Source organism: Frigoribacterium sp. PhB116 (genome assembly GCF_004364285.1).
GTDB lineage: Bacteria > Actinomycetota > Actinomycetes > Actinomycetales > Microbacteriaceae > Frigoribacterium.
This window is the reverse complement of sequence record NZ_SOBE01000001.1, coordinates 975518-1032459: the sequence shown is the minus strand read 5'-3', so window position 1 is coordinate 1032459 and position 56942 is coordinate 975518. Positions and strand designations below refer to the sequence as shown.

Annotated in this window: 53 protein-coding genes and 1 pseudogene (2 of these 54 running past the window's edge); 29 read left to right on the top strand and 25 right to left on the bottom strand. The window is 72.7% G+C overall.

What is annotated here, in order from left to right; translation table 11 throughout:
• The 9 genes and pseudogenes from EDF20_RS04645 to EDF20_RS04605 all read right to left on the bottom strand — a co-directional run.
• Positions 1-1024 carry the 5' portion of a 3-hydroxyisobutyryl-CoA hydrolase gene (locus tag EDF20_RS04645; RefSeq protein ID WP_133737836.1) on the bottom strand. 26 nt of this gene lie to the left of the window's left edge, so only the first 1024 of its 1050 coding nucleotides appear in the window; its start codon is at positions 1022-1024; the stop codon falls past the left edge of the window.
• 118 nt (positions 1025-1142) lie between these two features.
• Positions 1143-3056: an ABC transporter ATP-binding protein gene (locus tag EDF20_RS04640; RefSeq protein ID WP_133737835.1), complete on the bottom strand. Its 1914-nt coding sequence runs from the start codon at positions 3054-3056 to the stop codon at positions 1143-1145.
• Between the two features lie 124 nt (positions 3057-3180).
• Positions 3181-4527, bottom strand: a complete 1347-nt coding sequence (locus tag EDF20_RS04635; RefSeq protein WP_133737834.1) for an MFS transporter — start codon at positions 4525-4527, stop codon at positions 3181-3183.
• 238 nt (positions 4528-4765) lie between these two features.
• A pseudogene (ribA, locus tag EDF20_RS04630) lies at positions 4766-5383 on the bottom strand (GTP cyclohydrolase II); the annotation flags it as partial.
• A gap of 32 nt (positions 5384-5415) precedes the next feature.
• Entirely contained in the window at positions 5416-6417 is a 1002-nt protein-coding gene (gene ribD / locus EDF20_RS04625) for a bifunctional diaminohydroxyphosphoribosylaminopyrimidine deaminase/5-amino-6-(5-phosphoribosylamino)uracil reductase RibD (protein ID WP_133738110.1), read from the bottom strand.
• 41 nt (positions 6418-6458) lie between these two features.
• A complete protein-coding gene (locus EDF20_RS04620) occupies positions 6459-7118 on the bottom strand; it encodes a GNAT family N-acetyltransferase (RefSeq protein ID WP_158614607.1) in 660 nt (219 codons plus the stop codon).
• A 2-nt stretch (positions 7119-7120) separates the two neighbouring features.
• The gene (gene trpS, locus EDF20_RS04615; protein ID WP_133737832.1) at positions 7121-8149 is read right to left on the bottom strand and encodes a tryptophan--tRNA ligase; all 1029 of its coding nucleotides are present in this window, start codon (positions 8147-8149) and stop codon (positions 7121-7123) included.
• Between the two features lie 53 nt (positions 8150-8202).
• The gene (locus tag EDF20_RS04610) at positions 8203-9048 is read right to left on the bottom strand and encodes an exodeoxyribonuclease III (protein WP_133737831.1); all 846 of its coding nucleotides are present in this window, start codon (positions 9046-9048) and stop codon (positions 8203-8205) included.
• Positions 9049-9058: 10 nt separating this feature from the next.
• Positions 9059-10246, bottom strand: a complete 1188-nt coding sequence (locus tag EDF20_RS04605) for a YihY/virulence factor BrkB family protein (protein ID WP_133737830.1) — start codon at positions 10244-10246, stop codon at positions 9059-9061.
• A 122-nt stretch (positions 10247-10368) separates the two neighbouring features.
• Here EDF20_RS04605 and ptsP point away from each other — a divergent pair, with 122 nt between their 5' ends.
• Positions 10369-12021, top strand: a complete 1653-nt coding sequence (gene ptsP, locus EDF20_RS04600; RefSeq protein WP_133737829.1) for a phosphoenolpyruvate--protein phosphotransferase — start codon at positions 10369-10371, stop codon at positions 12019-12021.
• A gap of 85 nt (positions 12022-12106) precedes the next feature.
• Here the strand turns inward: ptsP and EDF20_RS04595 are convergent, their stop codons facing one another.
• Positions 12107-13027, bottom strand: coding sequence for a hypothetical protein (locus EDF20_RS04595; RefSeq protein ID WP_123546574.1), 921 nt, complete (start codon positions 13025-13027; stop codon positions 12107-12109).
• Between the two features lie 163 nt (positions 13028-13190).
• Here EDF20_RS04595 and EDF20_RS04590 point away from each other — a divergent pair, with 163 nt between their 5' ends.
• Both EDF20_RS04590 and EDF20_RS04585 read left to right on the top strand, forming a co-directional pair.
• The gene (locus EDF20_RS04590) at positions 13191-14366 is read left to right on the top strand and encodes a DUF6177 family protein (protein ID WP_133737828.1); all 1176 of its coding nucleotides are present in this window, start codon (positions 13191-13193) and stop codon (positions 14364-14366) included.
• Positions 14356-14703 (top strand): hypothetical protein, encoded by a 348-nt coding sequence (locus tag EDF20_RS04585; protein WP_123546572.1) that lies wholly within the window; start codon positions 14356-14358, stop codon positions 14701-14703. Before EDF20_RS04590 ends, EDF20_RS04585 begins: the two co-directional genes overlap by 11 nt.
• 81 nt (positions 14704-14784) lie before the next feature.
• Here the strand turns inward: EDF20_RS04585 and EDF20_RS04580 are convergent, their stop codons facing one another.
• From EDF20_RS04580 to EDF20_RS04560, 5 genes are all read right to left on the bottom strand, one after another.
• Positions 14785-15552: a succinate dehydrogenase iron-sulfur subunit gene (locus EDF20_RS04580; protein WP_123546571.1), complete on the bottom strand. Its 768-nt coding sequence runs from the start codon at positions 15550-15552 to the stop codon at positions 14785-14787.
• Between the two features lie 2 nt (positions 15553-15554).
• The gene (gene sdhA / locus EDF20_RS04575; protein ID WP_123546570.1) at positions 15555-17372 is read right to left on the bottom strand and encodes a succinate dehydrogenase flavoprotein subunit; all 1818 of its coding nucleotides are present in this window, start codon (positions 17370-17372) and stop codon (positions 15555-15557) included.
• A gap of 72 nt (positions 17373-17444) precedes the next feature.
• Positions 17445-17891, bottom strand: a complete 447-nt coding sequence (gene sdhD / locus EDF20_RS04570; RefSeq protein ID WP_123546569.1) for a succinate dehydrogenase, hydrophobic membrane anchor protein — start codon at positions 17889-17891, stop codon at positions 17445-17447.
• 4 nt (positions 17892-17895) lie between these two features.
• Entirely contained in the window at positions 17896-18354 is a 459-nt protein-coding gene (gene sdhC, locus EDF20_RS04565) for a succinate dehydrogenase, cytochrome b556 subunit (protein WP_123546568.1), read from the bottom strand.
• A 142-nt stretch (positions 18355-18496) separates the two neighbouring features.
• Positions 18497-19672 (bottom strand): glycosyltransferase family 1 protein, encoded by a 1176-nt coding sequence (locus EDF20_RS04560; RefSeq protein ID WP_133737827.1) that lies wholly within the window; start codon positions 19670-19672, stop codon positions 18497-18499.
• 137 nt (positions 19673-19809) lie between these two features.
• Between EDF20_RS04560 and EDF20_RS04555 the strand changes: the two genes are divergently transcribed.
• The 10 genes from EDF20_RS04555 to EDF20_RS04510 all read left to right on the top strand — a co-directional run bounded on the left by EDF20_RS04555 (position 19810) and on the right by EDF20_RS04510 (position 30020).
• Complete coding sequence (locus EDF20_RS04555) at positions 19810-20928, top strand: mannose-1-phosphate guanylyltransferase (RefSeq protein WP_123547289.1); 1119 nt, start codon at positions 19810-19812, stop codon at positions 20926-20928.
• A 154-nt stretch (positions 20929-21082) separates the two neighbouring features.
• Positions 21083-22171 (top strand): BMP family ABC transporter substrate-binding protein, encoded by a 1089-nt coding sequence (locus tag EDF20_RS04550; protein WP_123546566.1) that lies wholly within the window; start codon positions 21083-21085, stop codon positions 22169-22171.
• A 118-nt stretch (positions 22172-22289) separates the two neighbouring features.
• Positions 22290-23810 carry an ABC transporter ATP-binding protein gene (locus EDF20_RS04545; protein ID WP_123546565.1) on the top strand — a complete coding sequence of 507 codons (1521 nt, stop codon included), beginning with the start codon at positions 22290-22292 and terminating at the stop codon, positions 23808-23810.
• Positions 23807-25084: an ABC transporter permease gene (locus EDF20_RS04540; protein WP_123546564.1), complete on the top strand. Its 1278-nt coding sequence runs from the start codon at positions 23807-23809 to the stop codon at positions 25082-25084. Before EDF20_RS04545 ends, EDF20_RS04540 begins: the two co-directional genes overlap by 4 nt.
• Positions 25081-26370 carry an ABC transporter permease gene (locus tag EDF20_RS04535; protein WP_133737826.1) on the top strand — a complete coding sequence of 430 codons (1290 nt, stop codon included), beginning with the start codon at positions 25081-25083 and terminating at the stop codon, positions 26368-26370. Before EDF20_RS04540 ends, EDF20_RS04535 begins: the two co-directional genes overlap by 4 nt.
• Entirely contained in the window at positions 26367-26786 is a 420-nt protein-coding gene (locus EDF20_RS04530) for a cytidine deaminase (protein WP_279586165.1), read from the top strand. The genes EDF20_RS04535 and EDF20_RS04530 overlap by 4 nt, the downstream gene beginning before the upstream one ends.
• Positions 26787-26800: 14 nt before the next feature.
• On the top strand, positions 26801-28123 hold the full coding sequence (locus EDF20_RS04525) for a thymidine phosphorylase (protein WP_133737825.1): 1323 nt from the start codon (positions 26801-26803) through the stop codon (positions 28121-28123).
• Between the two features lie 54 nt (positions 28124-28177).
• Positions 28178-29302 (top strand): adenosine deaminase, encoded by a 1125-nt coding sequence (locus EDF20_RS04520; RefSeq protein ID WP_133737824.1) that lies wholly within the window; start codon positions 28178-28180, stop codon positions 29300-29302.
• A gap of 2 nt (positions 29303-29304) precedes the next feature.
• A complete protein-coding gene (locus EDF20_RS04515) occupies positions 29305-29751 on the top strand; it encodes a PTS sugar transporter subunit IIA (protein ID WP_133737823.1) in 447 nt (148 codons plus the stop codon).
• On the top strand, positions 29748-30020 hold the full coding sequence (locus EDF20_RS04510; RefSeq protein ID WP_123546558.1) for a PTS sugar transporter subunit IIB: 273 nt from the start codon (positions 29748-29750) through the stop codon (positions 30018-30020). Before EDF20_RS04515 ends, EDF20_RS04510 begins: the two co-directional genes overlap by 4 nt.
• Before the next feature lie 102 nt (positions 30021-30122).
• Here the strand turns inward: EDF20_RS04510 and EDF20_RS04505 are convergent, their stop codons facing one another.
• The 4 genes from EDF20_RS04505 to EDF20_RS04490 form a co-directional block, all read right to left on the bottom strand.
• Positions 30123-31811 (bottom strand): phospho-sugar mutase, encoded by a 1689-nt coding sequence (locus EDF20_RS04505; protein WP_133737822.1) that lies wholly within the window; start codon positions 31809-31811, stop codon positions 30123-30125.
• Positions 31808-32638 carry a purine-nucleoside phosphorylase gene (locus EDF20_RS04500; RefSeq protein ID WP_123546556.1) on the bottom strand — a complete coding sequence of 277 codons (831 nt, stop codon included), beginning with the start codon at positions 32636-32638 and terminating at the stop codon, positions 31808-31810. Before EDF20_RS04500 ends, EDF20_RS04505 begins: the two co-directional genes overlap by 4 nt.
• A gap of 78 nt (positions 32639-32716) precedes the next feature.
• Positions 32717-34474: a biotin carboxylase N-terminal domain-containing protein gene (locus EDF20_RS04495; RefSeq protein ID WP_123546555.1), complete on the bottom strand. Its 1758-nt coding sequence runs from the start codon at positions 34472-34474 to the stop codon at positions 32717-32719.
• 79 nt (positions 34475-34553) lie between these two features.
• Positions 34554-35243, bottom strand: coding sequence for a Maf family protein (locus EDF20_RS04490; RefSeq protein WP_123546554.1), 690 nt, complete (start codon positions 35241-35243; stop codon positions 34554-34556).
• 26 nt (positions 35244-35269) lie between these two features.
• Between EDF20_RS04490 and EDF20_RS04485 the strand changes: the two genes are divergently transcribed.
• The 4 genes from EDF20_RS04485 (at position 35270) to EDF20_RS04470 (ending at position 39644) form a co-directional block, all read left to right on the top strand.
• On the top strand, positions 35270-36511 hold the full coding sequence (locus EDF20_RS04485) for a TRAM domain-containing protein (RefSeq protein WP_123546553.1): 1242 nt from the start codon (positions 35270-35272) through the stop codon (positions 36509-36511).
• Positions 36512-36587: 76 nt separating this feature from the next.
• Positions 36588-37286, top strand: a complete 699-nt coding sequence (locus EDF20_RS04480; RefSeq protein WP_243833366.1) for a response regulator transcription factor — start codon at positions 36588-36590, stop codon at positions 37284-37286.
• A complete protein-coding gene (locus tag EDF20_RS04475) occupies positions 37276-38529 on the top strand; it encodes an ATP-binding protein (protein WP_133737821.1) in 1254 nt (417 codons plus the stop codon). Before EDF20_RS04480 ends, EDF20_RS04475 begins: the two co-directional genes overlap by 11 nt.
• Entirely contained in the window at positions 38526-39644 is a 1119-nt protein-coding gene (locus EDF20_RS04470; RefSeq protein WP_243833365.1) for a hypothetical protein, read from the top strand. Before EDF20_RS04475 ends, EDF20_RS04470 begins: the two co-directional genes overlap by 4 nt.
• Positions 39645-40059: 415 nt before the next feature.
• On the opposite strand, the gene EDF20_RS04465 is transcribed toward EDF20_RS04470, so the two are convergent.
• Both EDF20_RS04465 and EDF20_RS04460 read right to left on the bottom strand, forming a co-directional pair.
• Entirely contained in the window at positions 40060-40326 is a 267-nt protein-coding gene (locus tag EDF20_RS04465) for an acyl-CoA carboxylase subunit epsilon (protein WP_133737820.1), read from the bottom strand.
• Positions 40323-41939, bottom strand: coding sequence for an acyl-CoA carboxylase subunit beta (locus EDF20_RS04460; RefSeq protein ID WP_123546549.1), 1617 nt, complete (start codon positions 41937-41939; stop codon positions 40323-40325). Before EDF20_RS04460 ends, EDF20_RS04465 begins: the two co-directional genes overlap by 4 nt.
• Before the next feature lie 100 nt (positions 41940-42039).
• Between EDF20_RS04460 and EDF20_RS04455 the strand changes: the two genes are divergently transcribed.
• From EDF20_RS04455 to EDF20_RS04425, 7 genes are all read left to right on the top strand, one after another.
• Positions 42040-42834: a biotin--[acetyl-CoA-carboxylase] ligase gene (locus tag EDF20_RS04455; RefSeq protein ID WP_208292573.1), complete on the top strand. Its 795-nt coding sequence runs from the start codon at positions 42040-42042 to the stop codon at positions 42832-42834.
• A gap of 4 nt (positions 42835-42838) precedes the next feature.
• Complete coding sequence (locus EDF20_RS04450; protein ID WP_243833364.1) at positions 42839-43390, top strand: PH domain-containing protein; 552 nt, start codon at positions 42839-42841, stop codon at positions 43388-43390.
• A gap of 64 nt (positions 43391-43454) precedes the next feature.
• The gene (locus EDF20_RS04445) at positions 43455-44762 is read left to right on the top strand and encodes a UDP-glucose/GDP-mannose dehydrogenase family protein (RefSeq protein ID WP_133737818.1); all 1308 of its coding nucleotides are present in this window, start codon (positions 43455-43457) and stop codon (positions 44760-44762) included.
• A gap of 25 nt (positions 44763-44787) precedes the next feature.
• The gene (locus tag EDF20_RS04440; protein WP_133737817.1) at positions 44788-45249 is read left to right on the top strand and encodes a hypothetical protein; all 462 of its coding nucleotides are present in this window, start codon (positions 44788-44790) and stop codon (positions 45247-45249) included.
• A gap of 25 nt (positions 45250-45274) precedes the next feature.
• Positions 45275-46411, top strand: coding sequence for a 5-(carboxyamino)imidazole ribonucleotide synthase (locus EDF20_RS04435; RefSeq protein ID WP_133737816.1), 1137 nt, complete (start codon positions 45275-45277; stop codon positions 46409-46411).
• A gap of 86 nt (positions 46412-46497) precedes the next feature.
• Positions 46498-46965 (top strand): 5-(carboxyamino)imidazole ribonucleotide mutase, encoded by a 468-nt coding sequence (gene purE, locus EDF20_RS04430; protein WP_123547286.1) that lies wholly within the window; start codon positions 46498-46500, stop codon positions 46963-46965.
• On the top strand, positions 46962-48314 hold the full coding sequence (locus EDF20_RS04425) for an LCP family protein (protein ID WP_243833363.1): 1353 nt from the start codon (positions 46962-46964) through the stop codon (positions 48312-48314). Before purE ends, EDF20_RS04425 begins: the two co-directional genes overlap by 4 nt.
• Positions 48315-48352: 38 nt before the next feature.
• Here EDF20_RS04425 and EDF20_RS04420 read toward each other — a convergent pair whose 3' ends face one another.
• From EDF20_RS04420 to rfbB, 3 genes are read right to left on the bottom strand one after another with little or no spacing between them, the layout of a single operon-like run.
• Positions 48353-49492, bottom strand: coding sequence for a glycosyltransferase family 1 protein (locus EDF20_RS04420; RefSeq protein WP_133737815.1), 1140 nt, complete (start codon positions 49490-49492; stop codon positions 48353-48355).
• Positions 49489-50373 carry a dTDP-4-dehydrorhamnose reductase gene (gene rfbD / locus EDF20_RS04415; protein WP_133737814.1) on the bottom strand — a complete coding sequence of 295 codons (885 nt, stop codon included), beginning with the start codon at positions 50371-50373 and terminating at the stop codon, positions 49489-49491. The genes EDF20_RS04420 and rfbD overlap by 4 nt, the downstream gene beginning before the upstream one ends.
• A complete protein-coding gene (rfbB, locus tag EDF20_RS04410) occupies positions 50370-51356 on the bottom strand; it encodes a dTDP-glucose 4,6-dehydratase (protein ID WP_133737813.1) in 987 nt (328 codons plus the stop codon). Before rfbB ends, rfbD begins: the two co-directional genes overlap by 4 nt.
• 193 nt (positions 51357-51549) lie before the next feature.
• On the opposite strand from rfbB, the gene EDF20_RS04405 reads away from it, so the two are divergent.
• The 5 genes from EDF20_RS04405 to EDF20_RS04385 all read left to right on the top strand — a co-directional run bounded on the left by EDF20_RS04405 (position 51550) and on the right by EDF20_RS04385 (position 56276).
• Positions 51550-52440: a M15 family metallopeptidase gene (locus EDF20_RS04405; RefSeq protein WP_133737812.1), complete on the top strand. Its 891-nt coding sequence runs from the start codon at positions 51550-51552 to the stop codon at positions 52438-52440.
• 103 nt (positions 52441-52543) lie between these two features.
• The gene (locus EDF20_RS04400; RefSeq protein ID WP_133737811.1) at positions 52544-52774 is read left to right on the top strand and encodes a hypothetical protein; all 231 of its coding nucleotides are present in this window, start codon (positions 52544-52546) and stop codon (positions 52772-52774) included.
• A gap of 44 nt (positions 52775-52818) precedes the next feature.
• A complete protein-coding gene (gene rfbC / locus EDF20_RS04395) occupies positions 52819-53430 on the top strand; it encodes a dTDP-4-dehydrorhamnose 3,5-epimerase (RefSeq protein ID WP_133737810.1) in 612 nt (203 codons plus the stop codon).
• A 2-nt stretch (positions 53431-53432) separates the two neighbouring features.
• Complete coding sequence (rfbA, locus tag EDF20_RS04390; RefSeq protein ID WP_133737809.1) at positions 53433-54296, top strand: glucose-1-phosphate thymidylyltransferase RfbA; 864 nt, start codon at positions 53433-53435, stop codon at positions 54294-54296.
• Between the two features lie 72 nt (positions 54297-54368).
• Complete coding sequence (locus tag EDF20_RS04385; RefSeq protein WP_208292572.1) at positions 54369-56276, top strand: glycosyltransferase; 1908 nt, start codon at positions 54369-54371, stop codon at positions 56274-56276.
• Here the strand turns inward: EDF20_RS04385 and EDF20_RS04380 are convergent.
• Positions 56209-56942 carry the end of a glycosyltransferase family 39 protein gene (locus tag EDF20_RS04380; protein WP_133737807.1) on the bottom strand. Its footprint extends 775 nt past the window's final position, so the window shows 734 of its 1509 coding nt (coding positions 776-1509); its start codon lies beyond the right edge, outside the window — the gene reads right to left on this strand; its stop codon occupies positions 56209-56211. The genes EDF20_RS04385 and EDF20_RS04380 overlap by 68 nt on opposite strands.

The following is a 56942-nucleotide window of genomic DNA, read 5'->3' as shown; positions in this document are numbered from 1 at the left end:
GGGCGAGCACCTCGGCGACGTCGACGTCGGCCAGGCTGGCGGGCGACCAGCGCGGCGACCTGTCCTTGTCGACGACCCGGGCGCGGATCCCCTCGACGAGGTCGGGGGAGTCGGCCAGAGCGGTGACGAGCCCCAGCTCCTGGCCGAGCACGGCCTCGAGGTCGGGCAGGCCGCGTGCCCGGCGCTGGGCGGCCAGGGTGAGCGCGACGGAGGTGGGCGAGGCGGCCTCGAGGTCGTCCGCCGCCCTGCCGGCCGCATCGACCCCGTCCCGCGCGAGCCCGCGCAGTCGGCCGAGCACGCGGACCGCGTCGTCGCCCCTGTACGCGTCGTCGATCCAGCTGCGCTCGGCGGCGAGCGGTGGCGGGGGAGGCTCGATCGCCAGGGCCCGGACCGCGTCGGGGCCACCGGTGGCGAGCGCGTCGAGCACGAGTTCGCTGCCGGCCTCGCCCTCCTCGGCGACGAGGACGTCGGCGAACCCCGTGAGCAGCGCGTCGGAGGCGGTCATCGCGGCCCCGGTCAGCGCCAGGTGGGTGCCCAGCTCGCCGGGAGCCCTCGAGAGCAGGTAGCTGCCGCCCGCGTCGGGCGTCAGGCCGATCAGCGTCTCCGGCATGCCGACGCGGCTGCGCGGCGTCACGACCCGCAGGGACACGTGGCCGCCGAGCCCGACGCCGGCGCCCATGGCGATGCCGTCGAGGTACGAGACGACCGGACGGTCCCACCGGGCCAGCCGCAGCGCGCCCCGGTACTCCCGACGCCACATCGCCACGCTGCGGGCAGGGTCCGCCGTCGCGTCGCGGTGGATCGCGGTGATGTCGCCGCCGGCACAGAAGCCCCGGGGGCCGGCTCCGCGCAGCAGCAGGGCCTCGACCGCGTCGTCGTCCTGCCAGGCGTCGAGGGCGCGCTCGACCATCCCGAGCATGCCCTCGGTCACCGCGTTGATCTTGCCGGGCCGGTTCAGCGTGACGACCCCCACGCCCCGGTCGACGTGGAACAGGACCTCGGGCTCGCGGGCGTCGTCGCTCATCGGGCCAGGCTAGGCGACCCGGCCTCCCGGCGGGCCCACGGTGCCACGGCTCCGCGACCCCTCCCGACCCACGACCCCGCGCCCAACGACCCCACGCCTACGACTCCGCAGGCAGGGATCAGACGAGCAGCTGGTGCTTCGCGAGGTCCTTGTACAACGGCGTGCTCTCGACCAGCTCGGAGTGCGTGCCGACGCCGACGACCCGTCCGTCGTCGACGACGACGATCTGGTCGCTGTCCACGACCGTCGAGAGCCGGTGCGCGATCACGATCAGGGTGCGCCCCTCGGCGACGGCGTCGATGGCCTCGCGGAGGCGCTGCTCGTTGAGCCCGTCGAGGCTCGACGTCGACTCGTCGAGCAGCAGCAGCGGAGGAGCCGAGAGCAGCGTGCGCGCGATCGCGAGGCGCTGGCGCTCGCCGCCCGAGAGCAGCACGCCGTCCTCGCCGACCTGGGCGTCGAGGCCGAGCTCGCCGCGCTCGAGCACGGCGGTGAGGTTGACCGCCTCGAGCACCCGGCGGCAGTCGTCGTCGGTGGCCTCGGGCGAGCCGAGGGTGAGGTTGTCGCGCAGGGTGCCCGCCAGGACCGCGGCGTCCTGTTCGACGTAGCCGATCTGCGCGCGCAGGTCGACGCGGTCGAGCGCGCGGACGTCCATGCCGCCCAGACGGACGACGCCGGAGGTGGGGTCGTAGAAGCGCTCGATGAGGGCGAGGATGGTGCTCTTGCCGGCTCCGGACGGGCCGACCAGGGCGGTGCGCTTGCCCACGGGAGCCGAGAACGAGACGCCGCGGAGCACGGTGAGGTCGTCGTCCGAGGCCGCGCGCGCCTCCTTCGCGGCTGCCGTGCCGTCGACGGCCGGGGGAGAGTCGGGGTAGCGGAAGTGCACGTCGTCGAAGCGGATCGCGGCGTCGGTCTCGACCCTGGCGTCGCTGCCGAGGCCCGCGGCGACGACGTCGTCGCCCTCCGTCTCGCGCGGCAGGTCGAGGATCTCCTGGATGCGGCCGAGCGCCCCGAGCGCCTGGTTGACGCTGAGGACGGCGCCCATGGCCTGGCCGAGCGGCATGATCATCAGGAAAAGGAACAGGATGAACGACACGAGCGAGGCGATGTCGATCGTGCCGTTCGCGACGCGGAAGCCGCCGACGCCCAGCACGACGAGGAACGACGCCTGCAGCGCGACGGAGGCGATGGGCACGACGAGCGCCGAGATGCGCGCGACCTCGAGGCCCCGCCGGTAGGCGCCCTCGGCGTCGGCCTGGACGCCGGTGATCTCCCGTTCCGTCGCGCCGCTCGCGCGGATCGTCCGCACCGAGCTGATCGACCGCTCGACGGCGGCGGTCAGGTCGCCGACCTTCTCCTGTGCGCGCCGGCTGGCGACGCGGATGCGGCCCGAGAGCAGCACGACGACCGTCACCGAGACGGCGACCACGAGCACGGTGAGGCCGAGCAGGACGGGGTCGATCAGGAACATGCCGACGAGGGCGCCGACGAAGGTCAGGGAGCCGCCGATCGCCTCGACGAGGCCCTGGGTGAGCACGGCCCGCAGCAGGGTCGTGTCGCTGCCGACTCGCGACACGAGGTCGCCCGTGCGTCGACGGTCGAACTCGCTGACCGGGAGGTGCAGCAGGCTCGCCACGAGCCGACGGCGGCTCGAGAGCACGACGCCCTCGCCGGTGCGCTGCAGCAGGTAGTGCTGGAACCCGCTCAGCAGGCCGGCGACGACGACCAGGGCGACGAGCGCCCAGACGAGCCGGCCGAGCGTCTCGCCCTGCTGCACGAGCGTGATGACCTGGCTGACGAGGAGGGGCTGGCCGAGCGAGGCGGCGGCGCCCAGCACGCTGAGCACGATGATGACGACCATCACCTTCTTGTGCTCGAAGAGGTACGGCAGCAGCTGGCGGAACGTCGCGCGGGGCCCGTCCGCCTCTCGGCGGCCCGTCCGACCTGCCCGTCCCCGTCGAGCGGGTGCGGGGGCAGGTGCGGGGGACGACGCGGATCGAGTGCTCGGGTCGGAGCGGCTCGTGTCGGAGCTCATGGTGCCTCTCGGGGAAGGTCGCGGCGGATCGCCGGGACCACGGTACTTCGTCCCGTCCCGAGGCACCTGCGCCTCCGCTGGGACGGCGCGCGGTCGCGGCGGCCTGCGCCGGGACCGCTGCCGCTCAGCCCGCGGCGTCGTACTCCACGTGCTTCGTCTCGCGGCTGAGCAGCAGCGCGACGAGCGTGAGCACGGCCATCGACGAGAGGTACAGGCCGACGAGCCAGGTGCTGCCGCCGGCTGCCTGCCAGAGGGCGACCGCGATGAACGGGGCGACGGCCGCGCCGAGGATGCTGGCGACGTTGTAGCTGATGGCCGAGCCGGTGTAGCGCACGCTCGTCGGGAACAGCTCGGGCAGCACCGCGCCCATCGGGCCGAAGGTGAGCCCCATCAGCGTGAACCCGACGATCAGCAGACCCTGGGCCCCGACCGCGCCGGCGGAGAAGAAGGGTGCGAACAAGAACCCGAACACGAGGATCGCGCTCGTCACGACGATGAGCAGGGCACGTCGGCCGAACCGCTCGGCCAGCGGGCCCGACACCAGGGTGAAGATGCCGAAGAAGACACAGCCGAAGATGAGCATCAGCAGGAACTGCGTGCGGTCGATCCCGAGCCCCGGGGCCTCGCCCGACGCCTCCGCGGTGCCGTACGTCAGCGTGAACGTCGTCATCAGGTAGAAGAGCGTGTACGTCGCCAGCATGATGAACGTGCCGAGGACCAGCGGGCGCCAGCTCGTCGTGAAGACGCGGGCGAGCGGCAGCTTCGCGACGTTGCCCGAGTCGACCACGGCCTGGAACGCCGGGGTCTCGATGAGCTTGAAGCGCACGTAGAGACCGATGATCACGAGCAGCGCGCTCGCGAGGAACGGCACGCGCCAGCCCCAGCTGAGGAACTGCTCGTCGGTCAGGTTCGCGTTGAGGACGATGAACACGAGGTTGGCGATGATGAAGCCGATCGGGGCGCCCAGCTGAGGGAACGTCCCCCAGATCGCCCGTCGGCCGGCGGGGGCGTTCTCGGTCGCGAGCAGCGCGGCGCCGCTCCACTCCCCGCCGAGCCCCAGGCCCTGGCAGAAGCGCAGCACGACCAAGCACGCAGGCCCGGCGACGGCCCAGCCGGGCGTCGTCCCGGCGGGGATGCAGCCGATCAGCACGGTCGCGACGCCCATGGTCAGCAGCGAGGCGACGAGGGTGCCCTTGCGGCCGATGCGGTCGCCGAAGTGGCCGAACACGATCGAGCCGACGGGGCGCGCGATGAACGCGACCCCGAAGACCGCGAACGAGGCGAGCCTCGCGACGGCCGGGTCGTCGTTCGCGAAGAAGATCGTGGGGAACACGAGCACGGCGGCGGTCGCGTAGACGTAGAAGTCGTAGAACTCGATGGAGGTGCCCACGAGGCTCGCGAGGACCACGCGCGAGCGCTTGTTGACGGGTGGGGAGGCGGGCGTCGACGGTGCGACGGCGTTGCGGGACATGGGGACTCCGGGGCAGCAGGAGGGGGACGAGGGGAGGCGGCCTCGACGACGTCCGGTGCCAGATGGGCTCGACGGGGTCGGAGGCGGTGAAGTGGCCCCGGGTGGTGGACGGGGCGCGCGGTGCCGTGGTGCGGAGGTGCAGGGGCCGCTCGTGACAGCCGTCGTCCATCCTACGTGCCGCCGGTGCCGTCGGTGCCGCCTGCCGCCCCGGCGCCGCCCGAGGTGCTGCCGCGGTGCGTCAGGCGTCGCCGTGCAGCTGCCCGGGCAGCTCGTGGCCCATGCGGTCGCGCTTGGTGTCGAGGTAGCCCTCGTTGAAGGCCCCCACGCCGACGACGAGGGGCACGGACTCGAGCACCTCGATGCCGTGCTGCACGAGCTGGCGGCGCTTCTCGGGGTTGTTGCTGAGCAGCCGGACCGATGTGACGCCGAGGTCGCGCAGCATGTCGGCCGCGGCGCCGTACTGACGGGAGTCGGCGGGCAGGCCGAGCGCCAGGTTGGCGTCGAGGGTGTCGAGGCCGTCCTCCTGCAGCCGGTAGGCGCGCAGCTTGTTGATGAGCCCGATGCCTCGGCCCTCGTGGCCGCGCAGGTAGACGACGACGCCGCCGTGGTCGCGGATGGTGTCGAGGGCGGCGTCGAGCTGGGGGCCGCACTCGCACTTGAGCGAGCCGAAGGCCTCACCCGTCAGGCACTCGGAGTGGACCCGCACGAGCGCACCGTCGGAGGGGGCGGCGCCGTCGGGCTCGGAGGCGACGATCGCGATGTGGTCGGCACCGGTCTGGACGTCGGTGTACGCGCGCATCCGGAACGTGCCGTGCGAGGTGGGGACGGTGGTCTCGACCTCGAAGGTCACGTGCGAGACGCGGGGGGAGTCGGGGGAGTGGGCGTCGGTCATGGGGTGCTCCGGGTGTCGTCGCGGGCCACGACCAGCAGGTCGGTGCCGAGCAGGGTGACGTCGGCGACGCGGAGGCGTCGCTGGTCGTCGATCGTGGCGACGCCGAGGTCGTCGAGCGCGGTGAGCGCGCCGCCGATCAGCGTCGGGGCGAGGTAGACGAGGTAGTCGTCGACGAGGCCGTCGCGGACGAAGGCGCTGGCCACGGTCGGGCCGCCCTCGACGAGCACGCTGCGGACTCCGAGCCGCCAGAGGGCGTCGAGCGCGGCCTCGGGGTCGTGGCCCCCGAGCTGCACGAGCTCTCGAGGGTGGCTCCGGAGGCGGGCCCCGGCAGGGACGGGGCGGTCGCCCACGACCACCGGCACGGGCTGGTCGGCGAGCAGCTCGCCGCCGTCGCCCCGCGCCGTGAGGCTGGGGTCGTCGGCCAGCACGGTGCCGGTGCCCACGAGGATCGCGTCGTGGTCGGCACGCACCTCGTGCACGTGCTGCCGCGCGGCGGCGCCGGTGATCCAGCGGCTCGTGCCGTCCGCGGCCGCGGCGCGACCGTCGAGGCTCGAGGCCCACTTCACGGTGACGAACGGCCGGTGGCGGCGAGCCGGGACCAGCCAGCGGCGCACCAGCTCCGTCGCCTCGTCGACGAGGAGTCCTCGCTCGACCGCGACGCCTGCCTCGAGGAGGCGGGCGCCGCCTCCCGAGGACTGCTCGCCCGGGTCGTCGACCGCGTACACGACGCGCGCCACGCCCGCGGCGATCAGGGCGGTGCTGCACGGCCCGGTGCGGCCGGTGTGGTCGCAGGGCTCGAGGGTGACGACCGCGGTCAGGCCGGTGGCGTCGCCCTCGCCGAGCTGCGCCAGGGCGTCGATCTCGGCGTGCGGGGTGCCCGCGCCGCGGTGCCAGCCCTCGGCGGCCGTGCTGCCGTCGGGCCGGAGGAGGACGCAGCCCACCTGCGGGTTGTCGCCCCTGGCCGGGCCCCTGGCCGCCAGCTCGAGCGCGCGACGCATGGCCGTCTCGAGGACGACGGCGTCGGGGGCGAGGTGGTCGGTCACGAGTCCTCCGGGAGGCGCGGGGCGCCCTGCGTCTGCCGGGCACTGTCGTCAACGTCCTCGGCGCGCCGCCATTCCCGCGGGGGCTCGCCGGCTCCGCTCGTCAGGTCGGGCCAGCCCTGCTTCGGGAAGCGCTCGTCATCGGGGCGCAGCCGCGCCTTCCAGCAGAGGGGACGTCCGCCGTCGCGGCCGGGGTGCATCCCCGGGCCGACGCCCGTGTAGGTGAAGCCGCAGCGTCGAGCGACCGCCGCGGAGGCGTCGTTCCCGACGTAGCCCTCCCAGTGCAGCTGGTCGAGGCCGGCCTCGCCGAGCGCCCAGTCCGCGACGAGCCGGACCGCGGCGGTCATCAGGCCGCGTCCTCGTGCGGCCGGCGTGGTCCAGAAGCCGATGTCGCGGGTGCCGAGCCGGACGCTCACGACCCCGAGCAGCAGCGACGAGCCCGGGCCGCGCAGACCCCAGGTCGCCTCGCGTCCCGTCGCCCAGCCGTGGTCGACGATGCGGTCGAGGAAGAACTGCGCGTCCGACCGCCCGTAGGGCGCCGGCACGGTCGTGAAGCGCTGCAGCACCGGGTCCTGGCACGCCTCGACGATCGCCTCGACGTCTGCCGGGCCCGGCACCTCGAGACGGACGGCCGGCGACTCGAGCACGAACGGCTGCACGGTCAGGCCCTGCGGACGAACCCGATGCGGTCGTACACGGTGTCGAGCGTCGCCTGGGCGATGGCGTCGGCGCGCTCGGCGTTGCCGGCGAGCACGCGGTCGAGCTCGGCCGGGTCGTCGAGCAGCTCGAGCGTCCGGGCGCGGATCGGGGTGAAGGTCTCGACGACGACCTCGGCCACGTCCTTCTTCAGGTCGCCGTAGCCGCGCCCCTCGTACTGCTGCTCGAGCGCGCCGACGCTCGTGCCGGAGAACGCGGACAGGATCGTCAGGAGGTTGGACACGCCGGCCTTGGCCCCGCGGTCGAAACGGATCTCGCGCTCCGTGTCGGTGACGGCCGACTTGATCTTCTTCGCCGTGCGGGACGGCTCGTCCAGCATCCAGACGATGCCGGAGTCGGTCGCGGCCGACTTGCTCATCTTCGACTCGGGCGTCTGCAGGTCGTAGATGCGCGCGGTCTCCTTGAGGATGGCCGCCTCGGGCACGACGAAGGTCTGGCCGTACCGGGAGTTGAAGCGCCCCGCCAGGTCGCGGGTGAGCTCGACGTGCTGGCGCTGGTCGTCGCCGACCGGCACGGACTCGGCCTGGTAGAGCAGGATGTCGGCCGCCATGAGCGTCGGGTAGGCGAAGAGGCCGAGGGTGGCCGCGTCGGCGCCCTGCTTGGCCGACTTGTCCTTGAACTGGGTCATCCGGCTGGCCTCGCCGAAGCCCGTCAGCGTGTTCAGCACCCAGGCCAGCTGCGCGTGCGCGGGTACGTGCGACTGGATGAAGAGCGTCGACTTCTCGGGGTCGATGCCCGCGGCGATGTACTGGGCGGCGGTGCGGCGGGTCTGCTCGCGGAGCGTCGCAGGATCTTGCGGGACGGTGATGGCGTGCATGTCGACCACGCAGAACAGGGCGTCGTGGCTGGACTGCAGCTCACGCCACTGCAGCAGCGCGCCGACGTAGTTGCCGACGTGCAGGGAGTCGGAGGTCGGCTGCATGCCGGAGAAGAGGCGGGGCCGGGCGGCGGCCGGGGCGGTGGTGCTGGTCATGGCGTCCTAGGGGGAGAGAGCCGGGGAGGGAGCCCGGCGTCGGCGGTGCGGGGTCAGATGTCGTAGTCGACGACGACGGGCGCGTGGTCGGACCAGCGCTTGTCGTAGGAGGCGGCCCGGTCGACGACGAGGCCGGAGGCACGCTCCGCGAGGGCGGGCGTCGCCACGTGGTAGTCGATGCGCCAGCCGGTGTCGTTGTCGAAGGCCTGGCCGCGCCACGACCACCACGAGTAGGGCCCCTCGACCTCGCCGGCCAGGCGGCGGCCGACGTCGACCCAGCCGAGGCCCGTGCCGCCCTCGCCGTCGGCGGTCTCGACGGGCTCGCCCTCGGGCCCGAAGAACCGGTCGAAGTAGGCACGCTCGCGCGGCAGGAAGCCGGCGCGCTTGACGTTGCCCTTCCAGTTCTTGATGTCGAGCTCGCGGTGCCCGACGTTGAGGTCGCCCGTGACGACGGTGAGCTCGGAGTGCGCGGCGAGCTGGGGCAGGCGCTCGCTCATCGCGTCGAGGAACTTCCACTTCTCGTCCTGCTTCTCGGTGCCGACCTCGCCCGAGTGCACGTAGGTGCTCACGACCGTGACGATCGTGCCGTCGACGTCGTAGTCGGCCTCGATCCAGCGGCCTGCGCTGTCGAAGTCGTCGGGGCCGAGCTCGACCCGGTGGATGCGGGCGGCGCCCCGGGAGGCGATCGCCACGCCCGCGCGGCCCTTGGCCGTGGCCGGGTGGTGCAGCACGTTCCACTCGGGGCCGAGCAGGCCCTCGAGGTCGTCGGTCGAGGCCCGCACCTCTTGCAGGGTGAGGACGTCGACGTCACGGTCGGCCAGCCACTCGCCCATGCCCTTGCGGTACGCGGCACGGATGCCGTTGACGTTGACCGAGGCGAGACGCAGACGAGAACCCATGCCAGAGAGACTAGCGGCGGCCGCCGACGCCCGAGCCGCCCCCGGCCTCGCCGTCGTCGCCCCCGGGGTCGCGGCCGGCCGGGCCGCGGCCCGGGCTCCGGAGGCCCCGCGGCAGCCGCGAGGCGAGGGCGCGGAGCCGCTCGCCCGCGCGCGCCCTGCGCGAGCCGAGCTGCGCCTCCTCGGCCAGCCGCGCCTCCTCGAGCAGCCGCAGCCGCTCGGCCTCGGCGTGCGGGTCCGCGAGCACGCCGATGTCGTCCATGCCGACCGCGATCCAGCCCGCCGCGAGCAGCAGCACCTGGCAGAGCAGGTTGATGACGAGCAGCAGCCCGACGATCGCGGCGAACGACGCGAGCAGCGGGTTCGAGCCGGCGGCGCGCAGCAGCGTGCCGCCGACGAAGGTGATGAGCACGAACCCGGCGCCGCCGATCGCCGAGCCCGCGAGGAGGCGGCGGGCCGGGATGTGCAGACCGGCCAGCACCCGGAACAGCACGGCGAGCACGGCCGTGTCGAAGACGAAGACGAGCACCAGGCCGACGAGCCGGAGCAGCGCCGCCGACGCGTCGGAGTCGGGGGAGAGCCCGACGAGGCGCAGCCCCCAGGTCACGGCCGTGGTGCTCAGCAGCGAGATCGACGCCGACACCAGCACCGTCGCGCCGAAGACCAGCGCGAGCACGAGGTCGCGGGCGATCAGCCGGAGGAGCGGCGTCGCGGGCTGCGGCGCCCGGAACACGGTGCGAACGGAGTCGCGCATGCTGCCGAAGAGCCGGATCGACGAGAAGAGCAGCCCGACGAGGGCCACGGTGCCCGTCCAGCCGAAGACGGACGCGTTCATGAGGGCGCCCGGCTCGACGACGCCGGCGCCCGTGTCGTCCTTGATGACGCCCGGCACGGCGGACTGGATGAAGGCGATCAGCTCGTCGCGCACGACGTCGTTCCCGGCGACGACGAACCCCGCGACGCTGAAGCCGACCCAGAGAGCGGAGAAGAGGGCGAAGAGCGCCTGGTACGTGAGGCCCGCCGCCAGCAGCGGGCCCTTCTGCACGACGTGCCGGCCGATGACCCGCACGGCCCTCGACGACGCGAGGCGCGACCCGGCGGCGACGGCACCCGAGGCGGCCCGGCGGGTCGCGGCGGGCCTGTCGGCGGCGACGTCCCGGGAGGCGTCGGCCTGCTCGGTGTCGTCGGGGCGGCGGCGCATGCACCCAGGGTACGGGCGCGTGCACGGGTCGCCCGCCACCGCTCGCGTACGATGTCGCTGACCCCGCGGCGCCGCCGATCAGCGTGCCCGCCGCAGACACCGCGAGCACGAAGAGGTACACAGTGGCACTACAGGGCGTTGGCGTCGGACGTGGAGTGGCCGTCGGCCCCGTCCTGAGGATGCCCGAGCCGCTTCCCGAGCCCGGCACCGAGGGGCGCACCGCGGACGCCGCCGCCGAGTCGGCCGCCGTGGCGACGGCGCTCGCCGCCGTCGCCTCCGACCTGACCGCACGGGGCGAGAAGGCCGGAGGCGAGGCCAAGGACGTCCTGGACGCCCAGGCCCTCATGGCCCAGGACCCGACCCTCGTCGAGGACGTCGACCAGCGCATCGCCGACGGCTCCACGGGCGAGCGCGCGGTCTTCGAGGCCTTCGCCGCCTTCCAGGAGATGCTCGTCGGCATGGGCGGCTACATGGCCGAGCGCGCGACCGACCTGGGCGACGTCGCCCAGCGCGTCATCGCTTCCCTTCGGGGCGTCGCCGCCCCCGGCGTGCCCGAGAGCGACACCCCCTTCGTGCTGGTCGCCCCCGACCTGGCACCGGCCGACACGGCCCTGCTCGACCTCGAGAAGGTCCTCGCGTTGATCACGCGCGACGGCGGCCCGACGTCGCACACCGCGATCCTCGCCCGCTCGAAGTCCATCCCCGCCATCGTCGGCGTCACCGGCGCCCTCGACCTCGCTGACGGCACCGTCGTCGTCGCCGACGCCGCGACGGGCGTCGTCACCGTCGACCCGTCCGCCGACGAGGTCGCCGACGCCGAGCAGCGCATCGCGGACCGCGCCGCCGCGGCTGCCGCGCCCCTGACCGACGGCGCGCTCGCCGACGGCCACGCCGTGCCGCTGCTCGCCAACCTCGGCTCGCCCGACGAGGCCGCGGGCGCCGTTGCGCTCGGCGCCGAGGGCGTCGGCCTGTTCCGCACCGAGTTCCTGTTCCTCGGCAACAGCACCGCCCCGACCGTCGAGAGCCAGACCGCGAGCTACACGGCGCTGCTCGAGGCGTTCCCCGGCCGCAAGGTCGTCGTGCGCGCTCTCGACGCCGGGGCGGACAAGCCCCTCAGCTTCCTCAACGACGCCCACGAGGAGAACCCCGCACTCGGCCTCCGCGGCCTCCGTGCGCTCCGCGTCAAGGAGCAGATCCTCCGCGACCAGCTGAGCGCCCTCGCCGCGGCGCAGGCCGCCACCACGGCCGACCTCTGGGTCATGGCGCCCATGGTCAGCGACGCGGAGGAGACGGAGTACTTCGTGGCCCTCGGGCGTGAGCTCGGGCTCAAGACCGTCGGCGTGATGGCCGAGGTGCCCTCGCTCGCCGTGCTGGCCGACCAGATCTTCTCCTCGGCCGACTTCGTCAGCGTCGGCACCAACGACCTGACGCAGTACACCCTCGCCGCCGACCGCATGCTCGGCTCGGTCGCCAGCTACCAGGACCCCTGGCACCCTGCGGTCCTGCGCCTCGTCAAGGCCCTCGGCGACGCCGGTGCGGCCGCGGGCAAGCCCGTCGGCATCTGCGGCGAGGCCGCGGCCGACCCGCTGCTCGCCGTCGTGCTCGTCGGCCTCGGCGCGACCACGTTGTCGATGACGCCCGCGGCCCTCGCCGACGTCCGCCTCGAGCTGGGCAACCACACGCTCGAGCAGGCGCGCGCCCTGGCGACCGCGGCGATCGCGGCGACCACCGCCTCCGGCGCCCGTCAGGCGGCCGAGGCCGTCACCGCCGGCTGACCCCCGGCCTGCCCTCACGACGCGAGCCCGCCGCCTCCTCTCGGAGCGGCGGGCTCGCGTCGTGTCCGGGGCAGGAGCGCTCGGGTCAGGCGACGACGGCCTGCAGGTGCTCGGCGACGATCGCGTCGACGACGCTCGCGACGGCCGCCTCGACGGCCGGGACGACCTCGGGGGAGGCGACGCGCGCCTCCTCGAGTCCCCGCTCAGGGTCGACGGACTCGACCGCGTCCACCGCGGGGAGCACGCCGGCGGCGACGGCCTCGGCGTGCAGCCGGAGGAGCGTCGCGACCCGGTGCGGCGCGATGACGTCGAGCACGACGGCGTCCCGCACGCGCAGCGCGAGCTGGCCGAGCGAGAGCTCGGGCGCGTCGGACTCGTCGGTCGGCGTGGCCTCCGGCGAGGACGCCACGGGGGAGGCCGCGGTCTGCTGTGCGACGCTCGCGAGCACCCCGGGCCAGCCCCAGCGGCCGTCGAGCGAGAAGAGCGAGGCGGGGAGGGCCGCGGCGGGCGGGGTGGACGACGGCGCCGTCGTCGACCCTTCCGCAGCGGAGCTCGCAGTCGCGGCGTCGCCCGGCAGCCACTCGGGCCGGTATTTGTCCGCGCGAGGGAAGCGGGCGAGGTCGGCGGCGTAGTCCGCGTCGGTCGGGACGACCTCGTCGCCGATGGCCTCGAACGGCGACGCGGCGTCGTCGAACACGCGGCGTTCTCCGTTGAAGCGCGCGGTGAACGAGCCGTCGGACGACAGGGTCAGCACCAGCGAGAACCAGGTGCCGCGCTCCGGATCGGCCATGGCCTCGCGGAGCCGCGTGCCCAGCGCCTCGACGTCAGGCGTGGGGAGGTCCTGCTTCGTACTGCCGGCCGCGTCGAGGGCGTCGAGCCAGGTCCGGCTGACCTCGCCGACCTGGAGGAGGAACAGCGTCGCCTCCGCCCAGTCGACGTCGACCAGCGACTCGGCGACTCGGGCCGCGATCTGGTTCTGCAGGTCCTGCTGTCGGGCGACGTCCATGTCGGAGCCTCTCGGTCGTGATCGGGGATCGGGAGCGGTGTTGACGTCGCGGGCGTCGCGGACGGCACTCACAGACTATTCGCACGGCCCGCCTCCCGCCCTCTTCCGGGGAGCGAGGTCGCGGACCGGTCACCGTCCAGGGGGCGGGAGCAGACTTGTCGTCGTGGGCACCCCTATCCGACACCCGTTGATCGACGCCGTGAGCGCGCGCGTCGTCCGGGTCGACAGCCGGTCCCGCGTCGTGCGGCTGAGCGCGCCGCTCGCCGACCTCCTGGCCCGCCGCCGGGGTCGTCGCCGGATCGTGATCGTGACGGGGGAGTCCTCCCGACTGACCGTGGGCACGCGGGCCGCTCTCGTGCACGCCGGCGCCGCCTGGGCCGTGCGTGACGAGCACGGCGACCTCCGCGACGGGCTGACGGGCTCCCCGTACGCCGACCTCGACTCCGCGGGCTGGCCGCCGAGCCCCCCGGACGACCTGAGCCGGCAGGAGGTCGCCCCCGAGCCGATCGTCGTCCAGGAGGCGGTCGACACCATCGCGCAGCTCTCCGTCGACCTCACGGTGCTGCACCGCCCCGACCACGACACGACCCTGGGCGGGGCCGTCGAGGTGCTCTCCCGGGCCGTGGCCGGTGCGACGCCCGACAGATGGGGCGAGACCGAGCCGCTGCGGCGGCCCTGGGATCGTTGGGTGCTCACGCAGAGCGCACGTCACGCCGCACCCGCGCTGGTCCGGGTGGTCGTCGAGGGCCCCGGCCTGTCCGGCACCCTCACGGCCCGCGTGACCGAGAACGGCATCGAGGAGACGACCGCCCTCACGATCACGGTGCCCGCCGTCACTCCCGCAGGCGGGGGCGAGACCGACCCCGTCGACGCGGCGGTCGGCCGCCTCACGGAGGCGCTCTCCGAGATCGCCCGCACCTCCGTCCCGACCTTCGCCCTCGTGGTTGCTCGGGAGGGTGAGCCCGACCGCAGCGTCCGGGCGGTCACGTACCCACCGCCCAACCCCGTCGTGCTGCTGATCGGCGCGCCGTCGGTCCAGCGGCTGGGCCTGACGGTCTCGACGATCCCCGTGCCCAGGCCGGTGACGGTCGTCGGTCGCCCGCGCCTCCCGGCCTACGTCGTGCCCCTCGGCGACGCGGCCACCTCCGGCTGGGACGCCCTGCACGACACCCTCGACGCCGTCGGGCCGGAACGCCTGGCCGAGATGGTCTCTCCTCCGCTGCTCGAGGCCTGGGAGGACGATCTCGACGAGCACGACCTCCTGCACGAGCACCGGCGTGCCGACACCGACGCGTCCGCGTCCGACACCGACGAGGAGGCGCCCCCCGGTGCCCCGTGACATCACGATCCTGAGTCCGCACGTCGTCGACGCCCTCGACCTCGCGACCGCCGCCAGGGCGGTCGACGACTCCCTGGGCGTCCGCGAGATCGACGGCGGAGCGGCCCTCCAGGTCTTCGGGGGAGGGGGCGACGCCGTGCTCACCGTGTTCAGCTCGGACGAGGTCACGGTCGCGGGCGAGATCGAGCGGCTCCTGCCGGACCCGCCGGCCGTCCGCCTCCCCGTGCACTGGGTCGACGCCGTCGCGCCCCACGGCCCCGAGGGCGAGCGGGGAGTCTCGGTCGCCCTCCGGCTCGCGCTCGGCCTCGAGGCGACCTGCATCGTCGAGGACGACTGACGACTGACGGGACGGCGAAGGGCCCGGCTCCACCGAGGTGGTGCCGGGCCCTCCTGCGTCTCGCCGGGTCAGCTCGCCGGGTCAGCTCACGGGGGCGACGCTGCCGCGCAGCACTGCGTTCTTGACCTCCGCGATGGCCTTGGTCACCTGGATGCCGCGGGGGCAGGCCTCGGTGCAGTTGAAGGTCGTGCGGCAGCGCCACACGCCCTCCTTGTCGTTGAGGATGTCCAGGCGGACCTGGGCGCCCTCGTCACGCGAGTCGAAGATGAAGCGGTGGGCGTTGACGATGGCGGCCGGGCCGAAGTACTGGCCGTCGGTCCAGAATACGGGGCAGCTGGACGTGCACGCGGCGCACAGGATGCACTTGGTCGTGTCGTCGAAGCGCTCGCGCTGCGTGGCGCTCTGGATGCGCTCCTTCTCGGGCTTCGAGGAGGCCATCAGGAACGGCTGGATCTCTCGGTACGACTGGAAGAACGGCTCCATGTCGACGACGAGGTCCTTCTCGAGGGGCAGCCCCTTGATGGCCTCGACGTAGATCGGCTGCGAGAGGTCGAGGTCCTTGATCAGGGTCTTGCAGGCGAGCCGGTTGCGGCCGTTGATGCGCATCGCGTCCGAGCCGCAGACACCGTGGGCGCACGAGCGGCGGAACGTCAGCGAGCCGTCCTGCTCCCACTTGATCTGGTGCAGGGCGTCGAGCACGCGGTCGGTGGGCAGCACCTGCACGTCGAAGTCCTGCCAGCGCGGCTCGTCGTCGACCTCGGGGTCGAACCGGCGGATGATCAGCGTCGCCGTGAAGGTGGGGACGGCGTCGGAGGCGGTGGGGGCGTTCTCGAGGACTGCGGAGCTCATGCTCAGTACTTCCGTTCCATCGGCTGGTAGTTCGTGATCACGACGGGCTTCGTGTCGAGTCGGATGTGGTCGCCGGCGAGCGACGAGTGCGGGTCGCCCGTCAGGTAGGCCATCGTGTGGACCAGCCAGTTCTCGTCGTCGCGCGTCGGGTAGTCCTCGCGGAAGTGGCCGCCGCGGCTCTCCTGGCGCGAGCGCGCCGAGTACACGACGACCTCGGCCAGGTCGAGCAGGAACCCGAGCTCGATGGCCTCGAGCAGGTCCGTGTTGAAGCGCTTGCCCTTGTCCTGGACAGAGATGTTCTTGAACCGGTCGCGCAGGTCGGCGATCACGTGGGTCACCTCGTCGAGGGTCTCCTCGGTGCGGAACACCTGGGCGTTGCGGTCCATGCTGTCCTGCAGCTCCTTGCGGAGCGTCGCGATGCGCTCCGTGCCGGTGGCGTTGCGGACGTCGGCGACGAGCCCGCGCACGAAGCCGGCGGGGTCCTCGGGCAGCGGCACGAACTCGGCGGTCCTGGCGAACTCGACGGCGTTGTTGCCGGCGCGCTTGCCGAAGACGTTGATGTCGAGCAGCGAGTTGGTGCCGAGCCGGTTCGAGCCGTGCACGCTGACGCACGCGCACTCGCCGGCGGCGTAGAGCCCGGGCACCACCGTGGTGTTGTCGCTCAGCACCTCGGCGTGGACGTTCGTGGGGATGCCGCCCATGGCGTAGTGGGCGGTCGGCAGCACCGGCACCGGCTCCGTGTACGGCTCGACGCCGAGGTAGGTGCGGGCGAACTCGGTGATGTCGGGCAGCTTGGCGTCGATGACGGCAGGGTCGAGGTGCGTGATGTCGAGATAGACGTATTCCTTGTGGGGTCCGCCGCCGCGCCCCTCGCGGATCTCGGTCGCCATGCAGCGGGCCACGATGTCGCGGGGCGCCAGGTCCTTGATGGTGGGGGCGTAGCGCTCCATGAAGCGTTCGCCCTCGCTGTTCCGCAGGATGGCTCCCTCGCCGCGCGCGGCCTCGGAGAGGAGGATGCCGAGCCCCGCGAGGCCGGTCGGGTGGAACTGGAAGAACTCCATGTCCTCGAGGGGCAGGCCCTTGCGCCAGATGATGCCGACCCCGTCGCCCGTGAGGGTGTGCGCGTTCGACGTCGTCTTGTAGATCTTGCCGAAACCGCCCGTGGCGAAGACCACGGACTTGCCCTGGAACACGTGCAGCTCGCCGGTCGCGAGCTCGAGCGCCACGACGCCGGCCGGACGGGCCACGCCGTCGACCTCGCCCATGATCAGGTCGAGCACGTAGAACTCGTTGTAGAAGTCGATGCCGAGCTTGACGCAGTTCTGGTACAGCGTCTGGAGGATCATGTGCCCGGTGCGGTCGGCGGCGTAGCAGGCCCGACGGACCGGGGCCTTGCCGTGCTCGGCCGTGTGGCCGCCGAAGCGGCGCTGGTCGATCTTGCCCTCGGGGGTGCGGTTGAAGGGCAGCCCCATGTTCTCGAGGTCCAGGACGGCGTCGATCGCCTCCTTCGCCAGGATCTCGGCGGCGTCCTGGTCGACGAGGTAGTCGCCGCCCTTGACCGTGTCGAAGGTGTGCCACTCCCAGTTGTCGTCCTCGACGTTGGCCAGCGCGGCGGCCATGCCGCCCTGGGCCGCGCCCGTGTGCGACCGGGTCGGGTAGAGCTTCGAGATGACGGCCGTGCGGGCGTTCGGCCCGGCCTCGATCGCGGCACGCATCCCCGCGCCCCCGGCGCCGACGATCACGACGTCGTGCTGGTGGTAGTGGATGCCGTCGACGACGGAGTCCTGGTCGGACGAGGCGGGAGCGGAGGGAGTGGTCACAGTTCTTTCCGGGGGACGGTGGTGCCGGCGGCGGGACAGGTCGGGGAGGCGGTGGTCGTCACGCCGAGGAGGTCAGGCCGAGCAGATGGACGGGAGCATGTCGGCCGGCGCGTTGGCCGGGCACGGGTCGAACGTCCAGACCACGAGGGTGCCGAGGAGGAGCAGGACGGCCGCCGAGACGACGAGCGTCCCCAGCAGCACACGGCGCACGGCGGGACGGCCGACGTAGTCGTTGACGATGGTGCGCATGCCGTTCGAGCCGTGGATCAGGGCGAGCCACAGGAGCAACGTGTCGTAGACCTGCCAGAAGGGGTTGGCCCACTTGCCCGCGACGAAGCCCCAGTCGATCGCCTTGACCCCGCCCTCGCCCGCGAGCAGGTTGACGAAGAGGTGGCCGAAGATCAGCACGACCAGCACGGCGCCGCTGACGCGCATGTAGATCCAGCCCCACTTCTCCCAGTTGGTGCTGCGGCGGGCGGTGCGCGCGCTGCGCGGGGCCTCGACGGTCTCAGTGGTCATCGCGTTACTCCGAGAAGACGTTCATCAGGTGGCGGGGGGCGAAGCCGGCGAACAGCACCACGGCGACGCCGATCACGATCCAGAAGAGGAGTCGCTGGTGCTTGGTGGCCGGGGCCCAGAAGTCGATGAGGATGATGCGCAGGCCGTTGAGGGCGTGGAAGAGGATGGCGGCCACGAGGCCGGTCTCGCCGAGGCCCATGATCGGGTTCTTGTACGTGCCGATGACCGCGTCGTACGCCTCAGGGCTGATCCGCACGAGGGCCGTGTCGAGGATGTGCACGAGGAGGAAGAAGTAGATGCTCACGCCGGTGATGCGGTGCAGCACCCACGACCACATGCCCTCACGGCCTCGGTACAGCGTGCCGGCGAAACGGCCGCCCTTGCGAGGCTCGGGCACGCGCGACGACGAGCCGCCCGACCTGCCTGCCGGTGACGCCAGTGTTCCCGTCGACTGCTCAGCCATGAGCGGCCCTCCTCGCGGACGAGGCGGTCGGCTGCGATCCGGGGGAGGACAGCCGCGTCCGCCGTGTGCGTTCATAGAACTGTCCCAGCATACGAGCGGGGCACGTGGTCCCGCCGCTTAGGCGGGCCTAAGAACGATCGATCTACTTCGATGTCGAGAGAAGGTCGACCCCCGCGGCCCCGTGGGCGACCGCGGCACGCCGGACGCCGTCACGTGCGGCCTCGTAGTGGTCCAGCAGGTCGTCGCCCACGCTCTCCCACGTGCGGCCCACGACGGCTCGTCGGCCGGCCTCGCCGAAGCGGGCCCTGAGCGCCCCGTCCGCCACGAGGCTGCCGACCGACCGCCTGAGCGAGTGGTCGTGGCGGGGATCGAACAGGTACCCGTCGACGCCGTGGCGCACGAGGTCGAGGGGGCCGCCGGCCGCGGGCGCGACCACCGGGACGCCCGCGGCGTGCGCCTCCTGCACCGTCTGTCCGAACGTCTCCGTCGTGCCCGTGTGGACGAAGACGTCGAGGGCGGCGTAGGCGTCGGCGAGCTCGTCCCCGTGCAGCGGGCCGGTGAAGAGCGGGTCGAGGTGCCGCAGCCGACGGCGGAGGGAGGGCAGCGAGGGCCCGCCCCCGACGACGACGAGACGGACGCCGTCCTGGCGGCGCAGGGCCGCGAGGCGCTCGACCTGCTTCTCGGCCGCGAGCCTGCCCACGTAGCCGACGAGCACGTCGTCCGGGCCCGCGCCGGCCCGGGAACGGAGCAGCGACGCGCCCGCGCCCCCACGGCGGTTCGGGTGGTACCGACGGGCGTCGACGCCGCGGCCCCACGTCGCCAGGCGCTGCACCCCGGCCCGCTCGAGATCCCGCAGGGAGGCGGTCGACGGCACGAGCGTGACGGTCGCCTGGTCGTGGATGCGGCGCACCAGCCGCCACGCCACGGCCTCGGTGACCGTGCCGAGCCCACTCGCCGCCGCGTAGCGGGCGACGTCCGTCTGGAAGACCGCGACGCTCGGCAGGCCGAGCCTGGCCGCCGCCGAGATCGCCTGGGCGCCGAGCAGGAACGGCGAGGCGACGTGCACGACGTCCGGGGCGAACGCCGCGATCGCCCCGGCGACCTGGGGGCCGGGCAGCCCGACGGGGAACTGGCGGTACGCGACCGACGGGACGCGGTGGACGCGGGCGCCCGCGTAGGAATCGTGCCCGCGGCCCGCCGGGGCGATGACGAGAGCCTCGTGGCCACACCGCTCCAGGTGGTCGAGCACCCGCAGCACGCTGGTGGTCACGCCGTTCACGGTGGGCAGGAAACTCTCGGTCACGATGGCGACCCGCATGGGCACTCCTCGACTCGGCGTGCCACCAGGCTGCCGCGCGGTCGTGGCCGGTCGGAGCCGGTGCCGTGACGGGCGGGTGTCGGGGTGGTGAACGAGTGCCCCGTGGCTCGCAGCGCGGCATCGCTAAGGTGGCCGACATGACCCCCCAGGACGCCGCCGACCGCTTCTACAGCATCATCCCCGCCGGGGGCATCGGCTCCCGCCTGTGGCCACTCAGCCGTGCGGACGCGCCGAAGTTCCTGCACGACCTCACCGGCAGCGGGTCGACCCTGCTCCGCGGCACCTGGGACCGCCTCGCGCCCCTCGCGGGCGAGCAGCGGATCATGGTCGTCACCGGTCGTGCCCACCGAGCCGCCGTCGAGGCGCAGCTCCCCGCCCTCGCGGACCACAACGTCGTCCTCGAGAGCGAGCCGAAGGACTCGACGGCCGCCATCGGCCTCGCCGCGGCCATCCTGCGTCGGCGCGAGCCGGACGTGATCATCGGCTCGTTCGCGGCCGACCACGTGATCGCCGACGTCCGGGGCTTCGGACGCGCCGTGCGCGAGGCCATCGCCCTCGCCGACGCGGGCTGGATCGCGACGATCGGCATCACCCCGACCGAGCCCGCGATCGGCTTCGGCTACATCCACGTGGGGGAGGGCCTCGACGTCGAGGGCGCCCCGAGCGCCCGCAGGGTCGAGTCGTTCGTCGAGAAGCCCGATCTCCCCACCGCCGAGGGCTACGTCGCCGGGGGCGACCACCTCTGGAACGGGGGCATGTTCATCTCGCGTGCCGACCGCCTCCTCGAGCAGCTCGGCGAGACGCGGCCCGAGCTGCTGGCGGGCCTCGAGGAGCTCGCCGAGGCGTGGGACACGTCGAGGCGCGGCGCCGTCGTCGACGCCGTCTGGCCGGGCCTCGAGAAGATCGCGATCGACTACACGGTGGCCGAGCCCGCCGCGGCCGCCGGGCGCCTCGCCGTCGTGCCCGGCGACTTCGACTGGGACGACGTCGGCGACTTCGCGTCGATCGCCAAGCTGCACTCGGGCGGTCGCAAGAGCGACCTCGCCATCCTCGGCGAGAACGCCCGCGTGCTGTCCGACGCCTCGAGCGGCATCGTCGTGGGTCACAGCGGCCGGCTCATCTCGCTGATCGGCGTGAACGACATCATCGTGGTCGACACCCCGGACGCGCTGCTCGTCACGACGACGGCCAACGCGCAGCGGGTGAAGAGCGTCGTCGACGCCCTCAAGCTCAGCGGCCGCAGCGACGTCCTCTGAGCCGGGCGGTGTTTCGGCGCCGTTACGTCCCGGTCGCGCTTGTGTAACGCCTCCGCATCACTCCGTCCGGACGGTCGGGACCGGCCGTCGCAGTAGGTAACCTGTCGCCATACGTGCCCGGCTTCTGGTGCCGGGCTGCATCTTGGAGGACAACTTGACTACAACTGCGCGTAGGGCCGTCTTCAGCGGCCTCGCACTGGCCAGCAGCGTCGCCATCCTGGCCGGCTGTGCCTCGGCCCCCGAGGGCGACGGCGACGCGGCCGGCGGCTCGGGCAGCAGCGACTTCGTGCCCTGCATGGTCTCCGACGCGGGCGGGTTCGACGACAAGTCGTTCAACCAGCTCGGCTACGAGGGCCTCACCGAGGCGGCTGAGGCCGAGGGCGCCGAGGCCAACACGGTCGAGTCGGCCGACGAGACGGTCTACGACGCGAACTTGTCGAACCTCGCCGACCAGGGCTGCAACCTGATCGTGACGGTGGGCTTCGCGCTCGCCGACGCGACCAAGACCGCCGCCGAGACGAACCCGAACATCGACTACGCCACCATCGACGACGCGTCCATCACGGCCGACAACGTCAAGCCCATCACCTTCAACACGTCCGAGGCGGCGTTCCTCGCGGGCTACGCGGCGGCGAGCTACTCGAAGACGGGCACTGTCGGCACCTTCGGCGGCATGCAGTTCCCGACCGTCACCATCTTCATGGACGGCTTCGTCGACGGCGTCGAGTACTACAACGAGCAGAAGAGCGGCGACGTCGAGGTCGTCGGCTGGGACGTCGCGTCGCAGACCGGCACCTTCACGGGCGGCTTCGAGGCCGGGACTACGGCCAAGCAGAGCGCGCAGACGCTGATCGACCAGGGAGCCGACGTGATCCTGCCGGTCGGCGGCCCGATCTACCAGAGCGCCGCCGAGGCGATCCGCGACTCCGGCTCGGAGATCGTCCTCGTCGGCGCCGACTCCGACACCTACGAGACGGACAGCGCCAACAGCGACCTGTTCCTCACCTCGGTGCTCAAGGGCATCAAGCAGGCGACGGACGACGTCACCACGCAGGCCTCCTCGGGCGACTTCTCGAACGAGCCCTACGTCGGCACGCTCGAGAACGACGGCGTCGGCATCGCTCCGTTCCACGACTACGAGGACAAGGTCGACGCCGGCCTCTCGGACGAGCTGGACACCATCAAGGCGGGCATCATCGACGGCTCCATCACCGTCGAGTCGCCCTCCTCGCTGACGAACTGACACCAGTCCGCAGCACGTCAGGCATCGATTAGCATGGCCTGATCGAGGGCCCGGGCAGGACGGTCTCCACCGTTCGTCCCGGGCCCTTCCCACGCCTACACCGAGGTAGATTGACGAGATGAAGCTCGAGCTCAAGGGCATCACCAAGCGATTCGGCGCACTGACCGCCAACGACCACATCAGCCTCACCGTCGAGCCAGGAGAGATCCACGCTCTCCTGGGCGAGAACGGTGCCGGCAAGTCGACCCTGATGAACGTCCTCTACGGCCTGTACCAGGCCGACGAGGGCGAGATCCTGCTGGACGACGTCGTCCAACAGTTCGCAGGCCCCGGCGACGCCATGGCTGCCGGCATCGGCATGGTGCACCAGCACTTCATGCTCGTGCCCGTCTTCACCGTCGCCGAGAACGTCATGCTCGGCCACGAGGAGACGAAGGGCGGCGGTCGCCTCGACCTGGCCGCCGCGCGCGCCAAGGTGCGGGACATCTCCCGTCGCTTCGGCTTCGACATCGATCCTGACGCCGTCGTCGAGGAGCTCCCGGTCGGCGTCCAGCAGCGCGTCGAGATCGTCAAGGCGCTGTCGCGCGACGCGAAGGTGCTCGTCTTCGACGAGCCCACCGCCGTGCTGACCCCGCAGGAGACGGACGAGCTGATGGGCATCATGCGCCAGCTCCGCGACGCGGGCACCGGCATCGTGTTCATCACCCACAAGCTGCGCGAGGTGCGCGAGGTCGCGTCGCGGATCACGGTCATCCGCCTCGGCAAGGTCGTCGGCGAGGCCGAGCCCACCGCCAGCAACGCCGAGCTCGCCTCCCTCATGGTCGGCCGTGCCGTCGAGCTCACGGTCCAGAAGGGCCCGGCCGATCCCGGCGAGGCCGCCCTCGTCGTCGAGTCGCTCCGGGTGGTCGACCCGATCGGCCAGGTCGTCGTCGACGACGTCTCGTTCGAGGTGCGTCGCGGCGAGGTCCTCGCGATCGCGGGCGTCCAGGGCAACGGCCAGACCGAGCTGACGGAGGCGATCCTCGGGCTGCAGCCCCGGGTCCAGGGCCGCGTCTCCCTCGACGGTCGCGACATCACCGGCCACAGCGTCCGTCGCGTGCTCGACGCGGGCGTCGGCTTCGTCCCGGAGGACCGCAACGAGGACGGCCTCGTCGGCGAGTTCACGGTCGCCGAGAACCTCATGCTCGACCGGTCGCAGTCCGGCCCCTTCGTGCGGCGCGGGTCGCTGCGGCTCGCCGAGCTCGCCGCGTTCGCCGTCGAGAAGGTCCGCGAGTTCGACATCCGCACCCAGGGCATCTCCACGCCGGCCGGCCGCCTCTCCGGCGGCAACCAGCAGAAGGTCGTCCTCGCCCGCGAGCTGAGCCGTGACCTGCGGCTCTTCGTCGCGGCTCAGCCGACGCGCGGCATCGACGTGGGGTCGATCGAGTTCGTCCACAAGCGCATCGTCGCGACGCGCGACTCGGGAGTGCCCGTCATCGTCGTCTCCACCGAGCTCGACGAGGTCGTCGCGTTGGCCGACCGCATCGCGGTCATGTACCGCGGCACGATCATCGGCATCGTCCCGGCCGACACCCCGCGCGACGTGCTCGGGCTCATGATGGCCGGCGAGGCCCCCCAGGCGAAGGAGACCGCGGCGTGAGCGACGCGACCACCACGACCACCCCGGCGCCCCAGGGCGCACCGACGGGCGGCGGCCAGGAGGCAGGCGACTCGCGCGGCTCGCGCCTGCTGCGCGAGATCACCACCGGCAACGCGGCGATCTCCGTGCTCGCCGTCGTGCTGGCCCTCGTCGTCTCGGGCCTCCTTATCGGCTTCACCGATCCCGACGTCCAGTCGACGACCGGCTACTTCTTCTCCCGCCCCTCCGATTTCTTCCAGGCCTTCTGGGCGTCGGTCGGCGGCTCTTACTCGTCCCTGTTCCAGGGAGCCGTCTACAACTTCCGGGTCGACGGCTTCGCGGCGGGCATCAGGCCCCTGACCGAGACGCTCAACTACTCGGTGCCGCTGATCGCCGCCGGTCTCGGCGTGGCGCTCGCGTTCCGCGTGGGCCTCTTCAACATCGGCGCGCGCGGCCAGATGCTCATCGCGGCCGGCGCGGCGGGCTGGGTCGGCTTCTCGTTCGACCTGCCCCTCGCCGTGCACCTGCCGCTGGCCCTGCTCGCGGGGATCGCGGGCGGTGCGGTCTGGGGCGGCATCGTCGGTCTCCTCAAGGCCCGCACCGGCGCCCACGAGGTGATCCTCACGATCATGCTCAACTACGTCGCCTTCTACCTGATCGCGTACGCCCTGCGCACCCCCGGTCTGCTGCAGGCACCGGGCAGCCCGAACCCCAAGTCGCCGGCCACGCTCCCGAGCGCGATCCTCCCCGACCTGTTCGGCGCGCGGTACAACCTCAACTGGGGCTTCCTGCTGGTCATCGTGATCACGGCCGTCGTCTGGTGGCTCATCAACCGGTCGACACTGGGCTTCCGCTTCCGAGCGGTCGGCGAGAACCCCCACGCCGCGCGCACCGCCGGCATGAACGTCAAGAACATCTACCTCTACGCGATGCTCATCTCTGGTGCCCTCGCCGGCGTGGCCGGGTCGACCCAGGTGCTCGGCACGCTCACCACCGGCTTCACGTCGGGCATCGACGCGGGCATCGGCTTCGACGCCATCACCGTCGCGCTCCTCGGCCGATCACGCCCCTGGGGCGTCTTCGGCGCGGGCATCCTCTTCGGCGCCCTCAAGGCCGGCGGCTACTCCATGCAGGCGGCGAACGGCGTCCCCATCGACATCGTCCTCGTCGTCCAGTCCCTGATCGTGCTGTTCGTGGCGGCCCCGCCGCTCGTCCGCAGCATCTTCCGTCTGCCCGCGCCGGGAGCCCCTCGGGCTCCCCGCGGCTCGAAGAAGGAGGCGGTGGTCACCAAGTGAGCACCCTCACCCCCGACACGGCGGTCCCCGCCGCGCCGACCCCCGGCCTCAGCCGCACCGCCACGCGCAGCTACAAGGCGCCGATCGCCTTCGCGGTCTTCACCGTCGTCGCGGTCGTCCTGTTCGTCGTGAACCCGCGGGAGGGGTCGAGCACGTTCCGCCTCGCCACCTCGACCGACTTCTTCGCGCTGCCCGACGCCGTGCTGCCCTCGGCGGCCACGGGCGTCGCGCTCACGGTCGTGCTCGCGGTCGTGACCGCGCTGGCGTTCCTGCTCGCACGGCGTGCGCAGCGCGTGCCGATCTGGCTCGTCGCCGTCTTCGGCGTGCTCTTCCTCGTCGCCTTCCTGACCTGGACGAGCGCCGACGCCACGATCCCCGTCCCCGGCCTCCTCCTCGGGGCCCTCGCGCTCAGCACGCCGCTGATCTTCGGCGCCCTCGGCGGCGTCATCAGCGAGCGGGTCGGCGTCGTGAACGTCGCCATCGAGGGCCAGCTGCTGGCGGGCGCCTTCGTCTCGGCCGTCGTCGCGTCCGCGACCGGGTCCGCGTACGTGGGCCTCGCCTCCGCCATGGTGGCAGGCGTGCTCGTGTCGATGGTCCTGGCCGTCTTCAGCATCCGCTACATCGTCGACCAGGTGATCGTGGGCGTCGTGCTCAACGTGCTCGTCACGGGGCTCACCAGCTTCCTGTACTCGCAGGTCCTCACGAAGTCGGACGCCCTCAACCAGGGCGTCCGGTTCCCGCAGCTGCCGATCCCGGGGCTCAGCCAGATCCCGATCGTCGGGCCGGTGTTCTTCCGGCAGACGATCATCGTGTACCTGATGTACATCGCCATCGCCGTGGTGTTCTACGGGCTGTTCCGCACCCGCTGGGGCCTCCGCCTCCGAGCCGTCGGCGAGCACCCGCAGGCTGCGGACACCGTGGGCATCAAGGTCAACGCGACCCGCTTCTGGAACGTCTCGCTCGCGGGCGCCATCGCCGGTCTCGGCGGGGCCTACTTCACGCTCGGCTCGCTCGGCAACTTCCAGAAGGAGATGACGGCGGGCGCCGGCTTCATCGCGCTCGCGGCGGTCATCTTCGGCCGGTGGGACCCGATCAGGGCGACGCTCGCCGCGCTGCTGTTCGGCTTCGCCTCGAACCTGCAGAACGTGCTCGGCGCCATCGGGTCACCCGTCCCGAGCGAGTTCATGCTCATGCTGCCGTACGTCGTCACGATCTTCGCCGTCGCCGGCCTCGTCGGCCAGTCCCGGGGCCCGGCCGCGTCCGGCAAGCCCTACGTGAAGTCGTGAGCGTCGCCGAGACGACCGACTGGGAGGCGCTCCGTCAGGCCGCCCGGGAGGCGATGGCCAAGGCGTACGTGCCGTACTCGGGGTTCCCGGTGGGGGCCGCCGCGCTCACCGCCGACGGCCGTCTCGTCACCGGCTGCAACATCGAGAACGCCTCGTACGGCATCACCCTCTGCGCCGAGTGCTCGCTCGTCACCGACCTCGTCATGGGAGGCGGCGGCCAGCTCGTCGCGTTCGCCTGCGTCGACGGCAACGGCGGCGTGCTGATGCCCTGCGGCCGGTGCCGCCAGCTGCTGTACGAGCACTCCCACGAGACGATGGTGCTCGACACCGTCTCCGGCCTCAAGACCATCGACGAGGTGATCCCGGACGCGTTCGGGCCCCGTCAACTCGAGCAGTACCGCGACTCGCAGTCGTAGCTAGGAGCACCACCATGACCACCAGCGACACCTCGTCCACCGCATCCTCGGCGGCCGTCGAGCCCTTCGACACCGTCGACCTCATCCGGGTGAAGCGCCGCGGCGACGCCCTCGAGACCCCTCAGCTCGACTGGCTGATCGACGCGTACACGCGCGGGTACGTCGCCGACGAGCAGATGGCCGCGCTCACGATGGCGATCTTCCTCAACGGCATGGAACGCCGCGAGATCCGCGACATGACGCTGGCGATGATCCGCAGCGGCGAGACCATGGACTTCACGGGCCTCGGCAAGACGACGGTCGACAAGCACTCGACCGGGGGAGTGGGCGACAAGATCACCCTCCCCCTCGCGCCCCTGGTCGCCTCCTTCGGGGTCGCCGTCCCCCAGCTCTCGGGCCGTGGCCTCGGGCACACGGGCGGCACTCTCGACAAGCTCGAGTCGATCCCCGGCTGGCAGGCGTCGATCTCGAACGAGCGCATGCGCGAGATCATGGCCGACTCGGGCGCGGTCGTCTGCGCCGCCGGCTCGGGCCTCGCCCCCGCCGACGGCAAGCTCTACGCGCTCCGCGACATCACCGGGACGGTCGAGGCGATCCCGCTGATCGCGTCGTCGATCATGAGCAAGAAGATCGCGGAGGGCACGGCCGCGCTCGTGCTCGACGTGAAGTTCGGCTCGGGCGCCTTCATCCAGGACATCGAGCAGTCGCGCCTGCTGGCGCAGACCATGGTCGACCTCGGCAAGGACGCGGGCGTCGCGACGACCGCCCTGCTCACCGACATGAACGTCCCCCTCGGCCTCACGATCGGCAACGCGCTCGAGGTGCGCGAGTCGGTGGAGACCCTCGCCGGAGGCGGTCCGTCCGACATCCGGGAGCTCACGGTCGCGCTCGCCCGCGAGATGCTCACGCTGGCGGGTCAGCCCGACGCCGACGTCGAGGCTGCCCTCGACGACGGCCGGGCGATGGACGCCTGGAAGACCATGATCCGGGCCCAGGGCGGCGACCCCGACGCGGCTCTGCCCACCGCCCGCGAGACGCACGTGGTCACCGCGACGCGCAGCGGCTTCGTCACCGACCAGCAGGCGCTGCCCTTCGGCATCGGTGCCTGGCGCCTCGGTGCCGGCCGGGCGCGCAAGCAGGACCCGGTGCAGGCCGCTGCCGGCATCGAGCTGCACGCCAAGCTCGGCGACGCCGTCGTCGAGGGGCAGCCGCTCTTCACCCTGCACGCCGACGAGCCCGCCCGCTTCGAGCGTGCGCTCGAGGCCGTCGAGGGCGCTTGGACCATCGGCGACGAGCGCGTCGAGCGCGGCCCCCTGGTCGCCGGACGCGTCTCCTGACCGACGGGCGGCGACCCCCAGCAGCGTGACGGTCGGCGGCGGTAGCCTTGTCCCATGAGCGCACCGGACAAGGACTACCGCCTGCCTGACGGCGGACCCCGCATCGCCCCCCTGCCGAAGGTGTCGTTGCACGACCACCTCGACGGCGGGCTGCGGCCCCAGACCATCGTCGAGCTGGCCGACGAGATCGGCTACGAGCTGCCCGTCACGGGCGGGGCCGACGAGCTGGGGCGCTGGTTCGTCGACAGCGCCGACTCGGGCAACCTGCCTGACTACCTGAAGACCTTCGACGTCACGACCGCGGTCATGCAGACCGAGGCCGGCCTCGAGCGGGTCGCCCGCGAGTTCGTGCTCGACCTGGCTGCCGACGGCGTCGTCCACGGCGAGGTCCGCTGGGCTCCCGAGCAGCACCTGCAGGGCGGGCTGAGCCTCGACCAGACCGTCGAGGCGGTCCAGCGCGGCATCGAGCAGGCGATCGACCAGCTCGACGGCGAGGGCCACGTCATCTCCGTCGGCCAGCTGGTCACGGCGATGCGGCACGCCGACCGCGGCCTCGAGATCGCGCAGCTCGCGATCAAGCACCGCGAGGCAGGCGTGATCGGGTTCGACATCGCCGGGGCCGAGGCGGGCTTCCCCGCGTCGAACCAGCGGCCGGCCTTCGACCTGTTGGCCCGCGAGTTCATGCCCGTCACCGTGCACGCCGGCGAGGCCGACGGCCTCGAGAGCATCCGCAGCGCGCTCCTCGACGGCCGGGCCCTCCGACTGGGGCACGGCGTCCGCCTCGCCGAGGACATCCGGGTCGTCGCGTCCGCGGGCGACCAGACGACCGTCGAGCTCGGCCCGATCGCCGCCTGGGTCCGCGACCGTGAGATCGCGCTCGAGCTCTCGCCGCAGTCGAACCTCCAGACCGGCGCCATCGCCGCCTGGGGCCGCGACCTCGACGACCACCCCTTCGACCTGCTCTACCAGCTCGGCTACTGCGTCACGGTCAACACCGACAACCGTCTGATGAGCGACACGAGCCTGACGAAGGAGCTGGCGCTGCTCGCCCAGGCGTTCGACTACGGCCTGTCCGACCTCGAGACGTTCCAGCTCAACGCCGCGGCGTCGAGCTTCCTGCCCCTCGAGGACCGCGAGGCGCTGGCCGACCGCATCACGGCGGGCTTCGGGGAGGTCTGACCGTGGCGCTCCCGTCCCTGCCGGACTCGGCCGTCGTCATCGCCGCCGACGCCCCCGACTGGCGTGCCGCCGTCCTTAGAGCGGGCGACGCGCTCGTCGCCTCGGGCTCCACGCGCGACGGCTACGGCGACGAGATGGTCCGCATGATCGAGGAGCACGGCCCGTACGTCGTCATCGCGCCCGGCCTCGTGCTGGCGCACGCCCGCCCCGACGAGAGCGTCCTGCAGGACGGCCTCGCGGTGGTGACCCTCGCCGAGCCGGTGCCTTTCGGCCACCCGCACAACGACCCCGTGAGCGTCGTCCTCGGCCTCGCGGTGGAGTCCGTCGGCGGCCACCTCGAGTCCATCGCCGACCTGGCGAACGTCTTCAACGACTCCACGGTGATCCCGGCGCTGGCGGCCGCCGCGAGCGCCGACGAGGTCCGTCGGCTGATGGGGATGACCGCATGAAGATCGTGACCATCTGCGGTGCCGGCATCGGCAGCAGCGGGATCCTCAAGGTCAACGCCGAGCGCGTCCTGGCGCGGCTCGACATCGAGGCCGACGTGGTCGCGGCCGACGTCGCCTCCATCGGCACCGTCGCGGACGACGCGCAGGTGATCCTCACGTCGCAGGAGTTCGTCGAGGCGATCGGGGCGACCTTCGCGGACGTCATCGTCATCCAGAACCACTTCGACCAGGCCGAGCTCACCGAGAAGCTGCAGCGCTCGCTCGGCTGATCAGGGGCGCCCACCTGGGCACGGGACGAGGAGGGGCCAGGACGCACGACGTGCGACCTGGCCCTTCCTGCGGTCGGCAGGCCTGCCGACCGGCGACCTCGGCTAGCTCAGCAGCTCGCGCATCCCCGCGTCGAGGTCGGCGACGGCCTCCTCGGCCGCGACGCGGCGGCCGCGGGCGTCGCCCTCGGTGCTCGACGCATCGATGTAGACCTTGAGCTTGGGCTCGGTGCCGCTGGGGCGCACGATGACCCGTGACCCGTCGGTGAACCACCAGCGCAGCACGTCGCCGGCGGGGAACCCGCCGAAGCCGTCGCGGAAGTCGTCGACACGATCGACGCGGTGCGAGCCCACGGTCGCGGGAGGCGCCTCCCGCAGGCGGCTCGTCAGCCGGCCGATCTCGGCGAGGTCGTCGACCCGCAGCGAGATCTGCGACGACGCGTACGCCCCGAAGCGCTCGTCGAAGGCGACCAGGTGCTCGGCGACGGTCGAGTCGGCGGCGGTGAGCTCGGTCGCCAGCGCGAGGAAGTCGACGGCCGCGGAGATGCCGTCCTTGTCGCGGACCTTCTCGGGGTCGACGAGGTAGCCGAGGGCCTCCTCGTAGCCGTACAGCAGCCCGCCTACGCGGGAGACCCACTTGAAGCCGGTGAGGGTGTCGACGTAGTCCAGGTCGTAGCGGCGAGCGACCTCCCGAAGGGCCGGCGACGAGACGATGCTCGCGGCGAGGGTGCCGTCGACGTCGTCCCGCCGGGCGCGCTCGGCGGCCCGCCAGCCGAGCAGCGCGCCGACCTCGTTGCCCGAGAGGCGGCGCCAGCCGTCGGCCGTCGGCACGGCGACGGCGAGCCGGTCGGCGTCGGGGTCGTTGGCGATCACCAGGTCGGCCGAGACGCGGTCGGCGGTGGCGAAGGCGAGGTCGAGCGCGCCCGGCTCCTCGGGGTTGGGGAACGCCACGGTCGGGAAGTCGGGGTCCGGCGCGGACTGCTCGGCGACGGGGATCGGCTCGACGAAGCCCGCCTGGGCGAAGACCCGACGGGCGACCTCCCACCCGACGCCGTGCATCGCCGTGTAGACGACGCGGGGCTGCGTGCCGGAGGCGGCGGTGCCGGCGAGCGCGGCCGTGCGGCGGACGTACTCGCCGACGAGGTCGTCGCCGGCCTCGGACCAGTCGTCCGACCGGGGCAGCTCGCTCACGGGGCGGGTGGCCGCGTCGTCGATGTGGGCCGCGATCTCGGCGTCGACCGGCGCGACGATCTGCGACCCCGCGTCGACCCCGCCGAGGTAGACCTTGTAGCCGTTGTCCCGTGCGGGGTTGTGGCTCGCGGTCACCATGACCCCGGCGCTGACGTCGAGGTGGCGAACGGCGAAGGCCAGCACGGGCGTGGGCAGGGCGCGGGGGAGGATCGTCGTGCGGACGCCGGCCGCGGCCATGATCTCGGCCGTGTCCCGGGCGAAGACGGCACTGTTCTTGCGCCCGTCGTAGCCGATCACGATCGAGGGAGCGCTCTCGCGACCGGTGAGGAACGCCGCGAACCCGGCCGCGGCCTGGGCGACGAGCACGCGGTTCATCCGTGCTGAGCCGGCTCCGAGGGCACCACGGAGCCCGGCGGTGCCGAAGGCGAGACGCGAGTCGAAGCGGTCGTGCAGGTCGGCCAGGGCGGCGGCGTCGCCGGACTCGACCGCCGCGAGGACGGCACCGAGCTCGTCGCGCGTCTCGGCGTCGGGGTCCTGGTCACGCCACGAGCGGGCGGCGGCGACCAGCGCCGCCTGGTCGCCCCGTGCCGCGTGGTCGGTCACAGGGCCGCCACGATGCGAGCCAGCAGCTGGCTGATGGCGGCCTCGGCGTCCTTGCCTGCCTGCAGCACCTCCTGGTGGCTCAGCGGCGTCTTCTGGATGCCGGCGGCGAGGTTCGTGATGAGCGACATGCCGAGCACCTCCATGCCGGCCTCGCGGGCGGCGATGGCCTCGAGAGCGGTCGACATGCCCACGATGTGGCCGCCCATGGCCTTCGCCATCTGGACCTCGGCGGGCGTCTCGTAGTGCGGCCCGCGGAACTGCGTGTAGACGCCCTCGTCGAGGGTCGGGTCGATGCCCTTGGCGAGCTCGCGCAGACGCGCCGAGTAGAGGTCGGTGAGGTCGATGAACGTGGCGCCCTCGAGGGGGCTGTCGGCCGTGAGGTTGATGTGGTCGCTGATCAGGACGGGGCTGCCGGGCGTCCACGTCTCCTTGATGCCGCCGGCGCCGTTCGTGAGGATCATCGTGCGGGCGCCCGTGGCGGCGGCGGTGCGGACGCTGTGCACGACGCGGCGGACGCCGTGGCCCTCGTAGTAGTGCGTGCGGGCACCGATGACGAGGGCGTTCTTCCCGCTCGGCAGCGCGATGCTGCGGATCGAGCCCGTGTGGCCGACGACCGCCGACGCGCTGAAGCCCGTGATCTCGGTCGCCGGGATCTCGGCGGTGGTCTCGCCGATCAGGTCGGCGGCCTTCGCCCAGCCGCTGCCCAGGGTGAGGGCGACGTCGTGGTGGGCTACGCCGGTCGCCTCGGCGATCTGGGCGGCGGCGGTGCGGGCGACCTCGAAGGGGTCGGCGGCACCGTCGAGGGGGTGCGTGGGTGTCTCGGACATGCCGTCCACTCTAGGTCCCGTGCCCCGGTTCGCTCGGCTCCGACGTGCACGCCCGGCTGGGCGACCTGCGCGCGCGGGCTAGTCGATGCTGAGGAGGACGTGGCCCGACGAGACCGTCTCGCCCACGGCGGCCGAGATGCCCGAGACGACCCCGTCGCGGTGGGCCGCGACCGGCTGCTCCATCTTCATGGCCTCGAGCACGAGCACGAGGTCGCCCTTGACGACCTGCTGGCCCTCCTCGACCGCGAGCTTGACGACGGTCGCCTGCATGGGCGACTTCACCTCGGCACCCGTGGCGGTGACCACGGCGCCGCGACCTGAGCCGCGGCGGCGGGGTGCAGCCGCAGGAGGCGCGGTGCGCGCACCGAGACCGGCGGGCAGCGAGACCTCGACGCGCTTGCCGCCCACCTCGACCACGACGGTGGTGCGCTGGTCGTCGGGGCGAGGAGCCTCGGCCTCGCCGCTCCACGCGGGGATGTCGTTGACGAAGTCGGTCTCGATCCAGCGGGTGTAGATCGAGAACGGCTCGTCGCCGGCGGGCGCGAAGGCAGGGTCGCGCACGATCGCGCGGTGGAACGGCAGCACGGTCGGCAGGCCCGCCACCTCGAACTCGTCGAGGGCGCGGCGGGAGCGCTCGAGCGCGTCCTCGCGGGAGGAGCCGGTGACGATCAGCTTGGCGAGCAGCGAGTCGAACGAGCCGCTGATCTCGTCGCCGGCCTGGACGCCGCTGTCGACGCGGACGCCGGGGCCGCCCGGCGCCTTGAAGACGTGCACGGGGCCGGGGGCGGGCATGAAGCCGCGGCCCGCGTCCTCGCCGTTGATGCGGAACTCGAACGAGTGGCCGCGGGGCTCGGGGTCGCCGTACTCGAGAACGCCGCCCTCGGCCAGGCGGAACTGCTCGCGGACGAGGTCGATGCCGGTGACCTCCTCCGAGACGGGGTGCTCGACCTGGAGGCGGGTGTTGACCTCGAGGAACGACACCGTGCCGTCCTTGCCGATCAGGAACTCGCAGGTGCCCGCGCCGACGTAGCCGACCTCGCGGAGGATCGCCTTGGACGACTCGTAGAGCGCGGTGGTCTGCGCCTCCGTCAGGAACGGGGCGGGCGCCTCCTCGACGAGCTTCTGGTGACGGCGCTGCAGCGAGCAGTCGCGCGTCGACACGACGACGACGTTGCCGTGCGCGTCGGCGAGGCACTGCGTCTCGACGTGGCGGGGCTGGTCGAGGTACTTCTCGACGAAGCACTCGCCGCGGCCGAAGGCGGCGACGGCCTCGCGGACGGCCGAGTCGAACATCTCGGGCACCTCGTCGCGGGTGCGGGCCACCTTGAGGCCGCGGCCGCCGCCGCCGAAGGCCGCCTTGATGGCGACGGGCAGGCCGTGCTGGTCGACGAAGTCGAGGACCTCGTCGGCGCCCGAGACGGGGTTCAGGGTGCCGGGTGCGAGCGGCGCACCGACGCGCTCGGCGATGTGCCGGGCGCTGACCTTGTCGCCGAGCTGCTCGATCGCCTCGGGGGAGGGGCCGATCCAGACGAGCCCCGCGGCGGTCACGGCGCGGGCGAAGTCGGCGTTCTCGGCGAGGAACCCGTAGCCGGGGTGCACGGCGTCGGCCCCCGAACGGCGGGCGACCGAGAGGATCTTGTCGATGACGAGGTAGGTCTCGGCGCTCGTAGTGCCGCCGAGCGCGTAGGCCTCGTCGGCGAGGCGGGCATGCTGCGCGTCCCTGTCCTGGTCGGCGTAGACGGCGACGCTGCCGATACCGCTGTCGCGCGCTGCGCGGACGACCCGGACCGCGATCTCTCCACGGTTGGCGATGAGGACCTTGCTGATGGACGGCATAGTTCCCCACCCTATTGCGCCGCCCGCAGCCTCCTTTGGCTGACGTGCACGAAAACACGCACGAGGCGCGTGAGGATTGCTACAAAGCGCCGGAGGTCGGCGTCGTCCACAGCTCGGGCCACGACACCCCGAAGCCGCGCACCAGCGAGCGCAGCACCGGCACCGACAGGCCGACGACGGCGCTCGGGGTGCCCTCGATGTGGGTGATGAACGCGGAAGCGCGGCCGTCGATGGTGAAGGCGCCCGCGACCTCGAGCGGCTCGCCGGTCTCGACGTAGGCGGCGAGCTCTTCCGGCTCCAGGTCGTCGGCGAAGACCAGGTCGGCGCTGGCGACGGCGCCCGCTCCGCCCGACGGGAACGAGGCGTCGGCGCGGGGCGAGCCGCCGCGGTGGTCGATCAGCCAGTGCCCCGACCAGAGGGTGCCCCGGCCGACCTCGGCCATGCGTCGCCAGCGATCGAGGGCGAGGGCCGGCTCGTGCGGCTTGCCGTGCACCTCGCCGTCGAACTCGAACGCGCTGTCGCCGCCGAGGACGAGGCCGTCGAGCGGTCGCCCGTCGACGGTCACGTCGAGGACGGCCTCCGCCTTCGCCCTGGCCAGGAGCGAGACGGTCTCGGAGGCGGTGAGGACTCGGCCCGCCGCCTCCTCGGCCCGCGCGACCGCCGCCTCCTCGTCGACGCCCGGGCTGATCAGCACCGGCTCGACGCCCGCGGCCCGCAGCAGCGCGAGGCGTGCGGGGGAGGTGCTGGCCAAGTAGAGGGGAACGGTCATGTCCGCCAGCCTGGCAGACTCGGAGCATGGGAGACATGCTGGGCCGCGAGGTCGAACTGGACGTGACCGGGATCGCACACGGGGGCATCTCGGTGGCGCGCCTCGACGGGCGGGTCGTGTTCGTCTCGGACACGCTGCCGGGCGAGAAGGTGCTCGCGCGCGTGACCGACGACCGCAAGAAGTCGTTCTGGCGGGCGGAGACCGTCTCGGTCGTCGAGGCCAGCCCGCACCGACGCGAGCACGTCTGGTCGGCGGCGGCCGTCGACCGCGCTCCCGAGGACCGGGCGGGCGGCGCCGAGTTCGGGCACATCGAGCTGGGCCACCAGCGCGAGCTCAAGTCACAGGTGGTCCGCGACGCCCTCACGAGGACGGGCGGGCTGCCCGACGAGCAGGCGACCGTCAGGGTCGAGGCCCTGCCGGGCGACGACGAGCGCGGAGGGACCGGCTGGCGCACCCGGGTGCGCCTGCACCTCGACGCCGAGGGGCGCCCCGGGCAGTACGCCGCCCGGTCGCACCGCGTCGTGCGGGTCGCCGACCTGCCCCTCGCGACCCCCGAGGTCGCCGAGGCCGCACCGCTCGCGGACGCGTTCCCCGGCGAGGAGCACGTCGACGTGCTGGCGCCGAGCACGGGAGGCGCCCGCCTGATCATCGGCGGCCAGGCGCCCAGCACGGTCACCGAGGTGGTCGGCGACCGCACGTTCCAGCTCGACGACGGCGGCTTCTGGCAGGTGCACCGCCACGCCGCCGCGACGCTGACCGCCGCCGTCCAGCAGATGGTCGACGCCGAGCGCTTCGAGCCCGGCGCGGCCAACCTCGACCTCTACGGCGGCGTGGGGCTCCTCGCGGCCGCCGTGGGCGACGCGTTCGGCAGCCGCGTTCGCATCACCAGCGTCGAGAGCGACGAGCGCGCGACCGAGCACGCGTCCGAGAACCTGGCCGACTGGCTCGGCGCCTCGGCCGTCACCGGCCGGGTCGACCGGTGGGTGCGCCAGGCCGCCGCCCAGGCGACCTCGGCCGAGCGCGACCGCTTCCGCTCCGCCACGGTCGTCCTCGACCCGCCGCGCTCGGGGGCCGGTCGACCCGTGGTCGACGGCATCGCGGAGCTCGCCCCGGCGCAGGTCGTCTACGTCGCTTGCGACCCCGTCGCCCTCGCCCGTGACCTCGCGCTGTTCCGCGACCACGGGTACGACGTCGACGCGATCCGGGCCTTCGACCTGTTCCCCAGCACGCACCACGTCGAGACGGTGGTCCGGCTGCTCCGTCGGTGACGCCCCGTCACGTTACGATGACGACGTTGACGACCCGGGATTCAGGGACCGGGTCGCACACGAACGAAGGACCATCGTGACCGACACCTCCACGGACGCTCCGGCGTCGACGACCCCCGCCCCCGTCCGCGTCGCCATCGTGGACGACCACGAGTCGGTGCGGCTCGGCATCCAGGCGGCCTGCCAGGCCGAGGGCTTCGACGTCGTGCTGACCGCGGCCGGCGTGCAGGAGCTGGTGGAGTCGCTGGCGGGACGCGAGGTCGACGTCGTCGTCCTCGACCTCTGGCTCGGCGACGGCTCGACGGTCACCGAGAACGTGAAGCGCGTCCAGGCGACCGGCTCCGCCGTGCTCGTGCACAGCATCGCCGACCGGGTGGCGAGCGTCCGCGAGGCGCTCGCGGCGGGCGCCGCCGGCGTCATCCCCAAGTCCTCCGCCACGAAGACGGTGATGGCCGCCGTCGCGACGGTCGCCCGGGGAGACGTGCTCAACAACCTCGAGTGGGCCAGCGCGATCGACGCCGACCGCGACTTCGCCAAGGCCCAGCTCGGCCGGCGTGAGCGCGAGATCCTGCACCTCTACGCCTCGGGCCTGCCCCTCAAGCTGGCCGCCCAGCAGCTCGGCATCGGCTACTCGACCGCTCGGGAGTACCTCGACCGCATCCGCGTCAAGTACGTCGAGGTGGGGCGTCCGGCGCCCACGAAGGTCGACCTGCTCCGCCGCGCCGTCGAGGACGGCATCCTGCCGGGACTCGACGCGGACGGCGATGGCCGCTGAGCCCCTCCCGGCGCTGACGCCGCCGACGACGCGCTCGGCGCGGAACCCGATCAGCCGTGCCCTGTTCGACAAGGTGCTCGGCCGGGTCATCGCCCTCGCCGGGCTCATCTTCGGGCTGCAGGCGCTGCCGACGACGATGGCCCAGATCGAGGTCATGCAGGTGGCGTGGGCCTGGCTCATCGGGCTGGGGATGCTCGGCGCCGTCGTGGCCGTCGGCGTCGCGAGCGTCGTCGTGCGCGGGGTCGAGACGACCTGTGCGATCCTCGCGGTGTCCTACCTCGTGGCGATCGTCACGTGGCCCCTGGCCGTCGTCGACCCCGACCAGGTCCTCGTCGGCGTGCCGTGGCTCTGGTACCTCTGCACCGTCGCCACCGCGGCGGCGGCCTACGCCTTCTCCGCGTGGATCGCGATCGGCTACTCGGTCGTGGTCCCGCTCGTCTACGGCGCGATCCGGCTGACCCCGTCGGGAGGCGGCGAGTCGCTGACGCGCGCCGCCCTCGACTCGACCTACGCGATCCTGCTCGGCGGTGCCGTGCTCGTGCTCGTGCTCATCCTGCGCCAGGCGAGCGCGGCCGTCGACGCCGCCCAGGCCACGGCGGTCGCCCGGTACTCGGGGGCGATCCGCGAGCACGCGACCGAGCTCGAGCGCGTGCAGGTCGACGCCATCGTGCACGACAGCGTGCTGACCACCTTCATCCAGGCCGCTCGGGCGTACACGCCGGCGGAGCAGGTACTCGCCACGACCATGGCCCGCAACGCGATGGCCCACCTCACCTCGGCCGCCGCGACGACGCCCTTCGACGAGTCGACGACGACCCTCGGCGTCCTCCGCCGGCGCCTGTCCGACGCGGTGGACGCGACCGGCGTCGCCGTCGAGCTGCGCGTCGACGACACGGACGACCGGGTGCTGCCGACCACCGCCGTGGAGGCCATCGTCAGCGCCGCGGCCCAGGCGCTCGTCAACAGCTCTCAACACGCGGGCCCCGGCCCCGTCCGGCGGTGGGTCGCCCTCGAGCGCACCGGCGACGCCGGCGTGCTCGTCGAGGTCGGCGACGACGGGGCGGGCTTCGACCCGGGTGCCGTGCCCGTGGAGCGCCTCGGGGTCCGGGTGTCCATCATCGAACGCGTCGCCAACGCGGGCGGCAGGGCCTGCATCGATTCCCGGCCAGGTGCGGGCACGGTCGTCCGCGTGATGTGGCCCGCGGGCCTCGTCGTCGGTCCGTCGAGGGGAGACGCGTCGTGAGGATCACCGTCCCCCGCTGGCTCATCGTCTCGCTGGCGGCGGTCTTCTCCGGCTACCACCTGGTGCTCGGGGCGGTCTCGCTCGGGCAGGTCGCCGACCCCGTCCCCGTCGTCGCCTGCATGCTCGCGTACGCGGTCGTCACGGCCGTCGTGCTCTGGCCCAGCCGCCAGCCGGTGCTGCCCGTGTGGGCGGCGGCCTTCGCCCTGGCCGTGAGCATCGTGGTGCCGCTCGTCGTGACGAGGGTCCTCGACCCCGAGGCCGAGAACGGCTACGCGACCTGGTACGTCGCCGCCGTGGGCACGCTCATGGTGATCGTCTCGACGCGTCGTCGCCAGGGCTTCGCGTGGCTCGGCGTGGGCTTCATGGCCGTGCAGGGGGTCGCGTGGGCCGGGGTGTCCCAGATCGCCGACCTCGGCATCGTCGGCAGCGTCAGCTGGGTCGCCTTCTCGCACGCCATCTCGTCCACGCTGACCCGGGCCGGTCGCGAGACGCGGGAGTTCATCCTGGCCGAGCACGAGGCCGCGGACTGGCAGGCAGCCCAGGAGGCGCACGTCAACGAGCGTCAGTACCGCCTCCTGCAGACGGGCCGCACCGCCCGGCCCATGCTGCAGGCGATCGTGTCCCAGTCGGGCGACCTGTCGCCCGAGCAGCGACAGGAGAGCCTCCATCTCGAGGGCGCCATCCGGGACGAGATCCGCGGGAGGCGCCTCCTCGACGACCAGGTCCGTCGCGAGGTCATGGCGGCGCGACGCCGGGGGGCCGAGGTCAGCCTGCTCGACGAGGGCGGCATCGACGACGTCCCCGACGACGAGCTGCGGCGCATCCACGAGGCCCTCGCCGCGGCGCTGCACGGCTCGCGCGCGGACAAGCTGATCATCCGGACGGTCGCGGGTGGCGACCACGCCGTCAGCGTCGTCGGCCTCGGATCGCCGGACCTCAGCTCGAGCGCTCTCGGGCGGGGGGTCTCCGCCGAGGCCGACGAGGACGACGACGACGACGAGGTCCTCCTCTGGCTGCAGATACCGCGCCGGGCCGGGGACTCGGCCGACCAGGGACGCGTCGACGACCTCGACGACCTCGAGGACCAAGACGAGGACCGCCGCGTCGTCCGCTAGGGACGAGGGCCGACCACAGGGGCGTGGTCGCCGCGACGACGAGGGCCGGTGGCGGGGGACCGGGCCGGAACGGGTAACGGGCCCGACGACGGGAAAGAGGGCCAGACACCCGTCTGGCCCTCATGGGAGATATCCCGGTCCAGAGCGACAACCCGAATGTCGCCCTGATCCGCCCCCGACCGAGAACTCGCTTACCCTAGTCAGCTCCCGATCGGTGGTGCGACTCAAGGAGAGGCACCTAGCAAGAACGAGTATGTCGCCCCCCGCCACGAGCGCAAAGTCGTCATTTAGGGGGACAGCTCGGGGGTGAGTGACCCGTCTACCCCCGTTCGGGTGCCGTATCCGTGGGCATCGGGACGCGCCGGTCCCGATGGCGGGGTACGAGGTCGGGGTACGCGCGCGGGTGCGGCCGGGCTCAGGCCGAGAAGCTGCGCCAGCGACCGGGGCCGCGGTCGACGGGGCGCCGGAGACGAGCCGCCCGGGAGGACCAGCCGGAGGGCGACGCGGAGAGGTCCCGAGGGGCCTCCCTCGCCGACTCGGCCGCCTCCGCCTCGAGGGCCGTCAGGACAGCCGTGACGGCGGCGAGCTCCTCCGGCTTCGGCGAGCCTCCGACGACGCGCAGGAGCGGCGCCCCGGCCTCCTGCGCGTCGGTCGTGTCGTCGGCGGCGTGGCGGCCGCTCACAGGGGGATGTTCCCGTGCTTCTTGGGCGGCAGGTCGGCACGCTTCGTGCGGAGGGCGCGGAGCGCCTTGACGACGGCGACGCGGGTCGCCGCCGGCTCGATCACACCGTCGAGCTCGCCGCGCTCGGCGGCCAGGAAGGGGCTGGCGACGTTGTAGGTGTACTCGCTGGCGAGCCTCGCCCGGACCGCGGCGACGTCCTCGCCGGCGGCCTCCGCGGCCTTGATCTCGTTGCGGTACAGGATGTTGACCGCGCCCTGGCCGCCCATGACGGCGATCTCGGCGGTCGGCCAGGCCAGGTTGATGTCGGCGCCCAGCTGCTTGGACCCCATCACGATGTAGGCGCCGCCGTAGGCCTTGCGGGTGATGACGGTCACGAGGGGCACGGTCGCCTCGGCGTAGGCGTAGAGCAGCTTCGCGCCGCGGCGGATGACGCCCGTCCACTCCTGGTCGGTGCCCGGCAGGTACCCCGGCACGTCGACCAGGGTCAGGATGGGGATGCCGAACGCGTCGCAGAAGCGCACGAACCGACTCGCCTTCTCTCCCGCCTCGATGTTCAGGGTGCCGGCCATGGCCGACGGCTGGTTGGCGACGACGCCCACCGAGCGGCCCTCGACCCGGCCGAACCCGATGACGATGTTCGGCGCGAACAGCGGCTGCACCTCGAGGAACTCCCCGTCGTCGACGACGTGCTCGATGACGGTCATCACGTCGTAGGGCTGGTTGGGGCTGTCCGGGATCAGCGTGTTGAGCTGGCGGTCGTCGTCCGTCGTCTCGAGCTCGACGGCCGTGTCGAAGACGTGCGGCTCGGACAGGTTGTTGTCGGGCAGGTACGAGAGCAGCGACCGCGCGTAGTCGAGCGCGTCGTCCTCGTCGCTCGCGAGGTAGTGCGAGACGCCGCTGACCTTGTTGTGGGTGAGGGCGCCGCCGAGCTCCTCGAAGCCGACGTCCTCGCCGGTGACGGTCTTGATGACGTCCGGGCCCGTCACGAACATGTGGCTCGTCTTGTCGACCATGATGACGAAGTCGGTGAGCGCGGGGGAGTACACCGCGCCTCCCGCCGCCGGGCCCATGATGAGCGAGATCTGCGGGACGACGCCGGAGGCGCGGGTGTTCAGCCGGAAGATCTCGCCGTACTTGCCGAGCGCGACCACCCCCTCCTGGATCCGGGCCCCGCCGGAGTCGAGGATGCCGATGATCGGCACGCCCGTCTTGAGGGCGAGCTCCATGACCTTGATGATCTTCTCGCCGGCGACCTCGCCGAGCGAGCCGCCGAAGATGGTGAAGTCCTGCGAGTAGACGGCGACCTGGCGGCCGTGCACCGTGCCCGTCCCCGTGACGACCGCGTCGCCGTAGGGGCGCTTCGACTCCATGCCGAAGGCGTGGGTGCGGTGGCGCACGAACTCGTCGAGCTCGACGAACGAGCCCGGGTCGAGGAGGCCGTCGATGCGCTCACGGGCAGTCATCTTGCCCTTGGCGTGCTGCTTCGCGATCGCGGCCTCGCCGCTGGCCGTCACGGCCTCGTGGTAGCGGGCCTTGAGGTCGGCGAGCTTGCCCGCCGTCGTGCGGAGATCGGGCTGCGAGGCGTCGTCGCGGGGCGCGGAGTCGGAAGTCACACCGGTCACTCTACCGAGGGCGTCCGCGGCCGCCGTTGGAGGTTCCCTCGCGTGCGAAGTGCCTCGGATGGTGGAAGTCGTCAACGCCTAGGCTGGCGGCGTGACCGACCCCACGAGCGCCTCCTTCCCCCTGAGCTCGGCCCGCAGCCCGCGACTCGTGCACGTGGCCGAGACCGGGTCGACGAACGCCGACCTGCTCGCCGACGCGACGGCCCCGCACCTGGCGGTCCTCGCCACGACGTCCCAGACGGCCGGGCGCGGGCGTCTCGGCCGCACCTGGACCGCGCCTCCGGGCCGCACGCTCGCCGTGAGCGTCCTCGTCGAACGCCGCGGGCTGCCCGTCGAGTCCCTGGGCTGGGTGCCCCTCGCCGCGGGCGTCGCGATGCGCGCCTCCCTCGCGGCCGTCGTCCGGACGGGCGAGGTCGGCCTGAAGTGGCCCAACGACGTCCAGGTGGACGGCCTCAAGGTGTGCGGGATCCTCGCCCAGGCGCGCGACGACGCGTCGGCCGTGGTGGTCGGCGCAGGCGTCAACCTCTCGCTGACCCGGGACGAGCTGCCGACGACGGTGTCCACCTCGTTGTCGCTGCACGGGGCCGAGGGGACGACGCAGGCGCTGGCCGACCAGGTCCTGTCGGCGTGGCTCGCCGACGTCGTCGCGCTCGTCGACGCGCTCGTGTCCGCGGGGGGCGACGCCGAGGCGAGCGGGCTGCGTGCCCGTGTGCTCGCCGACTGCACCACGCTCGGCCGCCCGGTGCGCGTCGAGCTGCCCTCGGGCGAGGTCCTGACCGGCACGGCGTCGTCGATCGACCACGAGGGTCGTCTCGTCGTCGAGCCGCCGACCGGGGGCGCCGTCGCCGTGTCCTCCGGCGACGTCACCCACCTGCGGTATGAATGACCCCGTGAGCACGGCCGAGCAGCAGCCCCGGGAAGAGGTCGTCGCGCGCCTGCACCCGCACTCCCGGGTGCTGTTCTGGCCGTCGGTGGCCCTCGTCGCGGTGTGCGCGGCGGGCGGCTACTTCGGCAGCTGGTTCGAGCTCGAGTGGCAGAACTGGATCGTCCGCGGGGCCGCGGTGCTGCTGGCGCTGCTGCTCTGGCTCGTCCCCCTGCTGGTCTGGCTCGGTCGCCGCTACGTCATCACCACGCGGCGCATCGTCCTGCGGCGGGGTTTCTTCGTGCGGTCGCGGCAAGAGCTGCTGCACAGCCGCGGCTACGACCTCACGGTGCGGAAGAACGCCGTGCAGAGCCTGTTCCGCAGCGGGGACGTGCTCGTGAACACGGGGCTCGACCGCCCCGTCGTGCTCTGGGACGTCCCGGGGGCCGACCTGGTCCAGGCGACCCTGCACGACCTCATGGAGGCGGACGCGACCCTCGTCGCCCAGCGCCGCCGACTCGACCAGTCGACCCCGGGTCAGCACGGCGCGACCGACGCCTGGCCGCCTGCGCGAGGCTGAGGCTCTGCGGCTCGTGCTGAGCGCCGATTTTCCGCCCGGGGTCGGGAGCAGCCAAGATGTCCCCATGCGAATCTCTGTCATCGGCTGTGGTTACCTCGGAGCGGTCCACGCCGCGTGCATGGCCGAGCTCGGCCACGACGTCGTCGGCGTCGACGTCGACGAGCGCAAGGTCGCCGAGCTCTCGGCCGGCCGCGCCCCCTTCTTCGAGCCCGGCCTGCCCGAGGTGCTCGAGCGCGCCACGGCCAGCGGACGGCTCCGCTTCACCACCGACATGTCGGAGGCGGCGGGTGCCCAGGTGCACTTCGTCGCCGTGGGCACGCCCCAGACCGCAGGCAGCCACGCGGCGGACATGACCTACGTGGACGCGGCCGTGACTGCACTGCTGCCGCACCTCGCGGACGGCGACCTCGTCGTGGGGAAGTCGACCGTCCCGGTCGGCACCGCGGCTCGTCTCGCGGAGCGGGTGCGCGCCTCCTCGTCCGGCGCCGACCTCGCCTGGAACCCGGAGTTCCTCAGGGAGGGCTTCGCCGTGAAGGACACGGTCTCGCCCGACCGTTTCGTCTACGGCGTCCCGGCCGGCGCCGGGGGGGAGCGCGCCACGGCGCTGCTCGACGAGGTCTACGCGACGGCGCTCGCGACGGGCACGCCACGACTCGTCATGGACTACGCGACCGCGGAGCTCGTCAAGGTGTCGGCGAACGCGTTCCTCGCGACCAAGATCTCGTTCATCAACGCCATGGCCGAGATCGCGGAGGCGACGGGGGCGGACGTCACCCAGCTGGCCGACGCCATCGGACACGATGCCCGCATCGGCCGCAAGTTCCTGAACGCGGGCCTCGGCTTCGGAGGCGGCTGCCTCCCGAAGGACATCCGCGCGTTCCAGGCACGGGCTGACGAGCTCGGCCTCGAGTCCCTGGCGTTCCTCGCCGACGTCGACGCGGTCAACCTGCGTCGCCGCGCCAAGGTCGTCGACCTGACCGTCGAGCTCGTGGGGGAGGTCGAGGGCGCGCGCGTCGCCGTCCTCGGCGTCGCGTTCAAGCCCGACAGCGACGACGTCCGCGACTCGCCCGCGCTCGACGTGGCCCGCGCGCTTCACGACCGCGGCGCCTCCGTCCGCGTGCACGACCCCGAGGCCAACGAGACCGCCCGCCGCGTCGCGCCCGAGCTCGACTACGTGGCCGACGTCGACTCGGCCCTGCGTGACGCCGACGTCGTGCTCGTCCTCACGGAGTGGAAGCAGTTCCGCCAGCTCGACCCGGCGCACGTCGCGGAGCTCGTCGCGGAGCTCCGGATCGTGGACGCCCGTGCCGTCCTCGACCTCGGCGCGTGGCGCGCGGCCGGCTTCGAGGCGCGGGGGCTCGGTCGTCCCTGACCGGGACGCCGATAGCATCCTGGTCATGGCACCCACGAAGCAGACCGCCGTCCTCGCCGTGGCGGCGGGTCTCGTCCTCGTCCTGAGCGGCTGCACGGGGTCGGGCGGGCCGACCGCGAGCCCGACGCCGACCAGCTCCGCGAGCGTCACGGGCAGCCCGTCGCCGTCGTCCTCGCCGTCCCCCGGCGAGACGGAGCCGGCCGACGAGCCGTCGAGCGCGGCCCCCGTGCCCACGGCCGGTGCGGACGCGTGGACCGACCAGACCGCCTACGACGCCTGCGTCGAGGCCGCCGGCGCCGAGCTCGAGGCCGGCTACACGTGGGGGGACCGCTCGACGCAGACGCTCGTGGCGGCCGACGGCGGGGTCTCGATCGACGTCACCGGCATCTTCACGGGCGGCGACGTGGGCGTGGCCAACGTCACGTTCCGCTGCCTTCTGACCGGCGACCGGTCGTCGCCGCAGGTGACCGGTGAGATCGTCAGCTGACCGACGCCCACCACCAGGAGACGACATGACCTACCGCATCGGCGTCATCGGAGGCGGCCAGCTCGCCCGCATGATGGTCCCGCCCGCCGTCCACCTCGGCATCGAGATCTCGGTGCTGGCCGAGGCCGAGGGCAGTTCCGCCCGACTCGCCGCGACGCAGGTCGGCGACTACCACGACGCGGAGACGGTGCTGCGGTTCGCGAAGGACGTCCACGCCGTGACCTTCGACCACGAGCACGTCCCCCAGGACGTGCTGCGGGCTCTGGTCGACGCCGGCGTCGAGGTCCACCCGAGCCCCGAGGCGCTCTTCGTGGCCCAGGACAAGATCGTCATGCGCGAGCGCCTCACGGCGCTCGGGCTGCCGGTCCCCGCGTGGGCGACCGTCCGTGGTCGCGACGACCTGGCCGCGTTCCTCGCCGAGCACGGCGGGCGCGCGGTGGTGAAGACGCCGCGCGGCGGCTACGACGGCAAGGGCGTCCGGGTCGTGCGCTCGGCGGACGGGGCGGACGACTGGTTCGCGGCGCTCGGCGCGGCCGGCGCCTCCGACGCCCTGCTCGTGGAGGAGCTCGTCGAGTTCCGGCGGGAGCTCGCGCAGCTGGTCGCTCGTCGGCCCTCCGGTGAGATCGCCGCGTGGCCCCTCGTCGAGACGGTGCAGCGCGACGGAGTGTGTGCCGAGGTCACGGCGCCGGCCCCCGACGCCGACGACGCCCTGTCCGACGAGGCCCGACGGATCGCGACCGTCGTCGCCGAGCAGGTCGGCGTCACGGGCGTGCTGGCGGTCGAGCTCTTCGAGACGACCGACGGCCGCCTCCTGGTCAACGAGCTCGCGATGCGGCCCCACAACACCGGGCACTGGAGCATCGACGGCGCCGTCACGAGCCAGTTCGAGCAGCACCTCCGGGCCGTGCTCGACCTGCCCCTCGGCGACACGAGCCCGCACCGTGCCTGGAGCGTCATGGTCAACGTGCTCGGCGGCCCCGCCCAGGGCACGATGGCCGACCGGCTCCCGGCCCTGATGGCCGACCAGCCGGGGGCGAAGGTGCACGACTACGGCAAGGACCCTCGCCCCGGCCGCAAGGTCGGGCACGTCACGACGACCGGGCCGGACCTCGAGGACGCCCGGGGGAGGGCGCGCGCCGCTGTCCGTTTCTTCGAGGACTGACGGCTATCCTCTCCTTCGTGCCCGACCAGACGACCGACCCCGAGACCGCCCCGACGCCCGAGCGAGCGCCCACGGTGGCCATCGTCATGGGCTCGGACAGCGACTGGCCGACGATGCAGAGCGCCGCCGCGATCCTCACCGAGTTCGGCATCGCCCACGAGGTCGAGGTCGTCTCCGCCCACCGGACGCCGGAGAAGATGATCCGCTTCGGCCAGCAGGCCGCCGGTCGCGGCATCCGCGTGGTGATCGCGGGCGCAGGAGGCGCGGCCCACCTCCCGGGGATGCTCGCGTCGGTCACGACCCTCCCGGTCATCGGCGTGCCCGTGGCCCTCGCGAAGCTCGACGGCCTCGACTCCCTCCTCTCGATCGTCCAGATGCCGGCGGGCATCCCGGTGGCCACCGTGTCGATCGGCGGGGCCGCCAACGCCGGCCTGCTCGCCGCCCGCATCCTCGGCTCCGGCGACCCCGACCTGTCGGCGCGGCTCGCCGACTACGCGACGAGCCTGGGCGAGCTCGTCGAGGAGAAGAACGCCGCCCTGCAGCGATCGCTGTGAGCGCCGCCTCCCTGCCGGTCCGGCACCCCGACGTCTCGTCGTCCTCGTTCATGACGCGGAGGGCGTGGACGCTGGTGCTCCTCAACGTCCTGATCCCCGGCTCGGCCCAGGTGCTCGCGGGCAGCCGGAGGCTCGGTCGCTGGGGCCTGGCGTCCACCCTCGTGTCGTGGGCCGTGGTCGTGGTCACCGTGGCCCTCGCCCTGTTCTGGAGCACCCCTCTCCTCGAGGTCGCGACGAACGTCGTCGCCCTGACCGTCGTCCAGGTGTTCCTCGTGTACTACGCGGTGCTCTGGGTCGTCCTGACGCTCGACACGCTCAGGCTCGTGAGGATCATCCGTACGGCGCCCACGGCGCGCGGGTTCATCGCCGGCGTCATGGCGCTGCTGCTCGTCGCGACGGTGGGGCCGGTCGCCTGGGGTGCCTACCTGACGAGCGTCCAGCACGGCCTGCTGAACTCGCTCTTCACCTCGCAGGCCGCCGCGGCCGATCCCGTGAACGGGCGGTACAACATCCTGCTGCTCGGCGGGGACGCCGGAGCCGACCGCACCGGGCTCCGGCCCGACAGCATCTCCGTGGCGAGCATCGACGCCGAGACGGGGGCGACGACGATCGTGGGCATCCCCCGGAACCTCTACAACGCTCCGTTCTCCGAGGGGTCGCCGCTCTGGGGCGAGTTCCCCGACGGCTACAGCTGCGGGGACGAGTGCCTGATCAGCTACCTCTACACCTACGGCGAGGAGCACCCGGAGCTCTACCCCGACGCCGAGTCGAAGGGCAGCAACCCCGGCATCGAGGCCATGCGAGACGCCGTCCAGGGCGTCACGGGCCTGACGCTCCAGTACTACGTGCTGATCGACATGCAGGGCTTCGTCGACCTGATCGACGCCCTCGGCGGGATCTCGGTGGACAACACCGAGGGGCGCCTGCCCATCAACGGCGGCGTCGACGCCGCCGGCAACCCGATCAACGTCGACGGGTGGATCGAGCCGGGGGAGCAGGTGCTCGACGGTTACCACGCCCTCTGGTACGCGCGTGCCCGCCACGGCTCGGACGACTACCACCGGATGGCGCGACAGCGCGAGGTGCAGCAGGCGCTGCTGTCGCAGTTCCAGCCGGCCACCGTGCTGTCCAAGTTCCAGTCGGTCGCGTCGGCGGGGGTGCAGACCGTCGACACGGACATCCCGCAGGCCGCTCTCGGCGCGTTCGGCCAGCTGGCACTGAAGGCCAAGGAGCAGCAGATCAGCGATCTCGAGATCGTCCCGCCGACCTACTCGAACGTCTACCCTGACTACGACGTCATCCGCGCCGACGTGGCGACGGCGACGGCCCCGGCGGCCCCGGCCGGCTAGTCCTGCCAGCCGGCCGGGCCGATCGGTGCCGGGCCGGGTCAGAGGTCGGCGTGCAGCTGCCAGACCTTGTCGGCCGAGTCGCGCCAGCTGAACGCGCGGGCGCGGTCGAGGCCGGCGATGCCCAGGCGGGACGCCAGCTCGAGGTCGGTCACGACCTGGAACATCGCCTGCGCGAGTCGCTCGGGATAGCCCTCGGCGTCCTCGCGTGGGACGACGACGGCGCCGTCGGCGGCCACCTCGACGAGCGCCGGAGCGTCGGAGACGATGGTGGGGGTGCCGAGGCTCAGCGCCTCGACCACGGGCAACCCGAAGCCCTCGGCGAGGCTGGGGAAGACGAAGGCGGACGCGCGCTGCAGGAGGACGGCGAGCTGGGCGTCCGAGACGAAGCCGAGGGTGCGGACGCGGTCGGGCGAGAGGCCGACCTCCCCGACCACGTCGGCCACACGGACGTCGCCCCAGCCCTCCGGGCCCACGACGAGGAGCGGGACGTCGGGAGCGTCGGGGTGCGCCATCGCGCGGATGAGCGGCGCGAGCCCCTTGCGGGGCTCGATCGTCCCCACGCTGAGCACGTAGGCGTCGGGCAGGTCGAGCCCGTCCGCTACGGCGTCGGCGTCGGCCGGCACGCGGAGGTCGTCGCTGACGGCCCCGCCGACGACGCGCACGCGATCACCGAAGGGGAAGAGGTCGAGCAGCTCGCTCGCGACGGCGTGCGTGGGCACCACAACGGCGTCGGCGTGCCGGAACGCCCGCTTCGTCATGGCCTTGTGCCAGCGCACCCCGCGGGGGGTGAGGGTCTCCGGGTGGGTCCACGGGACCGTGTCGTGGATGGTCACGACCGTCTGGTTGCCGGGGGCGAGGCCGCGGTCGTGCCGCCCCAGCGGAGCCAGCAGGCTGGTGGCGTGGACCATTCCCCGGCCGGGGAGCCCGGCGACGCCGGCCTGCCACGCCAGCGAGAGCTCACGACGTCCCAGCGGGGACTTCGCCAGGCCGCTCAGGCCGGGGACGAGGTCGGTCAGGCGGTCGTACTCGTCCTGGGGGTGCGCCGCGACGACCCCCTGGACGTCGCAGCCCCGAGGGGCGGTGGCGACCAACGCCCGCGACAGCTCGCTCGTGTAGCGACCGATGCCACCGGGGACCGGCGCCAGGATCTGGTCCATGACGACCCGGAGGGTCGTCATCGTCCGGTGGTGGCGACGTCGGAGAGCACGCCCTGGGCGGAGGCCTCGGCCAGCGCCTCCTGCCACGGGCGCATAGGGCTGAGCCCGGCCGCTGCCCACGCGTCGTGGCCGAGCACGCTGAACGCGGGTCGCGCCGCCGGCCGGACGAAGGCCGAGCTGTCCGTCGGCAGGACGCGCTCCGGGTCGAGTCCCGCGAGCCGGAAGGTCTCCTGAGCGAAGCCCTGCCAGCTCGTCGAGCCCGAGTTCGTGCCGTGGTAGATGCCAGCAGGGGCGTCGGAGTCGACGAGGGCGACGATCTGGCGGGCCAGGTCCATCGTCCAGGTGGGCTGCCCGACCTGGTCGGAGACCACCGAGAGGGTGTCCCGGGTCGCCGCGAAGCCGAGCATGGTCTTCGGGAAGTTCGCCCCGTGGCGGCCGTAGAGCCAGGCCGTCCGCACGACGTACGTGCCCTCCGGGTGGGCCGCGAGGGCCGCCTCCTCGCCGACGGCCTTGGTGCGGCCGTAGGCGTTCAGCGGATCGCGGGGCTCGTCCTCGGCGTAGGGCTCCATGGCGTCGCCCGCGAACACGTAGTCGGTCGAGACCGTGACGAAGGTCGCCCCGACGGAGGCGGCTGCCTCGGCGAGCAGGCCGACGGCGGTCCCGTTGACCGCCAGGGCCGCCTCCTCGTCGGTCTCGGCGGCGTCGACTGCCGTGTAGGCGGCGGCGTTGATCACGACGTCGTGGCCCTGGACGGCTGCGAACACGGCGTCGCGGTCGGTCACGTCGAGGTCCGCACGGCCGAACAGGGTCACGTCACGGCCGAAGAGGGCCTCGACCAGGTCGGACCCGAGCATGCCCCGGGCGCCGGTAACGAGGTACGTGGCAGGGGAGACGGGGCTCATGCGAGTGCCGCGCGCTCCTTGAGGGGCTCCCACCACTGGCGGTTGTCGCGGTACCACTGCACCACCTCGGCGAGTCCCTCGGCGAAGGGCACCTGGGGCTCGTAGCCGAGCTCGGAGCGGATCTTCGAGATGTCGACCGAGTAGCGGAGGTCATGGCCGAGGCGGTCCTGCACGCGGTCGACGTACGACCAGTCCTTGCCGGTGGCCTCGAGCAGCATCTCGGTCAGTTCTTTGTTGGTGAGCTCGGTGCCGCCGCCGATGTTGTAGATCTCGCCGGGGCGGCCGCCGACGAGGACCATCGCGATGCCGCGGGTGTGGTCGTCGACGTGCAGCCAGTCGCGGATGTTGTTCCCCTCGCCGTAGAGGGGGACGTGCACGTCGTCGATGAGGTTGGTGACGAAGAGCGGGATGACCTTCTCGGGGAAGTGGTACGGGCCGTAGTTGTTGCTGCAGCGCGTGATCGAGATGTTCAGGCCGTGCGTGCGGTGGTAGCTGCGGGCGAGCAGGTCGCTGCCGGCCTTCGACGCGGAGTAGGGGGAGTTCGGCTCGAGCGGGCGGTCCTCGGCCCAGGAGCCCTCGACGATGGAGCCGTAGACCTCGTCGGTCGAGACGTGCACGAACCGCTTCAGGTCGTTGCGCAGCGCGGCGTCGAGCAGCTGCTGCGTGCCGAGCACGTTGGTCTCGATGAAGATCGACGCGTCGCGGACCGAGCGGTCGACGTGCGACTCCGCCGCGAAGTGGACGACGGCGTCGACCTCGGGGAAGAGGGTGTCGAGCAGGGCGCCGTCGCGGATGTCGCCCTGGACGAAGCGGAACCGGGGCGACTCGGCGACCGAGATGAGGTTCTCGAGGTTGCCGGAGTACGTCAGGGCGTCCAGCACGACGACCTCGGCTCCCTCCAGGCCCGGGTAGGCGTCTTCGAGGGTGCGGCGGACGAAGTTGGAGCCGATGAAGCCGGCTCCGCCGGTGACGAGGATTTTCACGAGAGTTCCTTGGTGGTAGGTCGCGGACGTGTCGGTCGATCCTAGACGACAGGCCGCGAGGGGCGAGCCGGGACGGTCGCGTCAGGGCCCGCCCTCCTTGCTGCCCGACGGTCGCCCGGCTCCGTGTTTGTCCCCCGGAGACGGGTGGGAAGGCCCCTAGACGGCAGGTCGGGGTACATGCGACGGTAGCTGGATGCACGAGATCGGCAGCCGAGAGGCCCCCGCGGCCCCTGCCGCGCAGCTCCCGCGTCGACGCCTCCTGGGGCTGCTCGGCGCGGCGTCCGCGGTGGCGGTCGTCGAGGCGCTGGCCTCGCCCTCGCGGGCGTCGGCCGCCGTCCTGCTGGGCGAGACGACGAAGGGCGTGGACTCCGTCGAGGAGGCGCTGGCCGAGGCCGCGCAGTCGGCGTGGGGCGGCTACTCGAACGGCCGCGTCCCCGCATCGGCCCTGACGCCGGTGCTCGCCTCGGTCGCCGGTTCGGGGTACCTGCGCCAGGACGCCGCCGCGCGGTACTTCGACATGAGCCTCGCCTTCGCGAGCGCCGTCGGGCGCCCCCTGGCGATCACCGAGGGCTACCGCGACTTCGCCCGCCAGCAGGACTACTGGAACAGGTACCAGGCTGGCACCGGCAACCTCGCGGCCTACCCGGGCACCTCGAACCACGGCTGGGGCATCTCCGCCGACTTCGGCGCGAGCGTGGACGTCGCCGGCAGCACGGCCAAGAGGTGGATGGACGCCAACGCGCCCTCGTACGGCTGGCAGCCCACGGGCAACGGGTTCTCGAGGCCTGAGGCGTGGCACTTCGACTACACGGGCGCCTGGACGGGCCCGCTGACGGTGGCCCGCGACCTCGAGGTCGTCCTCGTCCGGTGCACGGGCAGCCTGCCCGGCGTCGGCGCGGGCTTCATCGCCACGCTCGGCATCCGGACCATGCGCCACATGTCCTCCACGGGCATGGTCAACGTCATGCGGGCCCTCGACGTGCCGTACTACGAGCTGTCGTCCACGGCCTTCCTCGATGCCATGGACGCGCTCGCCGTCCCGCGGTCCGCGCTCGTGGGCAACGCCGACTACTGGCTACGGTGACCGCCGTCGTCGTCGTCGTCGTCGTCGCGCGCATCGTCCTCCTTCGCCCTCCGCCCCTCCTCCGCGTCCTCTCGTCCCTCCCCAGAACAGAAGGTCCCCTCTCGTGATGATCGTCCGCTGCTCGGAAGCCCTCGACCGCGTCGGCACCGGGTTCACCTGCCTCGTCGACGTCCGGACCCTCCGGCACCTCACCTCCTCGGGCCAGGTGTCCTCGATGCAGGCGCTGGGCGTGCCCACGAAGACGCTGAACCGCGCCGCGTTCGTGGACATGCTGCGTGCGCTGTCCATCCCCACCACCGCCGTCAAGCCGTCTTCCGATTACTCCGGCCGCTGAACGGCGTCCTCCGGCGACGCGCCCGGAGTTGGTAGTGTCCTCTGGTGCAGATCCGCGAACTGAAGATCCCTGACAGCTACGAGATCACGCCGAAGCAGTTCGGCGATGATCGCGGCGTGTTCCTCGAGTGGTACCGCTTCGACGCCCTCGCCGACGTCGTGGGCCACTCGATCGACCTCCGCCAGGCGAACACGTCCGTGTCGAAGCGCGGCGTCGTCCGCGGCATCCACTTCGCCGACGTCCCGCGCGGGCAGGCCAAGTACGTGACCGCGACGCACGGGGCCGTGCTCGACTACGTCGTCGACATCCGCGTCGGCTCGCCGACCTACGGCCAGTGGGACTCGGTCCTGCTCGACGACGTCGACCGCCGCGCCATCTACCTCGCCGAGGGCCTCGGCCACGCCTTCGTCGCACTGACCGACGACGCGACGGTCAGCTACCTGGTCACCGACACGTTCAAGGCCGAGCGGGAGCACGGCATCGACCCGCTCGACGCCGAGATCGGGCTCGTCTTCCCGCCCGAGGCAGGCGAGGCACTGCTGTCTCCCAAGGACACCTCGGCCCCGAGCCTGGCCGAGGCGGCCTCGGCCGGTCTCCTGCCCACCTGGGACGACATGCGGTCGTTCTACGCGTCCCTCGACTCGAAGGAGAGCTGAGCATGAAGGGCATCATCCTCGCCGGCGGTTCCGGCACCCGTCTCTGGCCCATCACCAAGGGCATCTCCAAGCAGCTCATGCCCATCTACGACAAGCCGATGGTCTACTATCCCCTGTCGACCCTGATGATGGCGGGCATCCGCGAGGTCCTGGTCATCACCACCCCTGAGTACAACGACCAGTTCCGTGCGCTGCTCGGCGACGGCGCGCAGCTCGGCATGACGATCGAGTACGCGGTCCAGCCCTCGCCCGACGGCCTCGCCCAGGCGTTCGTCATCGGCGAGGACTTCATCGGCGACGACAGCGTCGCCCTGGTGCTCGGCGACAACATCTTCCACGGGGTGGGCCTCGGCACCAGCCTCACGAAGAACGCCGACGTCGACGGCGCGACGATCTTCGCGTACCACGTGTCCGACCCGAAGGCCTACGGCGTCGTCGAGTTCGACGACGACTTCAAGGCGGTCTCCATCGAGGAGAAGCCCCTCGCCCCCAAGAGCAACTACGCCGTGCCCGGGCTGTACTTCTACGACAACGCCGTCGTCGAGATCGCCAAGACGATCGAGCCGAGTGCCCGGGGCGAGCTCGAGATCTCGACTGTGAACGAGCGCTACCTCGAGGCAGGCGACCTGCAGGTGCAGGTGCTCGACCGCGGCACGGCCTGGCTCGACACCGGCACCTTCGAGTCCATGATGCAGGCGTCCGAGTACGTCCGCGTCATCGAGGACCGTCAGGGCCACAAGATCGGCTGCATCGAGGAGATCGCCTGGCGCAACGGCTGGATCGACGACGAGGACCTGGCGTCGCTCGCCGCCCCGCTGGCCAAGAGCGGCTACGGCGTCTACCTCCAGAAGCTCCTCACCAGCTAGGGCGCCCGCGTGGATGCCTGGGCGCGCCGCGCGGCCGGTCGTCTCCGACGACGGGCCGCTCGGCTGCTCGTCATGCCCGGGCCCGTGTCGGCTCCGCCGGCACCGGAACGACACGTCGCCCTGCCGCTCGACCGGTCGGCGCCGACGCGGCTCCGTGCCGACCTCGACGACGACGTGGTCGACCTGGTCATCACGATCGACGTCGACGACGTCGTCCTGCGCCCTTCCTCCCTCGAGCCGCTGGCCGACCTCGCGCGGTCGACGGGGTGGCACCTCGTCGTGGTGGTCTACGAGGCCGAGGAGGCGGTCGGCAAGGACCACGCCCCTCCGGTCGTGCCCCCGGGCCTGCCCCTGCTGGAGACCCGGGTCGCGCGCGGCTGGTCGACGGCCATCGGCTGGGCGCTGCCGCACCTCCGAGGACGACGCACCGTCGTGCTCGACGCGACCGTCCAGACCAGCGCGGAGCACCTCCGGTCCCTGGCTGACGCGCTGACGGACGGGCCCGACGGCGTCGTCGTGGCGCAGGCCGTGCTGCGCACGCCCCAGGGCCCGGTCGCGACCGCCGGCGCCGTGCCCTTGTCGCCCCTCTCGGCTCCCGCGTCCCTGCTCGCGGGCTTCCCGCCCGAGGACGCGGAGCGACTCGGCGTCGTCGACGTGTGGGCTGCGGACGCCCCGGTCTTCGCCGTGCGGACGGCCGGCCTCGTGCCCCCGCCCGCCACCGTCGACCTCCCCCTCGCGGTGGTGGGTCTCACGCGTGCCGTCGTCGAGGCCGTCGGCCCTGCTGCTCGCGTCGTCAGCGTCCCCTCCGGCCGGTCCTACCAACGGCGTCCTCCGCTGCGGAGCCTGGACGCCGGTGCCCAGGACCTCCTCCTCACCTGGCGGGACGTGCGAGACGACCGGGCTGCGGAAGCCCTGGCAGCCCTGGGACTCGAGCTGCACGAAGGCCCCCCGCTCGTGCAGATCTCGGCCGACGGCCGGGCGCCGAGCCGGATCTCGTCACCCCGCATCACGCCGACGGCAGGCCGGGGACCCGGACCGAGGTGGGCCGTGCACGAACGACCGCCGCGGCTCCGCTGGTCGATCAAGACGGCGGCGTGGCCCGATGCCCGGGGCGACGACTGGGGCGACACCCACTTCGCCACGGATCTCGCGGCCGCCCTCGTCGCTCTCGGCCAGGACGCGGTGATCGACGCCCGCCTCTCGCACGTGCGACCCGCCAGCGAGCACCTCGACGAGGTGTCCCTGGTGCTCCGCGGCCTCGACCGCACGCCTCTCAGCCCTTACGCCGTCAACGTGTCGTGGGTGATCAGCCACCCTGACCTGGTCTCCGGGACGGAGCTCGCCGGCTACGACCTCCGCTACGCTGCGAGCACGAGCTGGGCGGCTCGGGCCACCACCACGGCCGGCGTGTCCGTACGCCCCCTCCTGCAGGCCACCGATCCTGCCCGCTTCCGTCCGCGCGAGAAGGACGCGTCCCTGGTGAGCGACGTCCTGTTCGTCGGCAAGACCAGGGGAGTGGCCCGGCCTGTGGTGTCGGACGCCATCGCGGCAGGACTCGAGCTCTCGCTCTGGGGCGAGGGCTGGGCGGGCGCAGCCCCGCCGGGAGCCGTCCGGGGCGAGTACCTGCCGAACGAGCTGCTCCCGGTCGCCTACAGCAACGCCAGGGTCGTGCTCAGCGACCACTGGGCGGACATGGCCCGTGAGGGGTTCGTCTCGAACCGCGTCTTCGACGCGCTCGCCACGGGAGCCGTCGTGGTGACCGACCGGGTGGCAGGGCTCGACGAGGCACTGGGCGGGCTGGTGCTCACCTACGACGGCGTCGACGACCTCCGGCGGGTGGTCGACTCGGTCGGCCCGATCGACGCGGCCGACCGAGAGAGCCGAGCTGCCTCGGTCGCCCGTGAGCACTCCTTCACGGCGAGGGCGCAGGTGCTCCTCGACGACGTCGTCCGCGCTGCCCGTGAGAGTCCGGCGCGCTGAGGTCGTCGGGAGACCAGCGGGGGCCGCGGGTGAGCAGCACCGCGACGGCCGCGAGGAACACCACGCCCGCGAGGACCGACACGGCGAAGAGGACCCGCGCGACGTCGAGCACGACCTGCGGGCCGACCGGCGTCACGAGGTCGAGCGCGGACAGGCACGCCACGAAGACGCCCGCCGTCCAGGCCACGACCAGGACGACGCCCGCCCTGCCCCCGCGCGTCAGACCCCAGGCCATCAGAGGGGCGAGCACGGCGAGGAGCGGCAGCGAGTACCGCGTGTTCGGCGCGCCGCCGCCGGCCACGAAGGCGAGCTGCATGCCGATCGTGAGCCCGGTCACCGCGAGGAGCATCAGCGCGACGAGCAGGTCGGGCCGGCTCGGCCGGAGCCGACGTCGCACGACCAGCACGAGGGCGCCGACGAGGGCGACGGCCAGGGGGCCGAGCAGCGCCGCCCACGGCCACGGCACGCTCCGGTCGACGTCGTAGCGGTACAGCGAGAAGAGACCGGTCCAGAACGTGGGCGCCTGGACGACCTCGACCACGGTGTGGGTGTTCCGGCCCAGGTTAGCGGCGGCCCACTCGGGGTGGCCTCCTGTGACGGACCCGGTCAGCGCGAGGTTCCGCGCGTAGAACCACCCGACGGCCGCGAGGGGGACGGCGATCGCGG

Coding starts and splice junctions, on each gene's coding strand:
- EDF20_RS04405 (WP_133737812.1), top strand. CDS start 51,550: ATGCACGAGATCGGCAGCCGAGAGGCCCCCGCGGCCCCTGCCGCGCAG.
- EDF20_RS04555 (WP_123547289.1), top strand. CDS start 19,810: ATGACCCCCCAGGACGCCGCCGACCGCTTCTACAGCATCATCCCCGCC.
- trpS (WP_133737832.1), bottom strand. CDS start 8,149: ATGACCAGCACCACCGCCCCGGCCGCCGCCCGGCCCCGCCTCTTCTCC.
- EDF20_RS04475 (WP_133737821.1), top strand. CDS start 37,276: ATGGCCGCTGAGCCCCTCCCGGCGCTGACGCCGCCGACGACGCGCTCG.
- EDF20_RS04445 (WP_133737818.1), top strand. CDS start 43,455: ATGCGAATCTCTGTCATCGGCTGTGGTTACCTCGGAGCGGTCCACGCC.
- EDF20_RS04435 (WP_133737816.1), top strand. CDS start 45,275: ATGACCTACCGCATCGGCGTCATCGGAGGCGGCCAGCTCGCCCGCATG.
- EDF20_RS04485 (WP_123546553.1), top strand. CDS start 35,270: ATGGGAGACATGCTGGGCCGCGAGGTCGAACTGGACGTGACCGGGATC.
- EDF20_RS04490 (WP_123546554.1), bottom strand. CDS start 35,243: ATGACCGTTCCCCTCTACTTGGCCAGCACCTCCCCCGCACGCCTCGCG.
- sdhC (WP_123546568.1), bottom strand. CDS start 18,354: ATGGCTGAGCAGTCGACGGGAACACTGGCGTCACCGGCAGGCAGGTCG.
- ribD (WP_133738110.1), bottom strand. CDS start 6,417: ATGCGTCGCGCGCTCGAGCTGGCGGCCAGGGGCCCGGCCAGGGGCGAC.
- EDF20_RS04510 (WP_123546558.1), top strand. CDS start 29,748: ATGAAGATCGTGACCATCTGCGGTGCCGGCATCGGCAGCAGCGGGATC.
- EDF20_RS04500 (WP_123546556.1), bottom strand. CDS start 32,638: ATGTCCGAGACACCCACGCACCCCCTCGACGGTGCCGCCGACCCCTTC.
- sdhD (WP_123546569.1), bottom strand. CDS start 17,891: ATGACCACTGAGACCGTCGAGGCCCCGCGCAGCGCGCGCACCGCCCGC.
- EDF20_RS04385 (WP_208292572.1), top strand. CDS start 54,369: ATGCCCGGGCCCGTGTCGGCTCCGCCGGCACCGGAACGACACGTCGCC.
- EDF20_RS04520 (WP_133737824.1), top strand. CDS start 28,178: ATGAGCGCACCGGACAAGGACTACCGCCTGCCTGACGGCGGACCCCGC.
- EDF20_RS04580 (WP_123546571.1), bottom strand. CDS start 15,552: ATGAGCTCCGCAGTCCTCGAGAACGCCCCCACCGCCTCCGACGCCGTC.
- EDF20_RS04495 (WP_123546555.1), bottom strand. CDS start 34,474: ATGCCGTCCATCAGCAAGGTCCTCATCGCCAACCGTGGAGAGATCGCG.
- EDF20_RS04560 (WP_133737827.1), bottom strand. CDS start 19,672: ATGCGGGTCGCCATCGTGACCGAGAGTTTCCTGCCCACCGTGAACGGC.
- EDF20_RS04610 (WP_133737831.1), bottom strand. CDS start 9,048: ATGGGTTCTCGTCTGCGTCTCGCCTCGGTCAACGTCAACGGCATCCGT.
- EDF20_RS04525 (WP_133737825.1), top strand. CDS start 26,801: ATGACCACCAGCGACACCTCGTCCACCGCATCCTCGGCGGCCGTCGAG.
- rfbD (WP_133737814.1), bottom strand. CDS start 50,373: ATGAGCCCCGTCTCCCCTGCCACGTACCTCGTTACCGGCGCCCGGGGC.
- EDF20_RS04595 (WP_123546574.1), bottom strand. CDS start 13,027: ATGGACGTCGCCCGACAGCAGGACCTGCAGAACCAGATCGCGGCCCGA.
- EDF20_RS04420 (WP_133737815.1), bottom strand. CDS start 49,492: ATGACGACCCTCCGGGTCGTCATGGACCAGATCCTGGCGCCGGTCCCC.
- EDF20_RS04635 (WP_133737834.1), bottom strand. CDS start 4,527: ATGTCCCGCAACGCCGTCGCACCGTCGACGCCCGCCTCCCCACCCGTC.
- EDF20_RS04440 (WP_133737817.1), top strand. CDS start 44,788: ATGGCACCCACGAAGCAGACCGCCGTCCTCGCCGTGGCGGCGGGTCTC.
- EDF20_RS04640 (WP_133737835.1), bottom strand. CDS start 3,056: ATGAGCTCCGACACGAGCCGCTCCGACCCGAGCACTCGATCCGCGTCG.
- EDF20_RS04545 (WP_123546565.1), top strand. CDS start 22,290: ATGAAGCTCGAGCTCAAGGGCATCACCAAGCGATTCGGCGCACTGACC.
- purE (WP_123547286.1), top strand. CDS start 46,498: ATGGGCTCGGACAGCGACTGGCCGACGATGCAGAGCGCCGCCGCGATC.
- EDF20_RS04605 (WP_133737830.1), bottom strand. CDS start 10,246: ATGCGCCGCCGCCCCGACGACACCGAGCAGGCCGACGCCTCCCGGGAC.
- rfbA (WP_133737809.1), top strand. CDS start 53,433: ATGAAGGGCATCATCCTCGCCGGCGGTTCCGGCACCCGTCTCTGGCCC.